Genomic DNA, 57,024 nt, shown 5'->3' on the forward strand with positions numbered 1-57,024 from the left:
AGCTCAAAAAGCTTCTCGATCGACCGGTCGAAATGCTCGTCGATCAACCCTAGTACTGTATCGATCGCACCCATCGGCTAGCGGACCCGCAAGGCCGCAATCCCGGCCGCGCGTGACAAGGCCCGGTCGAGATCGCACTTCAGCGCGGTGACATTTTCGAGACCGATGTGAAGGCGCAGGATGTACTGGTCTTTCGGCCATCGATCGACTGACCGCTCGCCGTGCGGATATGCGGCAGCAAGAAGGCTGTGCGGACTTCCCCAGCTAGCGCCGATCTTGAACACCTCGAGGCCGCCAAGCATGCGCCGAATGGCGTCGAGCGAACCGTCATGAAGCACGACGGAGAAAAGGCCGTTGCCGCCGCGAAAGTATTTCTGAAACCTTGCGTGCCACCGATCACCGGGGCGAGCGGGATTGATCACCTCCTTGACCGCCGGATGACCGCTTAGCCATTGCGACAGCCCGAGCGCCCGAGCCGCATGATCGCGCAAGCGAGTGTCGAGTGTGAGCAGCCCCCGCATCACCAGATAGGCGTCATCGGAGGACACGCCAGCGCCCAAGCCGGCAACAAAGGCCTTGAGCGTGCGGTACATGTCCTCCGTGGCAACGGTGATGGAACCCATGCAGAGGTCGCCGGCGCCGGCAGCATATTTCGACAGCGCGGTGCAGCAGATATCGACGCCATGCTCGAACATGGATGAGGCGCCAAAACCCCAGCTGTTGTCGAGAAGGACGAGCGCACCGGCGGCATGGGCTTCAGCGGCGATGGCCGCGATATCCTGGATCTCCATCGTGTAGTAACCGGGCGATTCCAGGAGCACCAGCCGCGTTTGCGGCTTGAGGTACGCCTGCACGGAATCTGCGTCCGACGGAATGTATTCGACGTCGATGCCGAGGCGCACAAGCGCGCTCGTCGCGAAGGCGCGCGAGCCGCCATAGGCGGAATCGGTGATGATGATATGGTCGCCGGGTTTGCACAGCGCGAGTATGACATGCGTGATTGCCGCGAGCCCTGATGGAACGACGATCGCCCGATGCCCGCCCTCAATCGCGGCGATGCGTGTCTCCAACTCGCGGGTCGTCGGCGTTCCGTAGAGCCCATACATAAACCCGTCATAGAGCTGGGACCCTCGGGCCAGGAATGCGTCGGTGTCCTTGAACAGAACGGTCGATGCGCGATGCACCGGGGGGTTCAACTGCATGAAATCAGGCAAAGCTTCTCTCCGGACGACGGACGCACGTCAGCATGGCGCATGCTATTCGCCAGGCTTCACGCCGGACAATGTAGGCAAGGTATGCTTGGTATAATGAAAAGTTATGATGCCTGGGGCTGCGCTGAACGGGTCTCGAGCAGGCAATCGATGAATTCCCGCACGAGCAGCGATTTCTGTCGATCGAGCGGCAGGATCAGAAGGACACGCACGATGATCTTCGGTTCGAAGCGGCGCACGACAAGGTGCGAGATATCCGCACCACCGGTCGCACCTGGGCTGACAAAACCGACGCCGATGCCTTGCGATACGAGCGAGCAGATCGTCGAGGAGTAAGTGGTCTCGACGGCGATCTTCGGCTTCACGTTCGCGGCGGCGAAGGCTGCATCCAGCTGCTGCCGCCAACGATCCTCCGGAACGTAGGTCACCAGCGGAACTTCCGCCAGGTCCGCCGGCTCGATAACCTCTTTGAGAGACAAAGGATGTCCCTTCGGCATCAGACACGCAACCCTGTGGGTCGCAAACGGCTGCGCGTGAATCCCCGAGGTGTCGATCTCGTCCGCCGCAAGCCCGACGTCGAACTGCCCGGATGCGATCCGGTCGCGAACATCACGCGACCACAACACATGCAGCGTTACGCGGATGTCGGCGTGCTTCTTCTGGAAGGTCGAGATTGCCTGCGGCACGGCAGACGAGCTGAGGGCCGACAGGCTGGCGATCTTGATCTCCCCGGCTCCCTGGTCACGTATCCAGGCCGCGCTCGATCGCAAGGTGTCCAGGCCGCGAAACGAGGCCTCGACATCCCGGAAGAACAGCCGCGCTTCGGGCGTCGGAACAAGCCGGTTGTGAATTCGCGCAAACAGAGAGAACCGCACCGACTTCTCGAGGTCGGCGATGGCGCGGCTAACAGCTGGCTGGGTGATGCCCAAGAGGTCGGCCGCATGGGAGGCCGTGCCTGCCCGCATTACCGTCGCGAAGATCTCGACTTGCCGATGATTCATGCTCGCCTGTCATGCTCTGCTCAGCCGCGGATCCAGCGCGTCCCTCAGACCGTCGCCGATAAAGTTCACGGCCAGAACCATGATAAGAATAGCGAGCCCCGGAAACGCTACAACCCACCATGCGCGCAGGATGAACTCCCGCGATTCCGCGAGCATCGCGCCCCATTCCGGCGCGGGCGGCTGAGCGCCAAGACCGAGGAAGCTCAATCCTGCAGCCGCCAGGATCGCCGAAGAGAAGACGAGGCTGGCGTGGACGATGACGGGCGCAAGACAGTTCGGGAGAATAGCGGTGAACATGAGCCGCAAGGGACCGGCTCCTGCCATACGACTGGCGATGACATAGTTTCGGTTTGCCACCACCAGAACCTGGCCGCGCGTGATGCGGATAAATTCCGGCAAATAAGCCAGCGCTATCGCAATCATCGCATTGGTGAGGCTCGGGCCTAGAACGGCGACGACGACGAAGGCGAGCAGAAGCGAGGGAAAAGACCAGAGGATGTCGGAGAGCCGCATGATGATCTCCTCGAGCCACCCCCGGAAATATCCAGCGACGAGGCCCAGAGCGACCCCAAGGGTGAGCGAGAGGGTTAGGACACAAAAGCCGACGTAGAAGGAGAAGCGGGAGCCGTGCATCAAGCGGGAAAGAAGATCGCGACCGACGGCGTCGGTGCCGAGGAGAAATCGCGCCGAGCCTCCGTCCTGCCAAACCGGAGGCTGAAGGCTGTGCTGGCGGAACTGCATAATCGGCGAGTGGGGAGCGATGAGATCGGCAAAGACCGCTACGAACAGGAAGACCAACAGGATGGTCAAGCCCACCATCGCGCTTAGGTTCTTTCGAAAAAGGAGCCAGAACTCCCGCAAAGGTCCAGCCTGCATCAGTGCAACCGGCTCGCCTGAGCTGCTTACTATGGGTTCACGAGTGTCCTTTGCCGTCATGAGGCACCTCCCGCGCGAATCCGAGGGTCGAGAACGCCATAGAGGACGTCGACCGCGAAGTTGACCAGGATCAGGACGAGCGCGATCAGCAGTATTCCGCCCTGGATGACCTGATAGTCGCGGCTGAGGATCGCCTTAACGATCCACGTACCGATGCCCGGCCAGGCAAACACCGTCTCCGTCAGGATCGCGCCGGCCAGCAGCCCACCCATCGTCAGACCGACGACCGTCGTAACGGGGATGAGCGCGTTGCGCAAAGCATGAACGACAACCACCCGAAACTCGCTCAGGCCTTTCGCCCGCGCCGTCCGCACGTAGTCTTCGTTCAGAACCTCCGCCATGGCGGACCGCGTCTGCCGCGCAAAGATGGCTAGCGGAATGATCCCCAAGGTCACAGTGGGGAGGATGAGATGGTTCAGCGCCGACCAGAACGCCCTCAAGTCGCCCCCGAGGAGGGTATCGGCAAGCATGAAGCCGGTGGTGGGTGTCGGAAAGTACAAGACGGATATGCGGCCCGAAACCGGGGTCCAGCCGAGATAGCCTGAAAAAAAAGTGATGAGGATCATGCCCCACCAGAACACCGGCATCGAGAACCCGACGAGCGCCGCACTCATCAGGCCGAGGTCGATCGCAGTCCCCCTGGCAAGCGCAGCGATCATTCCGGCAGGCACGCCGAGAAGGAGCCCAAAGCATGTCGCTGTCAGAGCCAGCTCGATGGTTGCCGGGAAGTGGCTCATAAACTCGCTCAGCACGGGCTGACGGGTAAACGCGGAAATCCCGAGGTCGCCGCTGAAAAGGCCTGCGATGTAGCGAAAATACTGCTCCCAGAGCGGGCGATCGAAGCCAAACTGTATGATGAGCTGTTGATACCGCTCCTCCGAGATCTCTCGCTCTGCGGGCATCAGCAGGAGGATGGGATCGCCGGGTATGAGGCGAATGAGAAAGAAGGTTGCCAGCGACACGCCGAGCAGTGTGAAAAACGCCACGGCGGCTCTGCCCGCTAAGTACCTCAACACAATCTAGAACCTCCAGGCGGTGGCTTAAGCGGTAGCGCCGGTTCCCTCGCCGCTACGGAATTGTCAGATCGTTGCCGACAACTGCCTTGACACATCGAGGCGGCCTTGGCCGCCTCGATGTTGCCGACGTGTGGCGTGGGAGGTGCGATCACGTCATGGTTTGATTGAAACGCCCCAGAAGGCCTGGCCGCCCAGCGTGTGAATCTTATAGTTTTGGACGTTCGAACTCACCACCTGGAACTCGATTGGATTTGCCAGCGGGAGAACCGGAAGAACCTCGCGAAAGCGTTTCTGCAGGTGAGCGTAGATGTCGGCCGATTTTTCTTTATCAAGCTCGACTTTGCCCGCCTGATAAAGGCGCTCGATCTCTTCGTCGCAAACGGTCGACCAGCCCCCGCAACTGAACATGCCGTCGACGGCAGCATTGGCGTGGGGGTAGTCCATGTTCAGGCCGCTGAATGCCATGTACGCATATTTGGCGTCACGCCGCTTCTGTCGAAGCTCCGCCATGTCCATCGCGATGATATTCACCTTCACGCCGACCTCGGCGAGGTCTGCCTGGACGAGTTCGGCGGCGCGCTGAGAATTCGGCATGTAGCTGCGGTTCAGTGGAGCGAGCCAAAGCTCTATAGTGAAGCCGTCCGGATAACCCGCTTCGGCGAGCAACTGCTTGGCCTTCTCGACGTCGCGCGAATAAGGCTCCAGTTCGACGAAGCCCGGGATTGGCGGAGGTACGAATGAAGTCGCCACTGTTCCCGTCGCACCGCCAAACACGGCCTCGATAATCGCCTGTTTGTCGATTGCATGGGCAAACGCCTGACGCACCTTCATGTCGCCCATCGGGACGCGCTGATCGGCACCACTGAACGGGAGCAGCGGGTAGTAGAGGAGTCCGGTGGACGTACCCGGCACGGTGGCGAGCGCCAGCCCTTCCACAGGGGTGCTCACAAGGTCCAGGACATCCGCGGCGGATGGGTCGATCAGGATGTTACATTCGCCTGCTTTGACCTGAGCAAGTCGCACGGTCGGATCGGGCGTGACGACAACCACGAGGTCGTCGACAAGAGCCCCGCGAGAAGCGTCGCCCTCCTTGATCGCCCAGTAATCGTCGAACTTGGCGAAACGGGTCATGACCTCCTTCTGGAAGGCGACAAACCGGAACGGCCCCGTACCAATGGGCTGCAGATCCACTTGGTCCGGTGTGCCCGCATCCTTCATCGCTTCGCCATACTGGGCGCTTTGGATCGACACCGACTCCGACGCCATCTGTTCGAGAAAGACCGCGGTCGGTTTGGCAAGCGTGATCTGCAGGGTGTAGTCGTCGACTTTCTTCATCTCGACGATGTTCTTGTCTATCTTTGTATAGTCAAAATACTGGCTTCCCACGCCAACGCCATGGAAGAAATGGTTGGGGTCCCGGTAGCGATCGATCGTGAAGATCACGTCGTCGGCATTGAAGTCACGCGTCGGGGTGAACAGCGGATTGCTGTGCCACTTCACCCCTTTTCGCAAGTGGAAGGTGTAGATCAGGCCATCTTCCGAAATCTCCCACGACGTCGCCAGCCCCGGCACCAGCTTTGTTCCACCGCGCTCGATTTCCACCAGGCGATTGTGCATGGCGTTCATTACGTCGACGCTGGGGGTAACCCATTGCTGGGCAGCGTTCAGGTTCTGCACGCTGCGCGGCGTACAGACCACGAGCGTCTCGGCGCTCGCCGTGGATTGCAGACCAGCTGAAATCAACGAAGTTAGAGCTCCGGCTATAAATGTTCTCACGAGATTCATGGGTTCAGCCTCTCTGGAATGGATGCGCCGCGCCCAGCGCTTCGCATCCATCAAGCCTTGATGAGGTCGCTGGTACCGACCCCATCAATACGCTGCACCTGGGCCTGCAAACACAATGCATCCGCGGTTATGGCATTATGCACAAACCTTATAGTACGGACGTCCAAGCCGCCACGCTGGCCGCAGTGCGCTCCCAGAGAACTGGAAATAGCGGGTGATCCATCGGCGCGCCGGGCTTTAGCTCGTCGTCAAGGCCGGGAAACGGTGGTGACGTCCGCCATTTGCGCGGGGCATGAGTGATGTCGTCGCCAAGGAAGCGAACCGAGAGTACCCGCCGGCGGCCGCTGCCGACGCCGGCGGCCGCGTGCAGCGTCAGCATGTGGAAGAACACCACGTCACCTGGCTCCAGCTCCCAGCCGAGGATATTAAATGCAGATCGGTCGGCCTCGATGTCGGGGAGGTCCGACAACGTCCCTTCCGGGAACCATTTCGCCTCGCTTGACATGAACGAGCGCGGCATTAGCCAAGGCCCCTTGTGCGTGCCGGCGACGAATTCCAGGGTTGCGGCGCGCGACACCGGGTCCATGGGCGCCCACATGCTGCAGTTCTGCAGCCCGTCGATGTTGTAATAGGGCTGGTCCTGGTGCCAGGGCGTCTTGGCGCGTGTGTTGGGCTCCTTCACCAACAGATGATCGTGATAGAGCCGCACCGTTTCAGCGCCCATCAGCAGCCCGGCCACGGCGCCCGCGGCCGAATTGAAGATGAAGTCTCGGTATGCGGGAATATCCTGCCAGTTGCAGAAATCCTCGATGAAATAGCCCGGGTCGTCCGGACGGCTGGCGACACTCGCCCTCGGACTGGGATTGGCCATGTTTTCTGCTATTCCCTGCCGGCACAATTCAACTTCGTCTGGACTGAGCAACCCTCTGACGCAGATTGCTCCATCCCGTCGGTAGGCATCGATGTCGGCTTGCGAAAGTCGGGATTTCGCCCGTTTCGTCGCTTCGGCAATGACACGGCTGCTTTGTTCCTGCATGCTGATCTCCTCACTGTCTATTGGCCAACCTGAGGGATAGGCAATTGGAACATTAGGCTGTAATTAAATCTGGATAATCAATCATAGCCAATGCCTATACCGTACACATTCCGTCAGCTCGAGTACTTTGTCGCAGTCGCCGGCCACGGCAGCGTCACCGCTGCAGCGACTGCCTGCAATGTCTCCCAGCCCTCGGTGTCCGTCGCGATTTCTGAGCTTGAGATCGCTTTGGGGCGTACCCTCTTCAAGCGACAAGCCGGACAGGGGCTTGCCATTACACCGGGCGGGCGGCGCCTGCTGACACAGGCAAAGACCATCCTGGCTGATGGATACCGTATTGCGAGGGGCGAGCACGACAGCGTCTTAGCTGGGGAGATCGCAATCGCTTGCTTCAGGGATCTCGGATCGATTTATCTTCCAAAGATGCTCACCAATTTTGCAAAGAGCGCACCAAATATTTCGTACCGGCTCAGCGAAGGCGATCTGGCAGAGGTCCGCGCCCAGATTCTCGACGGGAGATGTGACCTCGCCATCACATACGACATCGAACTAAAGTCGCACGGTATTGCCAGAACCGTCATCGACCGCCTGCCACCATACGTGTTGCTCCCACGCGATCATCCGCTTGCCATGTCGACCCAGGTCAACCTGCGTGATCTCTCCTCCGACAGGGTGGTGATCGAGGATTTTCCAATCACCCGAGAGTATTTCGAGAGCCTGTTCCGAAAGCACGGAGCGACGCTGCGGAACATACAGATGGCACCGAGTTTCGAGATGCAAAGGGGGCTGGTCGCCAACGGCTGGGGCGTAGGGCTTTCGTGCGTACGACCGAGGCCCGACTTCAGCTCCGATGGGACCGAACTGATCTGCCTTCCGATGGAGGTGTCGGAACCTGCACAGTTTGTTGTGCTGGCCCACCTTGGCGAGAAGACGCTTTCAATTCCGGCCAGACAAATGGCGCTCGCTGTGGCTGAAAGCTCACAGCTAGCCCGGACCGTCAAGCCCGGAGCTGCATCCCCGGACCGGATCGAAATCGACAACAGCGACGATGTCCGCAGCTCGGACGACGGTTTTGTGGCGGCCATCAGCGCCGCGATGCAGCCCGAAAATCTACAGGCTTCAGACAAGAACCATGCGATAAGGTCAACAAGCAGCCGAACTTCGGCTGAATTTGAGCGCTTTTTGCTTCAAAACAGCCGGTATCTTCCGCGGCGGGTGAATTAGCTGTTGTTCCAGGCCACATACCGGCGAGAGTAATAGAGCAAGGCAGCTTCCTGGTCGCTGCTGCGAAGATCGATCACCCGGCCGAACAGGACGCGATGCGTGCCTTCGTCGAACGCGTTGGCAAGCTCGCATTCGAAGCTCACCAAGGCGTCCTCGAGCACGGGAACGCCGGTCCTGCCCTCCACCCAACGCCCTGACGAGAAGCGCTCGGTCATGGAGGTCTTGCCGCCGAACAGATCGGACAGGGCCTCATGCGAGGGGGCAAGCGTGTTGACGCTGAAGAAGCGGGCGCGATCGAAGGCCGGGAAGCAGGAGCTCGTCCGATTGATGCAGGCGAGCAAGGTGGCCGGCGCATCGCTCACGCTGCATACGGCCGAAGCCGTGAAGCCGAAGCGACCGTCTGCCGTGCGTGTCGTGACGATGTTTACCGCTGCTGCCAACCGGGCCATGCCGTTTCGGTAGTCCGCGCTCTCCACCGTCTGGAAGCGATGTGTCATGATGCCCACGTTGGCCCTCCTCAGATGCGGGCCGGACGTTCCAGGCCCATGCGGTCGCGCAGCGTCGTACCCTCGTATTGCGTGCGGTACAGTTCGCGCTCCTGCAGGATCGGTACGACGAGGTCGACGAAATCGGTGAGGCCCGCCGGGAAGTGCGACGGCATGACGTTGAAGCCGTCGGCAGCCCGCGTCGTGAACCAGGTCTCTAGCGTGTCGGCCACATAGTCCGGCGTGCCGCACAGGACCCAGTGGCCGCGCGCCGCCGCCATGAGGTTGTAGACGTCGCGCAGCCGCATGTTCTCGCGCTTCGCCTTGTCGAGCATGACCCTGGCGAATGCGTGGTAGTTGTCGGAGGGCACGAGGTCGTCCGGGATCGGTCCGTCGAGATCGTAGACGCTCATGTCGACGCCGAAGCGGTCGCTCATGAGCGCCAACGCGTTGGTCTCGCTGATGAAGCCCTGGAGCTCGGCGAGTTTGTCATGCGCCTCGCGCTCGGTGCGCCCGACGATCGGCATTACGCCGGGCAGCACGACCATGGACTCCTCACTGCGGCCGTATTTCGCGAGCCTGTCCTTCACCGAACGGTAGAAGGCGCGGGCTTCGTCGAGATCCTGCGTGACGGAGAACACGACGTCGGCCGATTTTGCCGCGAGCTCCTGGCCGGGGCCCGAGCCGCCCGCCTGCAGGATGACCGGCTGGCCCTGCGGCGAGCGGCCTATGTTGAGCGGTCCCTTGACCTTGAAATGCGTGCCCTCGTGATCGAGCGCGCGCACCCTGGCGGGATCGATGTAGATGGCTGTCTCGCGGTCGGCGACGATCGCGTCGTCGGCCCAGCAGTCCCACAGGCCGCGCACCACGGTCAAGAACTCCTCGGCGATCTCGTAGCGCTTCGAATGGTCGGGATGGACCGTGCCGAAATTCGCCGCCGCCGCCGGATTGGCCGTCGTCACCGCGTTCCACGCGGCACGCCCGCCGCTCAGGTGATCGAGCGAGGCGAAGACCCTGGCGACGGTGAATGGGTCGCAATAGGTTGTCGAGACGGTCGCGCCGAGCCCGATATGCTGCGTCGCGCCGGCAATGGCCGAAAGCAGCGTCAGCGGCTCCAGCCGGGCGGTGTAGGAGGGGTGGGCGGCCGGGTCGGCATTGAGGTTGTCGCCCACGAAGATGAGATCGAACAGGCCACGCTCAGCCTCGACCGCGATCTGCCGGATCATTCCGATGTCCTGGAAACTGTCCATCGCGCCGGGCACGCGCCAGCCGGCGACATGGCTGCCGGTACCGAGCAGGAAGAGGCCGAAATGCATCTTGCGTGTCATGCTATGCTATCTCCAGAAGACGTAGCGGCGCTCGACGAAACTGATGGCGCCGAAGAAGGCGAGGCTGATGGCCGACGCCACGATGATGGCGGCCCAGACCTTCACGAAATCGACCTGCAGCACCGCCTGGTAGATCACCCAGCCGAGCCCGCCATAGGCGCCGAGCATCTCCGTAACGATGGCTACGATGACGCTGCGCACGGTGGAGACGCGCATGCCGGCGATGATGAGCGGCAGCGCCGTCGGCAGGCGCAGCCGCCACAGCACCGCGAGCCGGCCTGCGCCGAAGGAACGCAGGAGGTCGACCGACTTGCGATCGACGCGGTCGAGGCCGGCGATCGTGCTGAGGAAGATCGTAAAGCTGACGGCGATCGCCACCATCACGACCTTCGAGGCCATGCCGATCCCGAACCACAGCAGCACCAGCGGCGAATAGGCGACGACGGGAACCGAATTGATGGCGGTGGCGAGCGGCACGACCACGCTTCGGGCGCTCGGAACCATCGTGACCAGCACCGCCGCCGCCATGCCGGCAAGGCAGCCGATGGCATAGCCCGCCAGGGACTCGGTCGCGGTGAAGCGGGCAGCCGCAAGCAGCGACCCGGCATCGTTGGCAAGTCCCGCGAGGATGCTGCTGATCGCCGGCAGCACATAGGCCGGCAGGTCGAGGCCGCGCGCGCAAAGCTCCCAGACGACGGCGACCAGCAGCGCGCCGCCGATGCCGCGGGAAATCTGCCTGGCGCTGTCGGAGGAAATGGAAGCAGTCATTGCTCGCCTCCCCAGAAGACGATCCTGCGCTCTGCAAAGGCGACGACGCCGTAGAGCCCCATGCCGAGGCAGGCGGAGACGACGATGGTTGCCCAGATGCCGGCGACGTTCTCATTGTACATGGCCTGGAGGAGAAGGACGCCGAGGCCGGTGGTGTCGCCGAACCACTCGCCGACGATCGCGCCGACGAGGGCGAGCGAGGAAGCGAGCTTCAGCGCCACGAAGAGCTGCGGCAGCGCGGCGGGCAGATAGAGCCTGCGCAGGATCTGCGCATCGTCGGCGCCGAAGCTGCGCATGAGCTGCACCTGGCGGGGATCGACGGCGGAAAAGCCGAGCAGCGTGTTCACGGTCACCGGCAGGAAGCTGATGTAGAAGGAGATCACGGCCTTGGCGAGCAGCGTGTTGCCGAACCACAGAACGACGACGGCGCCGAAGGCGATGACGGGAATGGTCTGCGAGACGACGAAGAGCGGAAAGAACATCTCCCGCAGCAGCACCCAGCGATGGAAGACGACGGCCATGACGACGCCGAACAGGCTGCCGGCGACAAAGCCGAGCGCCGTTTCCAGGAAGGTGCGCCAGAGTCCGGCGAGATAGGCGCTAGGCGTCGCCATGATCGTCGAGGCGATCACACTCGGCCGCGGCAGGTAGTAGGAGCGGATGCCGAAAACCACGACGGCCGCCTCGACGAGGACGATAGCGACCACCAGCCAGACGAGCGGCTTGAGAACCGCGCCGATCCTGCCCGTCGATGCGACGGACAGGTTGGCGGCCACAGTGGCTGAGCCGCTCACAGGCGCCTTTCCTCGACGGGGATGCTCTCGATGAAGGTGGCATTGAAGGCGGCATCGAGATCGACCGGCTTCGAGATCACGCCGTATTCGACGAGCAGGTCGTTGGCGGAACCGACCGCCGCCTTGTCGATGGCGAAGAGCCCGTCGGTCGAGCCCTTGCCGGCGGTCATCAGCGTCCTGACCTCCTTCAGCATGAACTCCTGCTGGGCGCGGTCGAGCGTCGGCGAGATCTTCATGATGATGTCGACCGCCTCGCTTTCATTGGCGAAGGCCTCCTTCCAGCCCTTGACGCTGGCGCGCAGGAACTTCTCGACCAGCTCGGGCTGCTCGGCCGCCGTCTTCTCCGAGACGATCAGCGTGTCGCGCGGGAAGGAGACGCCGCTGTCTTCCGGCACGAACAGGTTCAGGTTGTCCTTCCCGACACGCTCGTTGATGACATAGAGTTCGTTGTGGCGCGTCGCCGTCACGACATCGACCTGCTTGTCGACGAACGGCGTGACAGAGACCTGCTGCGGCTGGATGTCCACGTCGGACGGGCTGACGCCCACCTTGGAGAGCATCGCCGACAGCACGTGGTTGGCGCCGGTGAACCAGGTGGTGGCCGTCCTGCCCTTGAAGTCGGCGACCGACTGGACCGGGCCGTCCTTGTGGGAGACGAAGACGAACGGCGTGACCTGGTGCGCGACGCCGATGCAGACGACCGGCAGGCCCTTGTCGCGCGCCGCGAACACGCTGTCCGTGCCGCCCGAAAGGCCGAACGTGTCGGCGCCGGTCGCCACCAGGTTCTCGGTGAGCAGGTTCGGCCCACCGGGATTGATGGTGAGGTTGATGCCCTCGTCCTTGTAGTAGCCCTTTTCCAGCGCGACGTAGAAGCCGGCGAACTGCGCCTGTGTAAGCCATTTCAGGCGCAGGCTGGCATCGACCATATCCTGCGCGACGGCGGGGACCGGCGCTTGAAGACCGATAGAGGCGGCCGCGAAGGCCACGAGGAACGTGCGTCGTTTGAACATGGAACCCTCTCTGTTGGTTTTTCGTCGTTGTCGTCGTCCTCCGCCCGGAACTATTGCCGGTAGTCCGCGCCTTCCCTGTCGAGCCGCCGCAGGAAGGCCGGCCACTCGCGCTCGCCGGCGATGAGGATGTCGCCCTTGTTCTCCCAGAACTGGCGCGCCGCCTTTTCGCAGACATCGTGCGGCGGCACGATAAGCCTGGCGCCGGATGCGGCAGCGGCCTGGAGGTCGAGCTGGATGCGCGCGGCGCGCTCGAAATAATAGAGCAGCATGAAGGCTTCGCCGGGCGTGCGGCCGACCGTCAGGATGCCGTGGTTGCGCATGAGCATCACCCGGTTGTCGCCGAGGTGGCGAATGATCCGCTCCTGCTCGTCGAGATCGATCGCCACGCCTTCGTAGTCGTGGAAGGCCTGGCGCTTGTAGAAGCGCATGGCGAACTGGCTGAGCGGCAGCAACCCCTCCTCCTGGCAGGAGACGGCGACGCTCGCGTCGGAATGGGTGTGAAGCACGCAGACCGCGTCGTGGCTCGACTTGTGGATCGCCCCGTGGATGACGAAGGCCGCCTTGTTGGCGGTATGGGGCGTGTCGTCGAGCTTGTTGCCGGCGATGTCGATGCGGACCAGGCTGGAGGCGGTGATCTCCTCGAACAGGAAGCCGTAGGGGTTCAGCAGGAACTGGTCCTCGTGGCCTGGCAGCCGCATGGAGATGTGGTTGTAGATCAGATCGTCCATGCCGAGCCGCGCCACCATGCGATAGCAGGCGGCGAGATCGACGCGCGCCTTCCATTCGCCTTCGGGGATGTGGGCGGGGCGGCCGGAATAGTGGTCGTTCATCGTCGGTTCCTCGTCTCTGTCAGCGGCCGGCGACCTGGAAGGATTTCATGCTTTCCTCCTCGATCGCCTCGAGCAGGGTCTTCTTCAGGGCGATGAATTCGGGGGAGGTCACGATGTCGGCCTTGCGCGGGCGCGGCAGGTCGACGGCCTGCTCCAGCTTGATGCGGCCGGGGCGTGCGGTCATCACCAGCACCCGGTCGCCGAGGAAGATCGCCTCGTCGACGTCGTGGGTGATGAACAGCACCGTGCGCTTGTGCTTCTGCCAGACGTCGAGCAGCCAGCGCTGCATCATCGTGCGCGTCAGCGCGTCGAGCGCGCCGAACGGTTCGTCGAGCAGCATCAGGTCGCGCTTGAACAGGAAGGTGCGCATCAGCGCGACGCGCTGGCGCATGCCGCCCGAAAGCTGGTTGGGATATTGCGCCTCGAAGCCGGCAAGGCCGAATTCCGGCAGCATGTCCATCGCCAGCTTGCGCGCCTCGGCGCGCGGCATGCCCTCGACCTCGAGTGCCAGGATCGCATTGTCGATGACGTTGCGCCACGGCAGCAGCAGGTCGCGCTGCGGCATGAAAGAGACCTTGCCGAGCAGGTCGGAGGCCGTCGAGCTAACACCCTTCAGCCGCAGGATGTTGCCCGGATCGGGCTCCTCCAGGCCGGCGAGAATGTTGAAGAGCGTGCTCTTGCCGCAGCCGGACGGCCCAACGACCGTGACCAGCTCGCCCGGCCGGATCGAAACCTCCAGATCCTGCAGCGCCTTGACCGTGCCGAAGGTCTTGGAGATTTGCCGCAACTCGATGAGAGGCCGCTCGTCGGCCGCATCCTGCCCCGGGACGGCGCCCGGCACGACCTTGCCCCTCGTGGGCGCGCGGCCGTTGGCCAGTCCGCCGGCGTCGGCGTGGGCGCCATGGAAATATCCTTCAACCAGCGTCACGTTGCCTCCGCCATGCTGACTATCCTCACGTATGCAGTTTTCGTCACTGAGGATACAGGCAAGCCGCGTGCCAAGCAGCGCTCTGTCGCCATGACTGGCGGGAAATGACCCCTCCTGCTCATCGCTAGCGTCACATCGGCCTCCTCAAACCGCTGAAAGACGACGCCCACACCATTTGAATGCTGATGTGAATTTTCTGCATACGTTACACGATTTTCTGCGTGCAGAAAGCGTCATTTCTTGTGCATCGTATGACCGATTTTGAGGCATGCCCTCGGCATTCGAAACCGCCGAGCCGGCAAAACCATCCACCCTTTCTCTAACGAAAGGGCCGGCGCGGATGCAGCGCCGGTCTCTGCGGGAGACGCTCCTATGCGAGTGCCTGCTTCATCATGCGGAAGAAGCCGCCGTTGGAGGCCCGCTCGATGACCCGCGCATTGACCTTGTAGTCCGGCCAGCGGTTGCCGAGCACCGGCGGGTGGATCGCCGAAAAACCGCGCGTGATCTCCCCGGCCGTTTCGATGCGCACCACCGCCTGCCGCGACGCCTCGATGAGGGTGGGGTCGAGCGCGCAGGCACAGGTGAGCGAGTCCGGATGCGTGCTCATCGGCCGGCCGTAGCGCGCCTGCGCCATCTGCCGCGGCACGGCGGACACCTTGCGGTAGAATTCCGACAGCGGCGTTTTCATCGCGAATATCTCGTCGAGCTGGTCCGTCTCGAACACGCTGGATTTCAGCGTCAGCGTCCAGGTCGACAGCGTGATGTCGAAGCCTGCCTCGAAGACGATCCTCGCCGCTTCCGGATCGATGAAGAAATTGTACTCCGCGCAGGGCGTGATGTTGCCGACGGAATTGTCGGTGCCGCCCATGATCCAGAGATGGCGCACGGCCTTGGCGATGCGCGGTTCCTTCATCACGGCGAGCGCTATGTTGGTGAGCGGCGCCTGCGCCAGGATGTCGATCTTGCCGGGCTCCGCCATGACGCGATCGATGATCGCATCGACCGCGTGCTGGCTTTCCGGGCGCTGGCGGGCGATCGGCAGGTTAGCGCCGCTCATGCCGTCGTTGCCGTGCATGGTCGAGGCTTCCCACGGCTTGACCATGGGCCGCCGCGCCCCGCAATAGACGGGCACCCTTCCGGAAAAGCCCGCCGCCTCGATCGTCGCCAGAGCGTTTTCCACCTGCTGGTCGAACGGCACGTTGCCGACGCAGATCGTCACCGCCTCCAGCGTCGAGCCGGGCGTGCGCATCGCCAAGAGCAGCGAATAGGTGTCGTCGCCGGCCGTATCCGTGTCGATGATCAGGCGCATCAGTAGAACTCGAAGCCCATGGTGCGGGCGTGATAATAGAAGCCGCCGTCCTGCACGATCAGGAATTCGGCACGCGTGCTGCCGTGGTTGTGATGGCTGTGCTTGGCCGCCGGCGGCGTGACCAGCGTCGCCCAGGGCGACCAGTCGCATTTCTGCTCGGCCACCATGGAATAGGCCGGTTCGCCGGCGACGACCAGCGTGATGGCCGCCGAATTGTGCTTGTGCGGCGGCTGCTCGCTTCTGGGCTTCAGCGTGTTGAGCGACAGCGTCATCGTCGGCGTGATGTTGCGTGCGGCCACAGTCTTCTCGGCGGAGAAGATCAACGCGTGGCCCGAGGTGTCGGCATTGGCGTTGCGGTTGTAGACGACGTCGAGCTGGTGCGCGATCTCGCCGGCCGGATAGTGCACGAACTGCACCGCGGCCTCGGCGCCGGTCACCGGGACCGAGGCGTCGAATTTCAGCTGCGGGTCATTGCCGACGGCCCACAAAACGCTGTCCTGCCGCGCGGAGATCGACGAGGCTGTGCCGCCCGGCAGGAGGAAGACGTCGCCCTTGCCGAGCGCGGCCTTCTCCTCGCCGATCGAAAGATCGGCACTGCCCTCGATGACGTACCAGATCGACGCCGTGTTCGAGAGCGTCGTATCGAGCGTCTCGCCTGCCTTTACGACGGCGTAGCGCGCCAGCATCAGCGGCGTCGTGGCCGGGAAGGCGCACTGCATGCTCGCCGACTGGTCGCAGTCGATGAAGCCGGTCTTCTCCATCTTCAGCGCCGCTGCCGGCTCGTCCACGAAGATATGGCCGGGCACCGGAGGAAGCTTGATGTTGAAGGCGTTGCCGGAGTTGAAGTAGCGGCTGCGCGCCTGCGCCGCATTGGCGGGCTCGCGCGGCAGTTGGACCGGCATTTCCGCCATGTCTTCGGCTGTGCTCATCTTTCATCTCCTTGTTTCGACGAAACGCCCGCCTCAGCCATCAGGAGGTCGAGAAGAACCGTGGCGCCGGCTGCGACATGGGCGGGCTCGGCCCATTCGCCCGGATGATGGCTGATGCCGCCACGGCAGGGAATGAAGATCATCGCTGCGCGCGTCAGCGACGCCATCTGCCGCGCATCGTGGCCGGCGGCGGACAGCAGGTCGAGCCTGGCGAGGCCGTGCCGGTCGGCCGACGCCCGGATCGCCATGCGCAGGCCCGTATCGAAGCCGTTCGACGGCGCGTCGACGAGCCGGCGGATATCGACGCCGCAGGCCCCCGCGCCGGCTTTCGCGATCTCCTCGATGCGGGCGCCGAAAGCCTCGAGCGCCGCATTGTCGGGATGGCGCAGATCGATGCGGAACGTCACCCTGGCCGGCACTACGGAAGGTGCGTTCGGCTCGACCACGACGCGACCGATGGTGAACTTCACCGACGGATCGCCGGCCATCGTTTCATGCATGCGCGCCGCGATCCCGGCGAATGCCCTCACCGCATCCTGCCGGCGCGCCATCGGCTCCGTGCCGGCGTGCGCCTCGCGGCCGGCAAGGGTGATCTCGTAGGTCTTCTTGCCCTGGATGCCCGAGACGACGCCGATCACGGCGCCTTCGCTTTCGAGCCTGTCGGCCTGCTCGATATGCGGCTCGACATAGGCGTGGACCGGGAAGCCGGTCGGCCGGCGCGCGATCCGCGGAAAGGCGTCGTGAACCGCCTTCAGCGCCTCGCCGACGCTCACGCCTTCCACGTCGCGCACGGCCATCACCTCTTCGGGGGGGCGCAGGCCAGCAAACAGTTCGGAACCCATCATGCCCGGGGCGAAGCGGCTCCCCTCCTCGTTCATCCAGGCGACGACGACGATCGACCGTTCGGGCGTGAGGCCGGCCTCGGCAATGGCGGTCGCGGCCTCGAGGGCGGCGAGCGTGCCGAAGGCCCCGTCAAAGAGACCGCCCGTCGGCTGGCTGTCGATGTGACTGCCGGCGACGACGGGCGCCAGCTGGGGAGCGGAGCCTTCCAGGGTCAGGAAGAGGTTTCCGGCGAAATCGGTCGAGGGTTTGAGACCGGCTCCCGCGCCCCAGTCGATCAGCCGGCGCCAGGCTAGGATTTCCTCCGCAGATAGCGCCTGGCGGTTGACGCCGCCGCCAGGCAGCGCGCCGTCCTCGCCGAGCGCCATCAAGCGCTGCCAGAGCCGGTCGGCGGAAATCCTCGGCAGCGCCATGCAGTCACTCCGTCCGCATGACCTGGCCAGGATCGGCGCGCGGGTCGCGCGGTTTCCAGGCACCCTGCTCGACTTGAGCGATGAAGTCAGCGACGAGCGCGTTGAACATCGCCGGCTCCTCGAGGTTCAGCGTGTGCCCGGTCTTCGGCAGGATGGCGAGGCCGGCGGCAGGCAGCGTCTTCTTGAGGTAGATCGACGGCTGCAGGCAGTGGTCGTCCTCGTCGCCGGTCATCACCAGCGTCGGCACCGTCATGCGCTTCAGCTCGTCCTCCAGGTCCCAGAAGGACGGGCGGCGGCACTGGACGCCGCGCATCGTATTGGCCGCGCCCATCGGCGAATGGCGCGACAGCCGCGCGGCAAAGGCGGCCCAGCCGCGCGGGTCCTTGTTCTGGAACTGCACGCGGCTCGCCCCGAGCGCGTAGATCTTCGAAAAGCCGACCGGATCCTTCTCGAAATTCTCCGCCACCTTGAGCGAGGTGTTGCGGAAATAGTCGGCCGTTTCCCGCTCGGTGCCGTAGCCGGCGCCGGCGACCGTGAGCGACAGCGCCCGCTCTGGAAAGCGCAGGCCGAAATGCAGCGTCGCGAAGCCGCCCATCGACAGGCCGACGACATGCGCCTTGCCGATGCCGAGCGCATCAAGCACGGCGAGCGCGTCGCTCGCTGCGATCGCCTGCGAGTATTTCTCCACGTCGGCGGGGATGTCCGACGGCACGTAGCCGCGTGCCGCGTAGGTGATGCAGCGGTGGCGGCGCGCGAAGAAGCTCATCTGCGGCTCCCAGGCGTCGTAGTTGCCACCGAACTCGTGGACGAAGAGGATGGGCGTGCCGCTCTCCCCCGCCGTCTCGTAATAGAGCTTCGTCCCGTCGCTCGCGGTCGCGTACATGCGGAGCCTCTTAGCAGTCCGTTGCCGTGTCCGTACCGACCTAGAAGAGGGTCGGCACGTCGTTGAGCGTGCGCGCGGTCTCGATATAGCGCGGCAGGCCTTCGCAGAAGCGTTCGGCCCAGGCCGCCGGCACCGAGGTCGAGACCTTGATGAAGCGGTCGCCGAAGGCGGCTGTATGGTAGCGGCCCTGCCGGATCATCACGCCTTCGCGGCGCGCGGCCTCGACGATCGCCTCCGGTGAGACGCCGGTGGCGGCCGTTTCGAGCACCAGGAAATTGCCGTGCGACACCGGAATCGGCACCGACAGCCCGGCCGCTCTCGCCGCCTCGATGACGATCTCCTTGTTGGCGCGGTCGAGGCGGCGCACCTCCTGCATCCATTCCGCCTTGACCGAAAGGCCGGCCATGGCGGCGCGCTGGGCGACCACGGATGCCCCGAGCACCGAGGTGGAAGCCACGGAGAATTCGTCGACCAGCGCCGGTTCGGCGACCAGCGCGCCGATGCGCATGCCGGCGAGGCCGAGCCACTTGGAGAAGCTGAGCGACACGACGGTGCCTTCCGGCGCCACCTGGAGCACCGGCGTGTGGCCGTCGGCGAAGTCGCGGTAAGTGCAGTCGTGGATCATCAGCGCGCCGACTGAGCGGGCGATGTCGGCGAAGGCCTCGATCTCCGCCCGTTCGTAGCGGATGCCGAGCGGATTGTTGGGATCGACGATGTAGATGATGGCGCAGCGCTCGTCGACGGCAGCGCGCAGCGCCTGCGGCGTCAGCTTGAAGTTCGTCGCGGGATCGTAGATCGGAATCTGGATCACCTCGGCGCCGGCCTGCTCGGCGAACAGGCACGGCCATTTCCAGGTAGGGTCGGTCGTCACCAGCGTCGTACCCGGCTTCGCGCGCGCCTTGCAGATCATGGCGAGCGCATTGACGCCGCCCTCGGTGACGAGCGCCTCGCCGGAGGGGACGCCGAGATCGGCGACGATGGCGTCGCGCAGCGCCTCGAACCCCATCGGCGGCGCATAGGCGTTGAACTCGCCGGCCTCGATCGAGCGGACCATCGCCTCCACGACCGCCGGATGCGCGGGCACGTGATTGGTGTTTTGGCCCATCCACGCCAGGTCGGGCGTCGAGAACAGGTCGTCGAAATAGCGGTTGCGGGTGCGTGCGTCGGCCATGACGGTCAGATCACCGAACCACGCGCGGCGATGCCGCCATCGATGGTCACGACCGTGCCGCTGATGTAGCCGGCCCTGGGCGAGGCGAGGAAGGCGCAGAGGTCGGCCACCTCTTCGGCCGTCGCCGGACGCTTGCCCGGATATTTGGCGTAGAGCTCCTCCCAGCGCGACTCGTCGCCGAGCATGTCGATCGCCTTGCGCTTCATGATCTTGAACATGCGCGGCGTATCGACCGGGCCGGGATTGACGCCGACGACGCGAATGCCCTCATCCATGCTGCGCCCGCCCAGCGCCTTGGTGAAGCTCATCAGCGCGGCGTTGCCGGTCGAGCCGGCGAAATAGGCGGCGTCCCAGTTCTCGCCCGAATTACCGATGACGTTGATGATGACGCCGCCCTTGCCCTTGCGCCGCCTCCAGAATTCACGCGACAGCGTGATGTAGCCGAAGACCTTGAGGTCGAAGCCGCGGCGGATCGACTCGTCGGTCACGTCCTCGATGCTGCCCGCCGGGATGTCGCCGGCATTGTTCATGAGGATATCGTAGTCACCGCAGGCCCTGTCGAGGGCGATCATGGCCTCGGTCGTTCCGAGATCGGCCTCATGGACGGTGACCTCGACCGGATAGGCGGCGAGTTCCGCTTTCAGCGCCTCCATCGCCATGCGATTGCGCGCGGCAAGGTGAAGATGGCACCCTTCCGCCGCCAGCACCCTGGCGATCGCGTGACCGATACCCTGGGAGGCCCCGGTGATCAGCGCCGTCCTTCCAGCCAGATTGAGTTGCACCCGGATTCTCCTTTGAATACATATTTCCTTTTCTTGCATACGTAAATTCTGCGCCTTGTCCATGGCCTTTTGCCGTAGCCACGGGAATTTTTGCGCAAGGTTCCTAAATTAATCGGCTTGCTCGTATTCAGACCGGCGGCTGAGAGCAAAACATGAGCAATCCGCCTCCATTTTCGGCATTTCCGCCGTGTATTGCATGTTTCCCTTTTTTGCATACGGATCACTATTGCATGAATACCAAATTGCCCGCAAAGTCGGTCCACGAGCCGCGCGCACGGCTAATAAGGACGTTCGGAAAGACCCCATGGCAGACGTATCCCTGAGGCATGTGGGGAAGACCTATGAAAACGCCCGTGCGACTACGATCGAGGATCTCAGTCTCGATATCCGCAGCGGCGAGTTCGTCGTGCTCGTCGGACCGTCGGGTTGCGGCAAATCGACGATGCTGCGGATGATCGCCGGCCTGGAGGAGCTTTCCGACGGGCAGATCTGGATCGGCGAGCGCCGGGTCGACGAGCTGGAACCGCGCGAGCGCAACATCGCCATGGTCTTCCAGAACTACGCGCTCTACCCGCACATGACCGTCGCGCAGAACATGAGCTTCGGCCTCAGGCTGGCGGGCATGGCCAGGCCGGAAATCCGCCGCCGTGTCGAGGAGGCAGCCGAGGTGCTCGACATCGCCGGCCTGCTCGATCGCCGGCCGAGGCAGCTTTCGGGCGGGCAGCGCCAGCGTGTGGCCATGGGCCGCGCCATGGTCCGCGACCCGGCCGTCTTCCTGTTCGACGAGCCGCTGTCCAACCTCGACGCCAAGCTGCGCGGGCAGATGCGGGCGGAAATCCGCAGGCTGCACAAGCGGCTGAAGGCGACGACCGTCTACGTCACACACGACCAGATGGAGGCGATGACGCTCGCCGACCGCGTCGTCATTCTGCATGGCGGCCGGATCGAGCAGCAGGGCACGCCGCAGGAGCTGTACGAGCGCCCAGCGACGCGCTTCGTTGCCGGCTTCATCGGCAGCCCGACAATGAACTTCCTGCCCGCCGAAATCGTCATGACAGATGCCGGCCCCGCTCTGAAGCTGGGCGAGGCGATCGTGCCCGCGCCCGTTGCGAAGGCAGAGGCGCTTGCCGAGCGCGTCGGGCAAAGCGTGGAGATCGGCGTACGGCCGGAGCACTTTCTGGCCGACGTTGATCCCTCGTTTTCGGTCGTCGTCGACATGGCGGAATTGCTGGGGCCGACGACGCTGGTCCATTTCACGCTCGCCGGCGTCGCCTGCTCGGCCATGCTGCCGCCCGAGCGCGCGGCGGGCGAAGGCGAACGGCAGGGCATAAGCATCGTGTCCACCCGGATCTCCATCTTCGACCCGGCAACCGGACGTGCCCTGTAGGGGCGGCCGCAAGGTGAACTGAACACAGGCGACGAACGTCACCAGAGGAACAAGGAGAACAGCTTATGGATGCCCGCAATCTACTCCGCGCCGGCCTTCTGGCGGCGTCCGCGCTCGGCGCTGCCGGCGTGGCGCACGCGCAGGAGGCGGCGGCCTGCACCGGCGATACGGTGAAGCTCAGGATCCTGCGCACGCCCGGCAACTATCCCTATCCCGCGCCGATGGAGGCCTGGCAGAAGGATAATCCGTGCGTCCAGTTCGAGATCAACGAGGTTCCCTTCGCCCAGCTCGCCGACACCATCTCGGTGCAGGCGGCGAGCTCCAATCCGCCGGACATCCTCGTCTATGACGGGCCCAACACGCAGTCCTATGCCGCGTCCGGCATCCTGCTGCCGCTGACCAAATACCTCCCGCAGGGCTGGGACGAGGACATCCTGCCGGCCACCAAGGCCGAGCACAGCTACGAGGGCGAGGTCTATTCGCCCGGCATCGAGCAGACCACCGTCGCCATGTACTACAACAAGACGCTCGTCGAAGCCGCCGGCGTCAAGCCGCCGCAGACGCTCGCGGACTCCTGGACCTGGCCGCAGGCGCTCGAAGCCTTCAAGGCCTGCCAGCAGGGCCCGGCCGGCTCTCCCACCGTCTGGGGCCTGGGGCCGACGCGCTTCGGCAACGGCCAGCCCGGCCTCGTCTATCAGGACCTGATCTTCCAGCGCTCGGCCGGCGACCCGAAGGCAGACCCGTCGAGCAGCGCCTACAAGACCTTCTGGGCACTGTCGCCCGACGGCAAGACGGTCGAAGGCTACCTCAACACGCCGGAGGCCGTGGAGGCGCTCACCTTCTACCGCTCGCTGTTCAATTCCGAGGGCGTCGCACCGAAGGTCGGCATCCCCAACGCCTTCTTCGACGGCAAGGCATGCTTCTACATCGACACGCCGGCCGCCGGGAACGCGCTTCTCAAAGATCCGAAGATCGAGTGGGGCATCACGCCGATCCCGCACTTCAAGACGCCCGTCGTCCACACCGGCTCGACCACGATCGGGGTCGCCGCACGCTCGCGGCACGCGGACGTTGCCGCGAAGTTCGTCGTCGACATGTCGTGGGGCGAATATGCCTACATGAACGTCAGCCAGCGCGGCAACCTGCCGACGCTGAAGAGCCTGTTTCCGCGCTTCGAGGTCTACAGCGCCTACCCGATGAAGGTGTTCGTCGACCAGCTTCAGGAATGGGGCCAGCCGCGGCCGCCGGGACCGAAATTCGCCCAATACGACAAGCTCGTCACCGACGCGCTGCGCGCCGTGGCCTTCGGCGGCGACCCGGCCGAGCTGATGGCCGACGCCGAGAAGAAGGTCCAGCGGATGCTCGACCGCTAGGGGATGCCCGAAAGCAGCAGCTTTCGCACGCGGCGAAACAACGAGATGGAGCGGAATGGCGATCGATCCTGATCGCATTTCGCTCCGACGAACGGACGCAGGAATGTCGACCTCGAACACCCTCACCGCGGCTTCGGCCCGCACGGCAGCCAGGGCGCGCAAGCCGGCGACGCGCAGGCAGAAGCGGGACTGGCTCTTCGCAGCCGGCTTCCTCGCGCCGTTCATGATCCTTCTGCTGATCTTCCAATACGTTCCGCTGGTGCTGATGGCAAAGAACAGCGTCTACGACTACAGCCTGCTCAACCCGGCGGCGGCGAAGTTCGTCGGGCTGCGCAACTTCGCCGACATGATCGAATACGAGGATGCCGCCGTCAGCTTCGGCGTCACCTTCCTGTTCGCGCTCGGCGTCGTGCTGACCGTGATCCCGATCGCCTTCCTGCTGGCGCTGTTCCTGAACTCGAAGCTGCCGGCGCGCGGCCTCGTGCGCACGATGATCATGCTGCCGGTCGTCACCTCCGCCGTGGTGGTGGCGACCATGTGGTCGTTCCTGCTCGATCCGTCGAACGGCCTCGTCAACGGCGTGCTCAACCTTCTCGGCATCGCCAACCAGCCCTTCCTGACCTCGACGGGCCAGGCGCTGCCGGCGCTGGTCGTCATGACGCTGTGGCAGCAGGTCGGCTTCGGCGCGATCCTGTTCCTTGCCGGACTCCAGGGCCTGCCGCCGGAGTTGACGGAAGCCGCGCGCATCGACGGCGCGACGCGGCGTCAGGTGCTGTGGAACGTGACGATCCCGCTCCTGTCGCGCACCACGCTGTTCGTCGTCGTCATCATGACGGTGTTCTCGCTGCAGGCCTTCGCGCCGGCCTTCCTGATGACGCAGGGCGGCCCGCAGGAGGCCACGAACCTCGTCGTCTACCACATCTACAACACCGCCTTCATCATGCAGCAGGCGGGCTACGCTTCGGCGCTGTCGGTGGTGCTGCTGCTCGTGGTGCTCGCCATCTCGATGATCCAGATGGCACTGCTGCGCGCGCGCTGGAACTACTGACATGAAGACGCATCCCCTGCGGCGCGCCCTCTTCGTCGCCCTCGTCATCCTCCTCATCCTCTGCTGCTTCCTAGCGCCCTATGCCTGGATCGTGGCGTCGTCCTTCAAGAACCAGCTCACGCTCTTCAACGACGTAACGCCGCTTTCCTGGAAGGCCTTTCTCCCGGTGGGCGGAACGGTCGAGAACTACCGCACGCTGTTCGAGCGGACCAACGTGCTGACGGCGCTTCTCAACACGGCGATCGTCGCCGGCGGGCAGGTGGCGCTGACGCTGCTGCTGTGCGCGATGGCCGCCTACTCGCTGACGCGCGTCCGCTTTCCCGGCGCCAAGATCGTCTTCGTGCTGATCCTGCTCACCTTCCTGCTGCCGATTGAGGCGCTGATGGTGCCGCTCTACCAGGTCGTCTCCGGGCTCGGGCTTTCCAATACGCTGCTCGGCGTGATGATCCCGTGGATCGCCAGCCCGTTCGGCCTGTTCCTGCTGAAGCAGGCCTTCGAGGACCTGCCGTCGGAGCTGGAGGACGCCGCGCGCATCGACGGCGCCGGCCACGTGCGCATCTTCTTCTCCATCATCCTGCCCAACGTGAAGGTGCCGATGCTGACGCTGGGGCTGATCACCTTCCTGTTTTCCTGGAACAGCTTCCTGTGGCCGCTGGTGATCGTCCAGGATCCCGCCAAGCAGCTCATCCAGGTGGCGATCGCCCAGCAGGGCTCGCCGACGCAACTGCCGAACTGGGGCGAGACCTTCGCCGGCGCCACGGTCGCGACGCTGCCGCTGATCCTGCTCTTTCTCCTCCTGCAGAAATATTTCACGCAGGGCATGACGACCAGCGGCATCAAGGGGTGAGGCATGACCGACGACGCCTTCCCACCGCTCGAAACGCTCGACGCCCCGATGGGCGGCAGGATCGGCTATCGCACGCTCGGTGCCGGCGGCTGGCTGGTGCTGGTCCATGGCTGGTGCGGCAGTGCCGACATCTGGGCCCCGATCGCACCTGCGCTGGCGCGCGACCGCCGCGTCCTCGCGGTCACCCTTCCCGGCTTCGGCGGCATGATGGCGCCACCCGACGAAGGGCAGACGATCGGCGCCATGGGCGCCGCCGTTGCCCGCCTGCTCGCCCATCTCGGCGTGAACAACGCCGTGCTCGTTGGCCATTCGATGGGCGGGCCGGTGATGACGGAGGCGGCAATCCGCGCGCCGGAACGGATCCGCGCACTCATCGGTCTGGATACGCTGACGGACCGCGGCTATTACGGCCGCGTCCCCGATGCGGAGATCGCCCGGCGGCACGCGGAATTTGCCGCCGATTATGCGGGGCGGATGCGCGCCATGATCGACATCATCGTGCATCCGCAAACGCCGGAGGCGGCGCGGCGGGCGATCACCGACGACATGGTGGCGGCGGCGGCCGAGGATTTCGCGCTCGACGTCAAGGACAGGCTCTTCGCCTGGGACGCGGAGGAGCGCTGGCCGCTGGTCTCCTGCCCCGCCCTGATGCTGAACTCCACATGGGTGGCGCGTCTCGCCGATCCCCAGCCAATGGACTGTTTCGCCGCGACCGAAATCGTCGGTTACGAGTCCGGCCATTTCCCGATGATCGAGGCACCCGCGATGATTGTGGAAAAGCTGACAACCTGCCTCGACAGGCTGTTATGCCGGTGATCCCGAGATTGCATGCACGCCAGGAAGAAAAGTATAAATGGCACCCTTGAAGTCCCATCTGACCGTCGCAAGCAATGCGAGAGGAGTGCTCGCCGTGGACCCCGATGAAATCGGCTCGCCAAGCGCCAGGACCGCGTCTGTGCCCCCGACGCGCGCGCCGACGCGGTCGGGCGAATTGCGCGAGCAGCTCGAGCAGATGATCCTCGACGGCCGCCTGGCGCCTGGCGAGCGGCTGGACGAGATGGAGCTCGCCCGCCGCTTCGGCCTGTCGCGCACGCCGGTGCGCGAGGCGATCAAGGCGCTTCTGGCGGTTGGTCTCATCGAGACGCGTGGCCGCCAGGGCACCCATGTGGCGCTGCTTTCCATCCCGGCGCTGCTCGAAATGTTCGACGTCATGTCGGCGCTCGAGGGCCTTTGCGCCCGCCTCGCCGCCCGCCGCGCCACGCCCGCCGAGCGCGCGGCGATGCGTCAGGTCCACGAGGAGCTGATCCAGGCCTACGAGACAGGCGACCCAATCGCCTTCTACAAGGTCAACCAGAAGTTCCACGACCTGCTCTACGAAGCCGCGCACACCCACTTCATCGCCGACCAGGCGATCCAGCTTCGCCGCCGCATCGGCGCCTACCGCATGCGCGCCACCTACCAGCCGGGGCGGATGCTGAGCTCGCTCAGCGAGCATGTGCGCATCATGGACGCGATCGACGCCGGCGACCCCGAAGCCGCCCGCAAAGCGGCGAGCGAGCACGTCCAGCTCCTCGGCGACCAGCTGACCGACTTCATATCCTCATTGCCGGCCAGTCTCAGCCGCGCGCAGTAGATCGCGCACCACCACACCGTTCGCCAGTGACCGCGCCGCCGGCGCGGAAGGAGAGGCATGTCCACGCGCAGGAGACCCGTGATCGTCAATCATCTGGACGCCGGGTTCGGCCGCCTCGTCGCCGCGCATCCCTCGCAGCCGGTGGTCGTCGACGACCTGTCGCCGGCTGAGCCCTGGCGGATCGATCCGGAGACCGACATCCTCGTCACGCGGATGCTTCCCGGCTGGAGCCGGACGCCCGCCGGCCACGCCTTCCCCGACGCGCTGAAGTGGGTGCAGGTGCTGTCGACCGGCGTCGAGACCTACCCGCCGCGATTGATGCAGGGGCGGCTCGTCACCTGCGGGCGCGGCCTCAATGCCGTACCGATCGCCGAGTTCGTCTTCGCGGCTATGCTGCGCCTCGAGCGCGGGCTCGAGGAGACGCGGGCGCGTGCCGAGGCGGACTGGCGTGGCCCGCATGCGGTCGGCCGCCTGCATGGCAGGACGCTCGGCCTCATCGGCTACGGCTCGATCGGCCAAGCGATCGCCCGGCGGGCGCTTGCCTTCGACATGCGCGTGCTCGCCCACCGGCGCACGCCGTGGCAGGGCGGCGACGGCATCACCGCCGCCGCCGACGCGGCCGATGTCTTCGCAGCCGCGGACCACCTCGTCATCGCCGCACCGCTGACGCCGCAAACCGAGGGTATGGTCGACGCCACGCTGCTGAAGGCGGCAAAGCCCGGCCTGCACCTCGTCAACATTTCCCGCGCCGGTCTCATCGATCAGGAGGCGCTGGTCGAGGCACTCGAAAGCGGCCGGATCGGCCATGCGACACTCGACGTCACCACGCCGGAACCACTTCCCGACGGGCATCCGTTCTATCGCCTGCCGAACGTCTTCGTCAGTCCGCACATTTCCTGGTGCGGCGGCAGCAGCGATGCGGATTTCCACCTCCGCTTCCTTGCCAATCTGGACGCCCATCTCGCCGGCGCCCCGCTCGAGGGAGTGGTGGATCCCTCGAGCGGATACTGACGCGGGCAGAACGGGGCCGGCGATCGGGGTTGGTCTATAGATCCGGGCGGCGACGGTGGAAGGCGGTGACGCTTTGGTAGGCGCCGCCGGCGCGGCACAGCAGCGCCTCGGAGAAGGGGCGGCCGACGAACTGGAGTCCGATCGGGATGCCCTCGCTGCTCTGGCCGCAGGGAAGCGTGATTGTCGGATAGCCGCAGACGTCGAAGGGCGCCGTGAAGGGGCCGATGGCGAGGATCGCCGCCGGGTCCTCGCCGAGCGAGGCCATGAAGTCCATCGACGGGCCGGCGACCGGCAGGCCCGGCACCAGCAGCAGGTCGATGCCGGAAAAGAGCCAGGCCATGCGGCCGTTGAAGTCGCGGCGATCCTGCAGGGCGAGCGCCATGTCGCGCGCCGTATGCGCACGCCCGCGCTCGATGAGGGCCGAAAGCCGCGCGCCATATTCGGCCTTGCGCGCCGGATAGGTGCCCTCGTGGGCAAGCGCGCATTCGACTGCGCACTGCACCGCCCAGCCGCGCAGGATCGCATCGGGATCGGGAAACGCCACGTCGACGAACCGCGCGCCGAGGCCGCTCATCACCTCCACGGCGGCTTCGATCGTGGCCTGCACCTCGCCGGTGGCGCGCGAGGCGATGAAGGCACGATCGATGCCGATCGTCAGTCCGGCGGCATCGGCGGCCAGCGCCGCTTCGAAATAGTCGTCGACCGGCGCTGGCGCCGCCGTGGGATCGGACGGGTCGGGGCCGGCGATCACGGCAAGGAGCGCCGCCGCATCGGCGACGCTGCGCGCCATCGGCCCGACATGGTCGAGAGATTCGGCGAGCGGGAAGACGCCGTGCCGGCTGACACGGCCCCATGTCGGCTTGATGCCGACGACGCCGCAGCAGGAGGACGGCAGGCGGATCGACCCGCCGGTATCCGTGCCGAGCGTCGCATAGGCAAGTCCGGCGGTCACGGCAACGCCGGAGCCGGAGGACGAGGTGCCCGTCCAGTGCGCGGCGCCGAACGGGTTTACCGGCGGCGCGACGGTGGGATGGTGGTCGGCATAGACGCCCTCGGTCAGCGTGAGCTTGCCGAGCATGACGGCCCCCGCCGCCCGCAACCGCGCCGTCGCCGTCGATTCTTCGGCGATCGCCTGGCCGGCGAAGACGGGGCTGCCGAAGCCGGTGGGAATGTCGACGGTGGCGAACGCATCCTTCACGGCGAGCGGAATGCCGTGCAGCGGACCGCGCCAGTTCCCTGCGGCGATCTCCGCGTCGGCTGCACGGGCCGCCGCGCGCGCGATCTCCGGCGCCACCGCCGCATAGCAATGGAGCCGGCCGTCATGGGCGGCGATGCGCTCGAGCATCAGCTCCGTCAGGTCGCAAGAGGGGACGGAGCCCGAGCGGATCGCGTCGGAAAGCCGGGTGAATTCGACGGACCACAAGGGCTGGTCGATCATTCTCTGTCCTCTCTTTACGGGCATTGGCTTACGGGCATTGGGGCGGTTGATTGACGGCAATCCAGCCTAAAAAATCACACTTGTCAAAACTGCATACACAATGAGCATTTTTCGCATCCAAACACTGGGAAAGCCGAATATTTAGCTACAGCTTTGCCAAATTCACCGCTCATGGATGCATTTTATGGCTGGCACGTATGTTGCAAGAGCCAGTTGCGCATACACCAATTAAGGGGAACAGAATGACTCTCCGGCTCAAGCGCGGCATCGTTGCCGCCGTCCTCGCCGTCGCCTCCTTCGGCATCTCGCTGCCCGCCACGGCGGCGGAGGCCGTCTCCGTCCGGCTGAAATGGGTCGCGCAGGCCCAGTTCGCGGGGATCTACGTCGCCAAGGCCAAGGGCTTCTACGAGCAGGCCGGCCTCGACGCCACCATCAACCCCGGCGGACCCAACATCAACGTCGAGACGCTCGTCGCGTCCGGCGCCGACACGTTCGGCATCGCCAGCGGCACCGAAGGCGTGCTCTACGCCCGCGAGAAAGGCCTGCCGCTGATCTGCATCGGCATGTCGCAGCAGATGACACCCTTCGCCTACGTCGCCTACGACGGTTCCGGGATCAACTCGGTGAAGGATTTCAAGGGCAGGACGGTCGCCACCTGGATGACCGGCCCGCAATTCACGCTCTATTCCGTGCTCGCGCACGAGGGCCTGTCGCAGGGCGACGTCACCATCGTCTCGCAACCCTTCTCCATGCAGCCCTTCATCGACAAGCAGTACGACGTCGCGACAGTGACGCTCTACAACGAGCTCAACACGCTGAAGGAACAGGGCATCGACAACATCAAGACCTTCCTGCCCGACGATTCAGGCGTCACCACCCAACAGGATTCGATCGTCACCTCCGAGAAGATGATCAAGGAAAGGCCGGAAATCGTGCAGGCCTTCCTGAACGCCACGCTCAAGGGCTGGAAATACGCCTTCGAAAACAAGGCGGAGGCCGTCGACATCGTCATGGCCGCCGGCTCCGGCCTGGAGCGCAAGCACCAGGAGCTCATGCTCGATGAGATCGAGAAGCTGATGCGCGCCAGGCTCGGTGGCAGCGAGGGCCTGGGCGCCATCGACATGGCCTCGATCAAGGCCGTGCACGACAGCCTGATCGAGTACAAGGCCCTCGCCGCGCCCGTCGATCTGGAGGCCGCCTTCGACGGCAGCTTCTGGGCCAAGACGCCAGCCGACGCAAAGTCGATGTGAGGTACGCGGAAACTTCCGGCGATTGGAGCATGATCCCGAAGTTGCAGGCTTTTCGGACGAAGATCATGCGCAGAACAAAGAGATGGAGCGGAATGCCGGTCGTTTTGATCGCATTCCGCTCTATGAACCCGCCGGGCGTTTCCGCGACGGAGTTTCCATGAAGCGACACCTCACGCTCGCGCATCCCGCCACCGCCCTGCTCATCGTCGGGCTTGCATGGCTCGTCCTCGTGCCGCTGCTCGGCGTTCCGCCGCGCTATCTGCCGCCGCTCGGGCGCGTCGCCGCGGACGCCGCCGCGGTCTGGCCGGAACTCCTCGCAAGCTTTCTGCGCACGCTCGCCGAGGCCGTCCTGGGCTTTCTCGCCGGTGCCGCGCTCGGCATCGCCTGCGGCATGGCCTTCGCCGGCAGCCGGGTGCTTGAACGCTCGGTGCTGCCGTTTTTCGTCGCGCTGCAGAGCGTGCCGGTCATCGCCTTCGGCGCGGTCGTCGTCATCTGGTTCGGCAACAGCCTGCTCTCCAAAGTGGTGATTGCGCTCTATCTCTCCTTCTTCCCCGTCGCGGTGTCGACCCTGCGCGGCTTGCAAGCGGTCGACGGCAATCGCGTCGCCCTCTTCCGCAGCTTCGGTGCGACGCGGACGCAAATCTTCTGGCGGCTCGCGCTGCCGACCGCCCTTCCCTCGATCTTCACGGGCCTGAAGCTCGCCGTCTCGCTGAGCCTGATCGGCGCGATCGTCGGCGAATGGTTCGGCGACACCGTCGGCCTCGGCGTGATGCTGCTGCAGGCGCTCTATTTCGAGCAGGTCGAGCGCATCTGGGTGCTGATCGTCGTGTGCGGCCTGCTCGGCACCTTGCTCTACGGCCTGCTCGCCGTCATCGAAAGGAAATACGTATGGTGGCGTCCCGCTTGAATGCGCTACTCAACGCGTGCCTGCCCGTTCTCTTCGCGGCTCTCGTCTTCGGCTTCGCCTGGGAGGCGTCCGTCGCCTTCGGCGAGGTGCCGCAATATGTGCTGCCAAGCCCGACCGGCATCATAGCCGCCGCAGTCCAGCGTTTTCCGCAGCTCGCCGATGGGCTGTGGCTGACCACCTTCGAGGCCCTGTCAGGCTTTGCGGCCGGTGCGGCGATCGGGCTGGCGCTCGCCTGCCTGTTCCTGCTGATGCCGCCCCTCGAGGCACTTCTGCTGCCGCTGGTCGTCGCGCTCAACACAGTGCCGTCGATCGCCTTCGTGCCGCTGGCGCTGCTGTGGTTCGGCATGGGGCCGGCCTCGAAGATCGCGATAGCGGCGCTCGCCGTCAGCTTCGCGGTGCTGCTCGCCGCCCTCGAAGGGTTCACGCGCACCGAGGACGGACAGGTAAACCTGCTGCGCAGCTTCGGCGCGGGCCGGTTGGCGATCCTGTGGCGCCTGCGCCTGCCGGCCGCAATGCCGTCCATCGTGACCGGCCTGCGCATAGGCCTTGCCAGAAGCACCATAGCCGTGATCGTGGCCGAAATGTTGGGCGCGTACAAAGGCATCGGCCAGATCGTCTACCGTGGAACGGCCGAAATGGACGCTCTCATGGTGTGGGCGGCCATCCTCCTATCCTCGGCAACCAGCCTGGCGCTGTACGGCCTGCTCGTCCTGATCGACCGACGACTGGTCTGGTGGCAATAAGATGGCTCCAATTGCCGGGGAACTAACGCCGCGGCGGGCCAGTTCGTCCTAAAGCTGAGGCTTTTCCTCCGGCATCGGTTGCACCGGCGCGCCCGGGAATATCTTCTGAAGATTGCCGGCGATCACCTGATCGCCTTCAGAAACGCCTGAAGACAGCGCGACGAGGCCGCCGTCGACGGGGCCGAGCGAGACCGGGCGCTGCTCGACCATATTGTCCTTGCCAACGACTCGGCATCCTGCTTTTGCTGGGCGCATTCGCGGGGTGAGCGCAGCCGCCTCTGCCGCCTAGATTCGTTATCCAATTGTTGCAAATCGATGCGACGGACGGCACGGTCCCTTGTGCCCCCAGACAATGGGAACTGACAGTCGGCCGGCCTTTTTTTGAGACGCGGCACATGAAAGACGAATCACCCATCCTAATTGCTGCGCTCGTCGTCGGCATCCTGCTTTCGACTGCCGCTGGCGCCGTCGCTTTTTACGAGGCGACTAGCGGGGTGGCGCTGATAAAATGATGAAATCGGAGGCTCAGATACGCCGAAGGTGCGCGCGAGCAGGGAGCCTCCTCGCCTTTGTGCCCCCTTGCTCGTACGAACTCCCGGCGGGGAGGAGGTTCCGAGCGGCGCGCCGCCTCCTCGAACAGGATCGTCCGCAGCCTGGTTGCCCCACCGCGGCTACCTCGCCGGCGTCGGCGAGGGCGGTGACACCGGACCCGCTCTCATACGTTGACGCTGCGCGGGCGCGCGCTGCCTACAACGCCAAGCTGAGCCATCAGCGATGGCGTCTCGCTAGCTCCTTGATGCTGCGGAGAAGCGGCTCCTGGTCGCCGACCCAGAACCAGTGGTCGTCACCGGCGACCTCCAGGAACCGCGCTCCGGATATCTTCGCAGCAAGGAAACGACCCGCCTCCGAGCGGACCGCGCGGTCGCCCGAGCGATGCAGCACCAGTGTTGGGACCGAGACACTTGCAAGCAGATGGCGGACATCGGTGTCGCGCAGCGCTTCGAGCACGCCCGTCACAGCGCCTGGGCTGGAGGCCGCCCTCAGCAACCCGGCCCACCAGGCTTCCGCCTGGCGGTCTCCGACCAGGCTCGGGGCAAAGGTCTCGATCTCGGCCGGTCCACCCCAGTTGGCGATCAGGCGTCGCTTCCAGAGCTCATATTGCTCGGCGGTCAGGGCGAACGGGTAGTCGGGCGCATGGCTGCCTTTGGCCATGGATCCCCAGAGAACGAGCCCGACCAGGCGATCGGGATGGTCGACCGCAAAGCGGATGCAGCCGGGTCCGCCCTCTGAAGAGCCGATGATCAGAGCGCGGCGGCTCCCGGCCGCGTCCATCACCGCCGCTATGTCCTTTGCGGTCGCGTCGACGGTTGGACGCGCCCCGACGCGGTCGGAAAGGCCGACGCCGCGCCGGTCGAACAGGATCAGGCGACCGATACCCGAAACCGCCTCGATCCACGAACGGCAGCGGCTGTCTTCCCAGATCCGCTCCACATGCGAAACGAAGCCGGGAACGAGCACGATATCGGGAGGACCATTACCGACGGTCTGGTACGCGAGATGGATACCTTCCACTTCGACATAGCGCGTTCGCGGCGTTTCAATGGCCTTGCTTGGCTCTAGCAACAAGGCAACGGTAGCAGGGTCAAGGGGCACGCCGAGCTCATCTCGCAGGCGCCGGGCGCATGCTTCGAGCTGGCGCTCGGCTGCCGCCCTGTCACCGGCCGCCAGGTTTGCGCGGATCAGATGGCGGTGTGCGCTTTCGCTTAACGGATCCAGTCCCACCAGACGCGTCGCATGCACAACCGCAGTACGAGCCTCGCCGTCGGCGAGTTGCGTTTCGATCAGACGCTCCAGCGCCTGTGTCAGGCGGCTGCGCAAGGCCTCTCGCCTGAAGAACGCCCATTCCTCGAATTCCTGACAATCCGGCAGGGAGAAACCCGCAAGAAAATCGCTCGTGTAGGTGTTGGTCGCCGTTCCAAGAGGGCCGCGGTCGCAGGCGTACTCGAATGCCTTGGAGTCGATCTCGACGGAAAGCGCCGGGTGCAGGCTGAGGGAGGTTCCGCTCGCGCTGACGATCTCGCTGCCAAAGGCGACCCGGATCTTGTAAAGGGTACGCCTGAGACGCGCCCGAGCAGTCTCTTCGTCGGCTTCGGGCCACAGCAGCGTGACCGCGATGTCGCGCGCGACGGGCCCAGCGGCCTCGGCAAGAAAGATGAGGAGCGCGGCCGCCTTGCGCAGGGCAAGCTCCACCCGCCGCCCGTTCATGCGGAACTCCGGAAAGCCCAGAACCCGAAACTCTAATCGCTCCATCGGTCCGCACGCGAAAAGTCCACAGCCAGGGGATGCTGAGGGGACGCCGGCCGCTTATTGGTTCAACTCCGGGCCGATCACGCCTGCAGAGTTTTCTGGAGCGAGAAATGTCACTGGTCAATACTTCCACATCTCGCTGCCTTTGCGAGGCGGTTGCCGAGGACGGCGTTTCGATCGTTTATGAAGACCTCGGCCGCGGCGAGCCGCTTGTGCTGCTACACGGCGTAACCGAAAGCCGTGAGTGCTGGCATGAGGCCGGTTATGTCGAGCATTTCCTGCAGCGCGAACGGCGGCTGATCCTCGTCGATTGCCGCGGCCATGGCGGCAGCGGCAAGCCGCACGATCCGGCCGCCTATTCGGGCCGCAGGCGGGCGGCGGATATCGTTGCCGTCCTCGACCATGCCGGCATTCGCCGCGCCGCGCTCGTGGGGCATTCGATGGGCGGCGTCATCGCACTCGCCACCGCCGTGTACCACCCGGACCGCGTCAGTGCACTGATTGTCAACGGCGCGCATCCCTTCGCCGAGGACCTGACCCTCTTGCGAGCCACACTCGAGGACAACTTCGAGGCGTGGCTTGCTTTCCTGAAGCAATTGGCACCTGACCTTTCGCCGGACAGCTGCCGACGCATCCGCGGTAACGATCTCGCCGCAGTTCAGGCAAGCCTTGCCAGGGACAGACCTGATTTCTCGGCAGCCCTTGCGGGACTTGGCATACCGGTGCTGGCAATCGCCGGCACGCTCGATCCCCGATGCGACGCCATCCGAAAGTTCGCAGAACTGGCCGGAGGCGAGTTTCTGCCGCTTGTCGGCAAGAATCATGTGACGGCCTTTCTCGATGTCGAGCCGATCGGGCCGGCCGTCGACGAATTCCTCGGCTGCGTCAGCACCCGCAAGACAGGGCTAGGAGGCTGAGCCATGGCAGGCGTGACCGCAGTTCTTTACGGCGTCGCGGCATACGCCATATTTCTCGGCTCATTCCTCTACGCGATCGGCTTCGTCGGCAATGTCGTCGTCCCGAAATCCATCGACTCCGCCGCCGCCGGGAGCCCGGTCGAGGCGGTGATCGTCAACGTCTTGCTGCTCGGTCTGTTCGCCGCGCAGCACAGCGTCATGGCGCGCCCGGCCTTCAAGCGGCTGTGGACCCGGATCGTACCGAAATCGGTAGAGCGCAGCACCTACGTGCTGTTGGCGAGCCTTGTCCTCATGCTGCTTTACTGGCAATGGCGGCCGATTCCCGGGCTAGTCTGGTCGGTCGAAGACGCAGTCTGGATCGCTGTCATCAACGGAGTGTTCTGGCTCGGCTGGGCGATTTTGGCGATCAGCACGCATCTGATCGATCATTTCGAGATGTTCGGCCTGGCGCAGGTCTTCGCAGCGTTACGCAAGAAGCAATCGCCCGCTCCGGTTTTCAAGACGCCGTTCTTCTACAAGTGGGTCCGCCACCCGATCTATGTCGGCTTCCTGCTGGCCTTTTGGGCGACGCCGTCGATGACGTGGGGGCATCTGCTCTTTTCGACCGGCAGCACGGGTTACATCCTGCTCGGCATTTTCCTTGAGGAGCGGGATCTCGTCGCCCTGTTCGGCGATCAATACCGCCGCTATCGCATGCAGGTGGGAATGCTGATCCCATGGCCCGGCCGCAATCCCGCCGAATAGGCGGAGGACTTTGAAACCCTGCTTGGTTCGCTGCCTTCAAGTCATGCGATGTGCCGCGAGAATGTCCGCTCTGTCAGCCGCACCCGAGGAAGAAGATGAACGATATCGCCGGATTCGATGCTTGGAGCGTGGGACAGAACTACGAGCACTATATGGGTCGCTGGAGCCGGCAGATCGCGTCGAAATTCGTCGAATGGCTGGCACCGCCGCGCGATGCCGCCTGGATCGAGGTGGGTTGCGGCACTGGCGCCTTGACCGCGACCGTGCTTACCCAATGCGCGCCGCGGTCGATCCTGTCGACCGATCCGTCGGAAGCCTTCCTCGCGCATGCTCGTTCGACGATCGATGACCGGCGAGTCCGCTTCGAGGCGGCGAACGCGCAAGGCCTTCCGGCCGATGATGCAAGCATGGACGTCGCCGCCTCGGCGCTCGTGCTGAACTTCGTCCCGGACCGGCCGTCGGCTCTCGCCGAAATGCAGCGTGTTCTGAAGCCGGACGGATGGCTGTCCTTCTACGTGTGGGACTATCCCGGCGGCGGCATGGGCTTCATCGACGCTTTCTGGAAGGCCGCCGCCGAAGTCGATCCGGAAGCTGCCGTCCTGGACGAACGCAGGCGTTTTCCGTTCTGCACCCGGGACGGGCTGGCGAAGATTTGTCATGCGGCCGGTTTGCGTTCGCTCGCCATCGAGCCGATCGAAATCGAAACCGTTTTCCTCGATTTCGAAGCATTCTGGCGGCCGTTCACGCTCGGCGCGGGGCCGGCGCCCGGCTATTGCGCCAGTATTCCTGAGGGCCACCGCGCGGTTCTGAAGTCGCATCTGGCCAGCGCGCTCAAATCGAACGGTCCCATCCGTCTGGCCGCGCGGGCATGGGCCGTCAAGGCGCATCGTGACGCCGACGGCAATTCGCGGCCGAGACGGTCGCCTCGGTGAACGGCGGGAAAGACTGGCAATCAAGCGGCGATGCGGCTGCGCGAACGGTTGAAACAATAGGAGAAATCCAATGGCGGTTATTCAAGGCACCAATGGCGACGACATTCTGAACGGCACCGGCGGCGGCGACTCTATCCGTGGCTTCGCTGGAAATGACGAGCTTTTCGGCGGAGATGGCGGCGACGTTCTCGACGGTGGCCCGGGCGCGGACCTGCTTGACGGCGGCGGCGACGGCGGCCTTTTCAACGTCGACGACGTCGCTACATATCGTTCCGCCACAACTGGCGTCCACGCCACCCTTCGCAATCCGTCGGAGAACACCGGCGACGCCGCCGGTGACACATACATAAATATCCAGGAGCTGCACGGCTCCAACTTCGATGACATCTTGCACGGCAATTCGCGTGGCAACGGCCTTTCCGGCGGTGGCGGCGACGACATACTTGACGGTGGCAGTGACGGCGACAGGCTCTTTGGCGGAACCGGCGTCGACAGCGCCAGCTATATGTTTGCGCCAACGGGCATCGTTGCCAGTCTTCTCGATCGGTCGGAGAACACCGGCGAGGCCGATGGCGACCGATACTTCGACATCGAAAACCTGCTCGGCTCCAATTTCAACGACAGGCTGATAGCCGATGGCCTTGACAACTTTCTTGCCGGCAATGGCGGTGACGACCAACTGCTCGGTGGCGCCGGCAACGACAGGCTCGACGGCGGCGTCGGCAGCAACACGCTCGAGGGCGGCATCGGCCTGGACACCGTTGATTATTCCACCGCGTCGTCGGCCGTCTTTGTCTTGCTGGAGCAGGCCTTCGGCTTCGGCGGCGGTCGCTCGGACCTCTATACCGGCATCGAAAACGTCATCGGTTCCGCCTTCGACGATGAGCTGGTCGGCGACGGCTTTGACAACGACATCCGCGGCGGTCTTGGCAATGACAAGCTGGAGGGCGGCTTAGGCGCGGACCTGCTCGACGGCGGCTTTGGCGCGGATTTGCTTGAGGGCGGCGACGGCAGCGATCAGATAAACGGCGGTTTTGACGCTGACACAATGATTGGAGGCGCAGGAGACGACCTTTACCACGTCGATGATATCGCTGATCGCATTTTTGAGGTCGCTGGCGAAGGCACCGACACCGTCACCAGCAGCGTCACCTATGTGCTCACCGCCGGCGCGGCGGTCGAGACGCTGCGCACCACGTCGAACGGCGACACGGGTGCGATCAACCTCACAGGCAACGCCTTCGACCAGACTATCGTCGGCAACAACGGAAGGAACGTGCTGCGCGGCGGCGGCGGCAAGGATACGCTGCAGGGCCTCGCCGGCAACGACACCTATTTCGTGGACAGCGCCGATGATGTGGTCGTCGAAGGCGCCGACGCCTTCGACGGCGAGGCCGACCTCGTGGCGACCAGCGCCGACTACGTTCTCGGCGCCGGGGTACACGTCGAGACCCTGAGGACGACGGTGAATGGCGGCACGTTGGCGATCGACCTTACCGGCAATGCGCTGCAACAGACCATCATCGGCAATGCCGGCGTCAACATTCTGCATGACGGCGGCGTCGGGGCAGCAGATACGATGACAGGTCTCGACGGCAACGACACCTACCGCGTGTTCAATTCGGAGGATGTCGTCATCGAGGCCGCCGGCGCGGCGGCGGGGACGGCCGACCGGGTGTCGGCGGCGGTGGACTACAAGCTCGGCGCAGGTGTCCACGTCGAGATCATGACAACCAACGGCTCGGCCGGCACCTCCGCAATCGACCTCACCGGCAACGAGTTCGCACAGGAGATTACCGGCAATTCCGGCGACAACCGGCTGGAGGGCAAGGGCGGGGCCGACCAGCTGCGCGGCCTCGGCGGCGCCGACACATTCGTCTTCGCGACAAAACTCGGCGGCGGCAACATCGACACGATCCTCGACTTCAGCGTAGCGGATGACCGCTTCCTGCTGTCGGACGCGATCTTCACCGCCCTGAACCCTGGCACGCTTGCAGCCTCCGCCTTCCGGGCGAACACCACCGGTCTGGCCGGCGACGCCAGCGACCGCATCATCTACGAGACCGACACGGGCGAACTCTACTACGACGCCGACGGAAACGGTGCCGGCGCCGGCGTGCTCTTCGCAAAGCTCGATGTCGGCCTCAGCCTCACCAATGCGGATTTCTCCGTCGCGTGACCAGTGCTTTTGGTGGGCATGCTCAATCTCTGAGCGGTCCGTCACTCTCCGGAGCCTTTAAGTAACTTCTATGCCCGCTGCCGCTTAGCGCCCACGGCGGGCGGGTGTTGCCGGTGGTCGTGGTGACGGCTGCGACAAGCGCTCTGGAAGGTCGGTTAGCGCTCGGGAATGCGTAGTCCCGGTTATCAGCCGCAGGTTGGTTATCGAGTCGTGCAGTTTCGTGGCGTCATAGACGATCCGCTCACCTGATCCAGCCTGAGTTCCTTCTGTTTCGGATGCCGTCTATTGCGTCCTCCAATCTTGGGAAACGCCCTACTAGGAAGAAGTGGCTTGCCAAGTGAACGAGACTGCTGCTCCGGCTAGCGAAAGTGACCGCGGGAGATCCGTCCCTGCGCGCCGATCTGCAAGAGCAATTGAAATTGCTTCGACAGAATGCGCTTCACGTAGGATCCCGAGCAGCCTTGTTCGTGACCTTGGCCTGGGGCGCTATTTCACGTCGCTCCAACAACTTGGAAGCGCGAGCGCAGTTCGGTCTTGAGGACCTTCCCGTAGGCGCTCTTCGGCAGGTCGTCGAGCCAGACATAGTCCTTCGGCCGCTTGAAGCGGGCGATCTGGGTCAGGCAGTGGGCGTCGAGCGCGGCGGCGTCGGCGGTTGCGCCTGGTTCCAGCACCACGCAGGCGACCACCACCTCGCCCCATTCCGCATCGGGCCGCCCGATGACCGAGACCTGCGCCACCGCCGGATGGGTCAGCAGCGCCTCCTCGACCTCGCGCGGATAGATGTTGGTCCCGCCTGAGATGATGACGTCCTTGGACCGGTCATGCAGCGTCAGAAAGCCCGCATCGTCCAGCGCGCCTACGTCGCCGGTATGCAGCCACCCGTCCCGGATCGTCGCGGCCGTGGCGGCCGGGTCGTTCCAGTAACCCTTCATCATCGAGGGTCCGCGCACCGTGACCTCGCCGATCTCGCCGGCCGGAAGGCGCTTTCCGTCCGGCCCGAGTACCGCCACCTCGCAGCCCGCCTGCGCCACCCCGACCGAGGCCAGCCGGTGCGACTGCAGCACATCCTGCGCTCCTGCCGCCAAAGCCTCGGCGTGTGCCTCGCGCGTCAGGACGGTGATTGTCATGGGCGTCTCGCCCTGCCCGTAGATCTGGGCAAAGCGGGTGCCGAACTGGTCCATCGCGTCGCGGATGTCGGCCAGATACATCGGCCCGCCGCCATAGACGATGGTGCGGATGCCTTCTCCCCGATTGGCCCGCGCACGCGCCGCGGCGATCAGACGGCGGATCATGGTGGGAGCTGCGAAAAAGCAGAGTCGGTCCAGCCGTGCCGCGAGATCGAGGATCTCGTCGCTGTCGAACCCGCCCGAGGCGGGGACGACATGACGCGCGCCGCAGATCAGGTACATGAACTGGTAAAGTCCGGCCCCATGCGACATCGGCGCGGCATAGACCTTGGCGTCCGCCGCCTCGGCCGCATCCACATCGGCAAGGTAGCTCATCACCATCGCCTGCAGGTTCGCCGGCGTCAGCATGACGCCCTTTGGCCGTCCGGTGGTCCCCGACGTGTAGAACAGCCAGGCCAGATCGTCCTGGGCCGTGCCATGCAGCGGCGGGAACGGCCCATCCGGCAAAAGCGCGGCGAAATCCGGCCCGTCCATGTCGACGATCCGCGAATCCGCCAGCGCGGCTAGGTCAGCGGCGTGTCCGGCATCGGTGAAGGCCAGCTTCGCGCCGGAATGGCTCAGGATGAAGGCCGCCTCCTTCTCGTGCAGCTTTGCGTTGATGGGTACCGCGACCGCCCCGATCCGCCAGATCGCCTGCATCGCCACCAGATAATCCGTCCGATTGGCCAGGAACAGCGCCACCCGGTCCCCCGGCCCGATCCCCGCTGCAGTCAGTCCCGCCGCCAGCGACCCGGCACGGGCGTTGAATCCGGCGTAGTCGGCCACTGCTTCGGCGCCCCGAAACAGCGCCGGACGGTCCGGCCACAGCCGCGCCGCCCGTTCCAGCCAGAGTGCAGGGTTCATTGCCCGACCTCGATGCGTGTGAAGGCCTTGCGCGTCTGGTCGCGCCGACCGGCCGCACCACCGGGCGTCCCGGTCGTGCCGTCGCAGTCCCTGCCGATCGATAACACTTCAGCCATGGTCGTCTCCTGCGTCAGACCCTTGCAGGCAGGCCGAGGATCTGGCGGGCCTCGGCCGGCGTGGCGGGGCGGCCGCCGGCGTCCATGATCGCCTCGACCGCCGCCTTCAGCAATGCGGCGTTGGTGGTCGGCCGCCCGGCCGCATCGAGCAGCATGTCCTCCAGCCCGGCACGGACATGGCCGCCGTGCCTCACCGCCTCGCGCATGACCCACAAATTGTCCTCGCCGGCGGCAAAGGCTGCCCAGACCGCGCCCTCCGGAATGCGCTCGCTCATCGCCGACAGGGCTGCCGCGGTGGCCGGGGCGCCGCCATAGCCGGTGCCGAGGCAGATCTGCAGGAACGGGCGGGGGCCGAACGCGCCCTCGGTGGAGAGGCGGCGGGCGATTTCGAGGTGGCCGAAGTCGAAGCACTCGACCTCGGCCCGGACGCCTGTCTCGGCATAGAGCCGCGCCATCTCGCGTAGGTCGCCCAGGCGCGCGACGTGGATCGCCTGGCCAAGGGCGAAGGTGCCGCAGTCGATGGTGCCGATCTCGGGCCGCAGCGACAGCACATGCTCGGCGCGGCCCGCCGCGGGACGCAAGGTGGTGCCTGGGGCCGGGACGAAACCGGCTTCATCGTCAAGCAGCAGCAGCCCGTCCATCGAGGCGCTGAGGTTCAGCAGGATGTCGGTCCCTGCGTCGCGGATCAGGCCGACCGTCTCGGCCCACAGTGCCGCGTCGTTCGACGGCAGGCCGGTGGCCGGATCGCGAACGTGAATATGCGCCACCGTGGCACCCAGCGCCGCAGCCTCTGCCACCGCCGCCGCGATTATTTCGGGGCTGACCGGCAGGCCGGGATTGAGCGTCGCGGCGTCAGGGCGCCCGCCGTTGACGCAGGCGGTCAGGATGACCGGGCGGGTCATGCGGTCTTGTCCCGTACCGCCGCGACCGCCCCATCCGCGGCCTGCTGCATGAACATCGCGTCCTGCATCAGCGCTATGAAGCTGTAGCCTCGGGTCGCGCAGTCGACGGCATAGGCCGGATTGATCGCGAAGATGCCCGCGATCTTGCCCGCCGTCCGCGCCCGGGCCGCGATATGGTCGAGCGCCGAGGCCACCTCGGCGCTGTCCAGGGTCGCTCCGCCCGACAGCGAGACGGACAGGTCGGACGGCCCCACGAAGACGCCATCTACCCCCGGCACCGCCAGGATGGCGTCCAAATTGTCCAGCGCCTGCCGCGTCTCGATCATGGCGATGGCCAGCGTCAGTTCGTTGGCCCTGGCCAGGTATCCGGGCGCGCTGAGCCCCGACAGCGGGATAGCGCGACGCGGACCCCAACTGCGGGCGCCGATGGGCGGGAACTTGATGTGGGACACCAGCCGCTCGGCATCCGCCACCGTATTGACCATCGGGCAGACCACCCCGGCCGCGCCGAAATCCAGCACCCGCGAAGCCAGCCCACCAGCATCGACCGGCAGCCGGACGAAGGCCGGTTTGCCTTCCAGCGAGGCGGCGGCGACGCCGGCCAGCACGGCAGCTTCGTCGAACATGCCGTGCTGCATGTCGAAGATAAAGGAATCGAGCTTCGTCTTGGCCAGCGCCTCGATGGCATTGGGGTCGGGCAACTGGCAGAAGGTCGACAGGTGCAGCCCGCCCCGGCGCAGCGTCGGGGCGAAATCGGCGAGGACGGCAGGAAAGGCCATGTCAGCCCTCCGCGGTCGGAAAGTCGGCTGCCTGGTGCTCGACGATCTCCAGATAGTCCTTCCGGATCGGACAGAAGATGTCGAGGTTCATGACCACCTCGTCCGAGATCGGAATGCCACCATGCATCACGTCCGGCGGCACGCGCAGCACCTCTCCCGCGCCGACCTCGAAGGTCTCGTCGCCCACGGTCCAGCGCATCCGCCCGGTCAGCACGACGGCGATTTGCTCGAAGGGGTGCTTGTGCATGCCAAGCGTCATCCCCGGTTCCAGCCAGTTCATGACCAGGAGCACGTCCTCGCCCCGAAACCCGGCCCTGCTGACGTGCTCGCGCACCGCGAAACGCGGCAGGTCCTCCCATTTGACCGGCATACGAAAGGGTTGAAGCTCGCTCATCTCGTCCTCCTTTTGTGGATATCCCTCAGGCGACCTTTGCCGCCTTCAACGCGCCGAACCCGCCGCCGCCGGGCGTGATCATCATCACCTCGTCGTCCGCCTTCATGTCCGTCTTGCCGGACAGGACGACGGGCTTGCCGTTCACGAGAAACTGTCCCGGCCGGCCCGGTCCGCCGCCGGCGAGGCCTCGGGGCGCCTCGTTCAGGCGGCTCGGCACCGTGTTGAGCAGCCAGGGCTGCGTCGTGCGCATCCTGAAGCCGATCCGCTGACCGTCTCCGCCCGGCTGCGCACCCGCCCCGCCCGATCCGCGCTCCAGCTCCTTGCAGGTGAAGACGATGGGATAGGCTGCCTCAAGCACTTCGACCGGGACGGCGGACACGCCGGTGGGGTAGCAGACCGCGGATATGCCGGGCTTTCCTGCCCGCGCGCCCATCCCGCCCGAGTAGTTGAACATGGAGGAAGTGAAGGCTCGTCCGTCGGCATCCCGCCCCTGGATCTGCACGGTCCAGACGGCCCCCGAGCCTTCGGCCACCACCTTGTCCGGCACGACCTGCGACAAGGCGTTGAGAATCGGGAAGGGCACGTACATGCCCACGACGTGCCGGGCATTCACCGGCGAAGGGTAGGTGGCGTTGACGACGCAGTTCTCCGGCAACGTCAGCTTGATAGGCGCCAGCGAGCCGGCATTGTTCGGCAGGTCCGGATTGAGCGTCGAGCGAATGGCAAACGTCGCATAGGCCTGCGTATAGGCGGGCACCACGTTGATACCGCGCGGGCTGCGGCCCGACGATCCGGTGAAGTCGACCGTGATCTCTCCCGCCTTGTCGTCGATGGTGACGGCGGTCTTCAGGGTGATCCGGTCGCCGCCGGGCACGTCGAAGGTGGTTTCGCCGTGGAACGTCCCGCCGGGTAGCGCCCGGATCGACTCGCGCGTGGCAGTTTCGGAGCGGTCGATGATCTCGTCGGCGAGCGACTCGATGTCGTCCAACCCGTATCGGTCGCACAACGCATTCAGTCGCTGCGCGGCGATCATGCCGGAAGACACCTGCGCGCCCAGGTCGCCCAGCAGCGCGTCGGGCGTGCGCACGTTGCGCGTGATCATGGCGAACAGCGTCTCGTTGCGCACGCCGGCCTCGTAGAGCTTCAGCACCGGGATCCACAGCCCTTCCTCGTGGATGTCCCGCGCGCCCGACCCGATGCCGTAGCCGCCGATGTCGGTGTGGTGGATCGTCGACCCGGCATAGCCGATCAGTTTCTTGCCGCGGAAGATCGGTGACAGGACGGTGATGTCGAAGAAGTGGCCTGCCGACATCCAGGGATCGTTGGTGATCAGCACGTCGCCCGGTCTCAGGGTATCGGCATCGACATGCCGCAGCAGGTTCGCGGCGGCCGCCGCCAGCGAGTTGATGTGCCCCGGCGTTCCCGTCACCGCCTGCGCCACCATGCGGGCGCGGGCGTCGAAGAGGCCGTTTGCCAGGTCCCCGGCCTCCCGCACGATGGGGGAAAACGCGATGCGCTGCAGCGCACGGGCCTGTTCCGAGACGATCCCGATCATGTTCGACCAGAGGATCTGAAGTTCAACGCCGTCCATGGTTCAGTGCTCCGTCATCTTGTCGGCAACGAGGCTGCCGTTCGGGTGCAGGCGTACCGTCCAGCCGGGCAGCACGAAGATGGTGGTCTCGCGCTCCTCCACGATCAGCGGGCCGGGAATGACGTCGTCCTCCATCAGCTCGGCACGGGAATAGACAGTCGTCTCGATCGGCTTGCCGCGGAAGTGGACGATGCGGCTGCGCGGTGCGGGGCGGCTTCCGCCTTTGCTGACATGCGCGGCGGCGCGCTCGGGCAGACGGCCTCGCGCGGTGACATGCCAGTTGACCAGTTCGATCGGCATGTCGTCGAGCTTCAGCCCGTATTGGGCGATATATTCCCTGTCGAAGATCGCCCGCATCGCCGCGGTATCGAGGCCCTGGCGCGGGTCGAACGGCAGCTCGATCCGCAGTTCCGACTGCTGACCGAGGTAACGCAGGTCGGCACCGAAGACGAAGCCGATATCGGCGGTCGCGAGCCCCGCCTCGGTCAGCGCGGCGGTGCCTTCCTCGGTCATCTGTCCGACCAGGGCGCGCGCGGCCGCCGGGTCGAGGCTTTCGATCGGACCCAGCTGGCTGCGGACAAGGTCGATCTGCGCCGGCGTCACGAGCGTTCCGAAGGCCGACAGGACCGAGGCGAGCGGCGGGTAGATCACCTGCCTGGACTCGATCAGGTCGGCGACCAGGCAGGCATGCACCGGACCTGCCCCGCCGAAGGCGAGCATGGGCAGGCCACGATAGTCCACGCCGCGGTCGGTGGCATGGGTGCGCGCGGCCGCGGCCATCTGCTCGCAGACGACCTCGTATATGCCCCATGCCGTCTGCTCCGGGGTCAGGCCTATCCTGGCGCCCAGCCTGCCGATGGCTGCCCGCGCGCCTGCCGCATCCAGCTTCATGTCGCCACCCAGGAAGCGGTCGGGATCCAGAATGCCCAGCACGACGTCCGCGTCTGTCACGCACGGCTCGGTGCCGCCGCGGGAGTAGCAGACCGGTCCGGGGATCGAGCCGGCGCTCTCCGGCCCTGTGCGAAGCAGCCCCAGTTCGTCCACCCATGCGATGGAACCGCCGCCGGCGCCGATCTCGATCATGTCGATGGACGGAACGGTGATCGGCATCCCCGAGCCGGGCTTGAACCGGTAGCGCCGGTCCACTTCGAAGGTCCCCGTCACCAGCGGCACGTGATTCTGGATCATGCAGGCCTTGGCCGTCGTGCCGCCCATGTCGAAGGAGATCAGGTCCGGCAGGCCGAACATGCGCGAGAAATAGCAGGCGACCAGCGCCCCGGCGGCCGGACCGCTCTCGATCATCCTGACAGGCAGCGTGCCGGCACGGCCCGCACCGATCACGCCGCCGTTCGACAGCATGATCAGCGGCTGCTGCGAGAAACCCTGACGATCCAGCTCGGCGATCAGCGCGTTCAGGTAGGGCCGCGTGATCGGCACCGTGTAGGCATTGATTGCGACGGTGGAGGTGCGCAGATACTCCCGCATCTGCGGCGCGATCTCGGAGGATAGCGAGACGAAGATCTCCGGCGCCTCGCGCGCAAAGACCTCGGCGACCAGCGCCTCGTTCGCGCCGTTGCGGTAGGCGTTGATCAGGCTGACGGCGACCGACTGGATGCCACGTGCTTCGCATTCCCGCGCAATGGCCGCGATCTCGGCCTCCCGCGCTGCCTTCTCGACGGTGCCGTCCGCCAGCACCCGCTCGTCCAGCGCCCAGGTCCGCTCACGCGGGATCAGCGGTTCCGCGAACTCGATCTGCGGGTCGTACATGTCGTAGCGGTGCTCGTCGCGGATGTAGAGGATGTCCGTGAAGCCCTTGGTGAGGATAAGCCCGACCGGCGGTCCCTTCCGCTCGATCAGGGCGTTAGTGACCACGGTGGTGGCGTGGACCACCACGTCGTTGACGTCCCCCGGTTCGATCCCCGCGTGCCCCAGCACCAGCCCCACGCCGCGGAAGAAGCCTTCCAGCAGGTTGCCATGCGTCGTCAGCGTCTTGTCCACGAAGGTGCGGCCGTCGTCGGCCAGGAGGACGGCATCTGTGAAGGTGCCGCCGATGTCCACCGCAAGCGAGTATTTCTTCATGAACGTTGGTCCGTATTGCCGAGATTGGTGGAGACTTTGCGGGCGGCCCCCTTCAGCGCCTCGATGAAGCGCGGAGCGGGAGGCGAGCCGATGGTGTTGGTGGGGCCGGCGATCGTCAGCGTGGCGATGAAGGCGCCGTTCATATCGAAGACCGGCGCCGAGACGGCGGTGACGCCCTGCAGGGTCTGGTTCGGCGCTTCGGCCCAGCCCTGCGCTCGCACCGCCTGCACTTCGGCGGCGATGGCGGCGGGATCCGTCGGCGTCTCGCTGGTCCACTGCCGGAGCGGCTCCTCGGGCAGCCGAGCGTCGCCGAAGGCCAGCGCGATCTTGCCCTGTGCGGAGGCGTGGAAATCCAGCAATGCGCCCGGGCGCGTCACGATGGCGACCGGCTGTTCGGTCCGCACCATGTCCAGGATACGCATCCCGGTCGGCTCCATCTGGGAGAAGGAGACGGTGAAGCCAGTTGCATCCCGCAACTCGACCATCACCGGTCTGGCCTCGCGCAGGATGTCGGTGGAATCCGCCAGCGCCTGGCCAAGGTGGTACAGCTTGTATGACAGCCGGTATTTCTCCGAGTCCGGATCCTGCAGCACGTAGCCCAGCGACAGCAGCGTCCGCAGGAACCGGAAGACCCTTACCTTCGGCGCGTCTATGCGGCGGGCGAGATCGGACAGCGCCACGGGTTTCCCGATCTCGGCCATCACCTCGATGATCAGGAAGGCCATCTGCGTGGACTGATTGACCGATTTATCCAGTTCGACGCTCATGTGTCCCTCACTTGAACAGGCCGGGAATCCAGAGTGAGATGCCCGGAACCGCGGCCACCAGCGCCAGGACCAGCAGGCACAGCCCAAGCATCGGGAGCGAGGCCCGCGTCACCGCCTGCAGCGGGCTGCGTGCGATCGAGCTGACGATGAACAGCACCAGGCCGACCGGCGGCGTGCACATTCCGATCATCAGGTTCAGCACGACCATCACGCCCATCTGGACAGGGTCCATCCCGATTGTCGGCGCGAGCGCGTTCAGCACCGGCATGATCAGGACCATCGCCGCGAGCGGCTCCAGGAACAGTCCGAGGACGAGCAGGACGATGTTGAGCAGGATCACCAGCAGCACCGGGTTTTCCGTCATCCCCAGGATCGATGCCGCGATCTTCTGCGGCAGGCTCTCGATGCCGAGGACGAAGCCCGTCATGCTGGCCATCGCCACCACCAGCATCACACCGGACGACATGGTCGCGGTGTCGTAGAAGGACCGCTTCAGCTTCTTCCAGGGCAGCGAGCGATAGACGAAGAGGCCGGTCACCAGCGCATAGATGCAGGCGACGCCGGCGGCCTCGGTCGGCGTGAATATCCCGGTGCGGATGCCGACCACGATGAAGACCGGCAGCACTATTGCCGGAATCGCCGCGTGCAGGATGCTCCAGCGTTCCCCCCTGGGGACTGGCGGAGCAACCGGGTGGTTCTCGCGGTGGCCCTTCCACAGCGCATAGACCAGCAGGAGGGCGCCCAGGATCAGGCCCGGCACGATCCCGGCCAGGAACAGGTCGCCGATCGACGTGCCGGTCAGCACGCCGAACAGGATCAGCGGCAGCGACGGCGGGATCAGGGGTCCCAGCAGCGAACCCGTGGCGGTCAGCGCCGCGGCATAGGCCGGGTCGTACCCGTCCCGCTTCATCGGCGGGATCATGATGCCGCCCACGGCCGCCGCTTCCGACGTCGCCGCGCCGCTGGGGCCGGAGAGCATGAAGTTGGCCAGCACGTTGACGATCGCCAGGCCGCCCTTGATCCGCCCCACCAGGAACTGCGCCGCACGCACGATATGGCCGGTCAGGTTGGCGGCATTCATCAGGTTGCCGGCCAGGATGAAGAACGGGATGGTCAGCAGCAGGAAGCTATCGATCCCGGCGATCATCCGCTGCGGAAAGGCCACCAGCAGATGCCCGTGCCCCTCGATCAGGAGATAGACCAGGGAGGCCATGCCAAGCCCCAATGCCACCGGCATGCCGATGATCAGGGCGGCGAAGAAGATGGCGAGGTAGAGGATCATCCGTGCACCTCGAGCTCACCCGCGTCGCGCAGGTCGGCCGCGCGGCCGCCGGTGGTCATCATGCCGGCGTAGAGGACGATGTCGGTCGCCAGGCGGAACGCAAACAGCGACAGCCCGACCGGCAGGGCGATGTAGACCCAGTACATCGAGGGGGCCGGAAAATCCGGCCCGAACACATCGCCTAGCAGGAATTTCATTGCCGGGATCGGCGCTGATCCCAGCCGGCCGGCATAGACGAAGCCATACCAGACCAGCACCGTCAGGAGGACGATGCCGCAGGCATTGGCCAGCATCGCCAGCGCCAATCCCGCCCGGCGCGGCAGCGCGTCACGCAGCATCGGCACGCTCGCGATCTCGCCACGCTCGTAGGCGAGCATCGCCGCGAGGAACGAGACCCAGACCAGCAGGTAGCGGCACACTTCCTCCGCCCAGATCAAGGAGGAGGAGAAGCCGTAGCGCAGCACGATCTGGACCGTCATCACCGCGAGAAGCACGATCAGCATCCAGATCAGGATCGTGGACACCACGGCATCGAAGACGCGTCGCAAGGCAAGCATGGATCAGTCCCGTCGTCGGACATGCCTTTCCTGCCGCGGCACGGCGGCCGCCGGAAAAGCTGGTCGTCAGTTGTTTCGGAACAGGGGCGGTGTCCTCGGCAGCGCGCCGCCCCGCTTCGGTCAGTCGGTCTTACGCACGGTGTCGACGAAAGCCTGGATCAGCGGATCCTTTGCCAGCCAGGACTCGAACACCGGGCGAACCCGCGCCTGCATCTCGGTGAGGTCGGACAACTGCGAGATGGTGACGCCCTTTTCCTTCAGCTTGTCGGCGATCTCGGCTTCCTGGTCGCGCGCCAGTGCATATTGCTCGGCGATGACCTCGTGCCCCGCCTCCGCGAGGGCAGTTTTGACGTCGTCAGGCAAGCTCTCGAACTTGGCGCTGCCCGTCATCAGCACGCCTGGCCAGAAATAGTGGCCGGTCAGCGTCACGTTCTTGGCCGCCTCGTAGTAACTCTCGGCATAGGCCGACGACAGATTGATCTCCACCGCGTCGATAGTGCCGGTTTCCAGCGCCGAGAAGACTTCGCCAAAAGCCATGCCGATCGGACTGACGCCGACCGCTTCCCAGATCGCCTTGTGCAGCGGAGTGGGAACGATGCGGGTCTTGAGCCCCGAGAAGTCGCCCACGGTCTGCACCGCCTTGGTGCGCGAAAGAAAATGGCGCTGGCCGGCCTCTATGTAGCCCAGGCCCTTGATGCCGCTGGGCGCCAGCGAGTCGAGGAGCTGCTGCCCTACCTCGGATGACAGGACCGCGGCCATCTTGTCGTAGCTGGGCACCAGGAACGGCAATTGAAGCGCGTCGAAGGCGGGCGCATTCAGCGTGAGCGGGATCGTCGGAACCGAGACCAGCGCGCCGTCGATCGTGCCGAGTTGCACACCCTCCAGAAGCTGCTTGTCGTCGCCCAACTGGCGGTCGCCATAGACTTCGATCTTGACCTTGCCGCTCGTCTTCTCGGCGACCTTGTCGGCAAACATGACCAGCCCATCCTGGAACAGATGGGTCGACGTCGCCGCATGCCCGAATTTCAGCGTGTATTCCTGCGCCAGGGCACTACCCGGAAAAAGCAGAACGATGGCGGCGAAAATGCCGCTTCGGATGTTCATGTCTCAACTCCCTCCCAGTTGTTGTTTCTTATATCAAAACACTATTACAATATACGATACAATCTTATCCACGTCAACCCGATAGGCTCCAGGTGCACGCTGAACCGCGCGTCAATGCCGGATCGAGCACGGATCGGTATTTTGCTGCCCATTCGGTTACGACGAAGCGCGAGGGGACAATCCAGCACCTCCCGGCCAAGCCGCGTGATAGAGAAAGGAATGACACGATGAAGCTGATGCGCGGACCGATGCCTTTCTCTTCGGACGGTGGACCTATGAGATCTTCGTCGGCTCCTGGGGCGCCCTGAACGATATTCCGGCCGACGATCCGGTCGCCATCGCGTTAAACAGGGGACCGAAATACGTGGCGTCACGGACACTCACAGACCCAAAGTGGTCCCAGACCACCGTCCTATCGGCGGCCATCGCCGTTGCCGCATCGATCTTGGAACCGGCCTACCACATGCTCAAGGACGGAACATGCTACCAGGACCTCGGCGTGAACCACTTCGCCCGCCGCAACCGGCAACGCCAGGTCGAGAGGCTCGCCAGGGCGTCCGCTTCCTCGGCTTCGCCGTCTACCTCCGCCCCGCCGCGCGACACCCTCGGAGCCAGATCAGTTTCTGAAGAGGAACGGCAGTAAATCGTACTGGCACGGTTGACTTTGTCGCCCCTAAAGAAGCCGTCATCCTGGTCGCCGTCTCCTGAGGCAAGCCGCTATCCTACGCCTGGGCACCGACAGGGTGTGTCCGAGGACGACCTCGCCTGCAGGACCATCGGCAAACGGTTTTGCCGGAACGTTCCATCTTCGTTTCGTAGCTCGGCGCCCCTATGCCGCAAACTATCTGATCAAACTGGCGCTCAACGAGGTCGCCGCAGCATCGGGGTGAGCGTTGGCGACGAACCGACCTGGATCGCGCCGAGCGGTTCGAAGCCGTGCCGCTGGTAGAACGATATGTTGCGCGGGTTCGAGGATTCCAGATAGGCCGGCGCGTGATCGCGGTCGCACTGCGCGAGTGCGTACGCCATCAAGGCATCGCCGTGACCTTCGCCTTGATGCGCCGGGTCGACGCCGATCAGGGGCAGGTACCAATGCGGTTCGGTCGGGTGGTAGGTGGCCATCTGCTCGAATATGGCAGCGGTTTCAGGGGCGAGCGCGGGTTCAACCGTGCTCTCGAGCACGGCGCCAAGCTCTTCCTCGTCGGGATGCACGCCGGGCGGCAGCCACAGCGCCGTCCCGGCGTAGCCGTCGGTGCAAAAGGCGCTTTCGTTGGAGAATGCCCTGCGCCCGAACGCGCGGGCCATTCGCGGCATGGCGCCAAGATACGTGTGTGCATGCGGCCACGTCCATCGCGCCATAGGGTCCGCTGCAAATGCCAGCACGATGATCTCGACCGCCGAATCTTCATCGGCTGCGGCCATAACTCTCACCGTCGGCGATTTCACGCTGCCCTCCTGTCGTAGGCGGTTCGACGAGCCGCCCGCGCCCGTTCCCAGCCACGCATCGTAACCCGGATGGAGTGGGAACGATACCGTTTGCTGCCGGCTCAGCGGTTCTGGAAAAGCTGAAGTCGTCAGCGACGTCCGCTTCTGGAGGACGGCAGGAGCGGGCGGAATGACCTTGATGAGGCGCATTGCTGCTCGACAACATCGGGGCCGAGGCCGGTAGGTTCGCTTGTGGTGCGGGGAAAAGGGACAGCGGACGTTCACCTAAAGATTCTGAGCGCTGTGCACGTCGTCGCCGGGGGCCCCCGACAATTGGGCGAGCCATCTGGTCGATGGAGCCTGAGCGCAGAAGGTCAGCACGGCGATTGCTATCGGAACTCCGATGAAAGCGCCGAACATGCCCCAGAGGAACATCCACAGGAAGACAGAAAACAAGACGAGAAAGGGCGACATCGCCAACGCCTTTCCCGCCAAGCGCGGCTCGACATAGCTGCCGATCGCGAACTGGATGAGATTGAGGCAGGCAAACACGAACAGCGCGGAATACAGGGATTCGAACTGCGCCAGTGCGTAGAAAGTCGGCAGCAGCGTTGCGATGAACGGGCCGACAAAGGGGATGAAATTCAAAGTGAAGGCGATGACGCCCCACTCCGTCGCAAGCTGCAGGCCGAGTGCCAGGGCAAACACGTAGACCATTCCGCCCGTTGCGATGCTCATGATCGTCCTGATCCACAGATAGCGGCGCAGCTTGGCGGCAGTGTGTTCGCCGCCCACGATCAGGATGCGAGCCGCCTCGCTGCCGACGATAGCGGGAATCTTGCGCGCCAGCGGGCCGACCTCGAGCAGGCCGAGCAGCACGTAGATCAGCACCACGATCCAGAACGAGATCATCGTATTCAGCCGTGCTGAAGCACCCTGCATCGCCCCCACGACCCAGCGCATGTTGAAGTGTTCGGCCCACAGGCCGGCAACCGCGATCCCATGCGTCTCCAGCCAGGCGGTCGCCTGTTCGTAGAGTCCTTGAAGCCGAGGCGCCTCCGCGATCAGTGATCGGCCGATCCGACCGAAGGCCCAGGCCACAACAGACCCGAATACGATGAATACCAGAACGACCATCGTTACGACGATGGCGAGCGCCACAAGCTGCGGCAGGCCGGTCTGAAGCCGGTCCTGAAGCGGCCAGACGATCGCGATGATGAAGAGGGCGCAGGCAACGGGCGCAAAGATCGCGTCCGCGAAATAGAGGGCAGCCAGCAGCAGAATTGCGCAGATGATGCCCAGCAGTATCGGAACCGGCCGAGCGGTCATTGGCAACTTAGAATCTCCAGATCATCGGCACTATGAACACAGCCACGACAAAGAACCAGAGCAGCAGCGGCAGGCCGAGCTTCCAGTAGTCGCTGAAAGCGTAGCCGCCCGGACCCATAACCATCAGGTTCGTTGGGGTTGCGATCGGCGTCAGGAACGCTGCCGCCGCTGCGACGGCGGTGCTCATCAGCACCGGGCGGGGCGAAATACCCATGGTCGCCGCGGCCGCCACCCCGATCGGGATGACGATGAGAGCGGTGGCGGTGTTGCTGATGAGCTGCCCCATTATGGCAGTCAGCACGAACAGGCCGGCGAGCAGCGCAATGGGGCCGGCGCCACCGACGAGCGACACAAGATACTCCGCCATTAGTTTCGCCGCGCCTGTCTCTATCATGGCGGTAGACAACGGCATCATCGCGCCGACAAGGATCACCGTCGTCCAATCGATGGCGCGGTAGGACTGCTCGACGCTCATAATTCCCGACAGGACGATCGCTCCGGCGGCGAGCAGGCCGGCTATCGCCGGCGGGGTGATGCCGGTGGCGAGGAGCACGACCATTGCGACCAGAATGGCGACGGCCTGGCGAGCGCCCGGTCCCATCGGCACGGCCTGTCGACGCACCAGTTCGGGCGAATTGACGACCAGGACATCCGGATCCGTGAGCCGGTGATCAAGCGCTTTCCATGTTCCCTGCAGCAGCATCGTGTCGCCGGCCTGCAACACGATGCCTCCAGCGTCTCGTGTTGCGTTGGTGGCGGCGAGCTCCGCTCCGGCCCGCTGCACCGCAAGGACGATCAGATCGCCGCTTTCGGTCACCATGCCCGGGAAAACGTTCTGGCCGATAAGGCCAGAGCGCGGCGGGATCACCACCTCGGCGAGGCCCGAACTGCGATTGAACAGCGTCTCTTCACCCTGCCCGGGCGCCGCCGACTCGCTGAATGCGAGGTGTTTGTCGGCAGCGAATGCGGCAGCCGACTGGGCCTCGCCCCGCAGCAGCAGGTGATCGCCCTCGGCGATTGCAGGTCTGCGCAGCGGGCTGGCCGTTTCACCATCCTGGACGGCGACGAGGTGCAGTTCGGGATAAGTGGCCAACTCGATCGCAGCGGCAGGCTTGCCGATAAACGGCGAACTTGCGCGCACGCGCATCTGGTACACGCCGCTGGCAAGGCCGTATTGCTCGACGAGCGTCTTCGCATGGCGGCTGAAGTCGACAGGCATGGTCGCGCCGTTGCGTTCGGGCAGGAGCCGTTTTCCGAACAGTATGATGATCGCCATCGTTCCCGCCAGCAGCGGCAAGCCGACAAGCGCGAATTCGAAGAAGCCGAAGCCGCCCACGCCGGCGTCGCTACCCGCGTTCGAAGCCAGGACGTTCACTGGCGAACCCGTCAGGGCGAGCTTCGAACCGGCATGCGCGGAGAAAACCAGCGGCAGGAGCAACTGCGCCGAATTTCGCTTCAGCCGGACGGCGATCACGACCACCACCGGCAGGAGCGCGGCGACGGCGCCATTGACGCTGATCAGCGCCGTAAGGAGCGCGACCATACTCATCGTCAGCAGTAACAGGCGAGCGCGGCTCTCTTCGCCCGCGCCACGGATCAGAAGCTGCCCGGCCCAAGCGGTAACGCCGGTCACGTCGAGTCCCGCGCTGACAATGAAGAGGGAGGCTATGAAGATCACCGCGGGATCACCGAAGCCGCCGAGGGCCTGATCAATCGTCAGGACGCCGGTAGCCCACAGCGCCATCGCCGTCGCCATCGCGACAACGACAACAGGCAGCTTGTTCCAGACGAACAGGACGACGACGACCGCGATGATGGTGGCAGTGTATGCTATTGGGCTCAATCGCTTCGTTCCTCACCGGTCATGCCGCCGGACCGCGGCATGACTGCTACTCTTCCATCGTAGCCATAAGTATGCCGAGGCGGCAGCCCTTCTCGTATTCGGCAAGATTGACGTATTCCTTGACGGTATGAATCTCCGCCTGGCCCGCACCTATCGTAATGGTGGGGATTCCATATTTGTCGAGCCAATTGGCGTCGAGACCACCGTTGGAGAAGAGACAGTTGGCCTCGATGCCCAACATCTCCAACGCCTTGGTGGCGCGCTTCACGACCGGGCTGTTCTCCGCGAGTTTGAAAGGAGGGTAGGAGGTCTGGTGGCTGAATGCTACTTCCGCCGTTTGGCCCTCATGATCCTTGACCTCGCCTTGCGCTTTCGCGAACGCTTCTTTGTAGCCCTTGGCAATCTTCGTTGCAAAGGCTGCCTCGGGGCTGCGAGCCTCGCCCTTGATGAAGGCATAGTCGGTCACGACATTGGTCGCATCGCCTGCGGGCTTTCCATCCTTGCCGCCGAAAATACCGACATTGCTCGTCCCGCGGCCGTCGGGCTTGACGACCTTGCCGAACCAGCCGGCCTGGCGTGCCTCTGTCAAAGCAATGGCTCCAACCAGGGTCGCCGATATGCCCTTCTCGGGCGCCACGCCGGCGTGGGATGCACGGCCCTTGATCTCGACCTCCCAGTTTTCCTGTCCGACCGCGCCGATGATCAGGTCCTTGGCGAGCATGCCGTCGACATTGATGCACATCACGGCGCCGCCGAGATCGGCAGGGTTCAGCTCGCGAGCGCCGTGCAGGCCGCTTTCTTCGCGGACGGTAAACAGAAGGGTTATCGGAGGGTGCGGAAGCTTGTGCTTCATGAGCGTCTCGGCAAGCACCACCAAGAGAGCAACCCCAGTTCGGGCATCACCCCCAAGTGCTGTCGTGCCGTCCGAGGCGATGCGATCTCCTTCGCGCCGTGGCTTCGCGCCGGCGCAGAGCGGCACGGTGTCGAGATGGGTGGAGAACAAAAGACGCGGGCCGGGCCTCGTCCCCGGCAAGTCGACGATGAGGTTGCCGATCTCGGTCGGCAGCGGGATGCGCTTGTTCGCGTCGTCGAGGCGGATGGCCGACGCCGGCACGCCGATCTTCTTCAGCGCGTCGCTGACGGCGGCGGCAATGTTGGCCTCCTGCCCGGTGACGCCTTCGACCGAGAGGAAGCGCATCAGATGCTCTTCAGCGGCAGCGACATCGAGAGGAATAGAGGGGTTGCTCATGGGGTCCTCCGATCGTTCAAGTCTTTTCATTCCGGGGCGAGTTCGCCATCACAGTCCACGCCCTCACAGCCCCCATGGCAGGCCGAGCATTTTCCAGACCGCGAAAAGCGCCGTCCACAGCACGTATATCCACACGACAAAGGGGAGCATCAGAGACACGATCGTACCGACACCTGCCGACT

General features: G+C 64.9%; 53 protein-coding genes (2 of these 53 running past the window's edge). 15 read left to right on the forward strand and 38 right to left on the reverse strand.

Translation table 11 applies throughout. The annotated features are described in order from the left end of the window. The 7 genes from AC5JDC_RS26780 to AC5JDC_RS26810 all read right to left on the reverse strand — a co-directional run. Positions 1-74 carry the start of a M20/M25/M40 family metallo-hydrolase gene (locus AC5JDC_RS26780; protein ID WP_495846222.1) on the reverse strand. The gene continues 1,345 nt to the left of window position 1, outside the view, so 74 of the gene's 1,419 nt are visible here — the first part of the coding sequence; it begins with the start codon at positions 72-74; its stop codon lies beyond the left edge, outside the window. Positions 75-77: 3 nt separating this feature from the next. Continuing rightward, a complete protein-coding gene (locus AC5JDC_RS26785; protein WP_495846224.1) occupies positions 78-1,214 on the reverse strand; it encodes a trans-sulfuration enzyme family protein in 1,137 nt (378 codons plus the stop codon). A 101-nt stretch (positions 1,215-1,315) separates the two neighbouring features. Next, complete coding sequence (locus AC5JDC_RS26790) at positions 1,316-2,212, reverse strand: LysR substrate-binding domain-containing protein (RefSeq protein WP_106774884.1); 897 nt, start codon at positions 2,210-2,212, stop codon at positions 1,316-1,318. Between the two features lie 9 nt (positions 2,213-2,221). Continuing rightward, positions 2,222-3,121, reverse strand: a complete 900-nt coding sequence (locus tag AC5JDC_RS26795) for an ABC transporter permease subunit (protein WP_425351395.1) — start codon at positions 3,119-3,121, stop codon at positions 2,222-2,224. Between the two features lie 23 nt (positions 3,122-3,144). Next, entirely contained in the window at positions 3,145-4,164 is a 1,020-nt protein-coding gene (locus AC5JDC_RS26800) for an ABC transporter permease (RefSeq protein ID WP_495846226.1), read from the reverse strand. A 153-nt stretch (positions 4,165-4,317) separates the two neighbouring features. Then, on the reverse strand, positions 4,318-6,000 hold the full coding sequence (locus AC5JDC_RS26805) for an ABC transporter substrate-binding protein (RefSeq protein WP_495846228.1): 1,683 nt from the start codon (positions 5,998-6,000) through the stop codon (positions 4,318-4,320). Between the two features lie 97 nt (positions 6,001-6,097). Next, positions 6,098-6,985 (reverse strand): phytanoyl-CoA dioxygenase family protein, encoded by an 888-nt coding sequence (locus AC5JDC_RS26810; protein ID WP_495846230.1) that lies wholly within the window; start codon positions 6,983-6,985, stop codon positions 6,098-6,100. Between the two features lie 90 nt (positions 6,986-7,075). On the opposite strand from AC5JDC_RS26810, the gene AC5JDC_RS26815 reads away from it, so the two are divergent. Then, positions 7,076-8,209, forward strand: coding sequence for a LysR family transcriptional regulator (locus tag AC5JDC_RS26815; protein WP_495846232.1), 1,134 nt, complete (start codon positions 7,076-7,078; stop codon positions 8,207-8,209). Here the strand turns inward: AC5JDC_RS26815 and AC5JDC_RS26820 are convergent. The 13 genes from AC5JDC_RS26820 to AC5JDC_RS26880 all read right to left on the reverse strand — a co-directional run bounded on the left by AC5JDC_RS26820 (position 8,206) and on the right by AC5JDC_RS26880 (position 20,679). Further along, a complete protein-coding gene (locus tag AC5JDC_RS26820; protein ID WP_106774921.1) occupies positions 8,206-8,706 on the reverse strand; it encodes a flavin reductase family protein in 501 nt (166 codons plus the stop codon). The two genes, AC5JDC_RS26815 and AC5JDC_RS26820, sit on opposite strands and share 4 nt — an antisense overlap. A 20-nt stretch (positions 8,707-8,726) precedes the next feature. Beyond that, entirely contained in the window at positions 8,727-10,022 is a 1,296-nt protein-coding gene (locus AC5JDC_RS26825; RefSeq protein ID WP_495846234.1) for an LLM class flavin-dependent oxidoreductase, read from the reverse strand. A 6-nt stretch (positions 10,023-10,028) separates the two neighbouring features. After that, the gene (locus tag AC5JDC_RS26830) at positions 10,029-10,790 is read right to left on the reverse strand and encodes an ABC transporter permease (RefSeq protein ID WP_106774877.1); all 762 of its coding nucleotides are present in this window, start codon (positions 10,788-10,790) and stop codon (positions 10,029-10,031) included. Then, positions 10,787-11,584 carry an ABC transporter permease gene (locus AC5JDC_RS26835; protein ID WP_495846236.1) on the reverse strand — a complete coding sequence of 266 codons (798 nt, stop codon included), beginning with the start codon at positions 11,582-11,584 and terminating at the stop codon, positions 10,787-10,789. The genes AC5JDC_RS26830 and AC5JDC_RS26835 overlap by 4 nt, the downstream gene beginning before the upstream one ends. Further along, entirely contained in the window at positions 11,581-12,594 is a 1,014-nt protein-coding gene (locus AC5JDC_RS26840) for an ABC transporter substrate-binding protein (protein WP_495846238.1), read from the reverse strand. The genes AC5JDC_RS26835 and AC5JDC_RS26840 overlap by 4 nt, the downstream gene beginning before the upstream one ends. A 50-nt stretch (positions 12,595-12,644) precedes the next feature. Further along, the gene (locus tag AC5JDC_RS26845) at positions 12,645-13,424 is read right to left on the reverse strand and encodes a class II aldolase/adducin family protein (protein ID WP_495846240.1); all 780 of its coding nucleotides are present in this window, start codon (positions 13,422-13,424) and stop codon (positions 12,645-12,647) included. Positions 13,425-13,443: 19 nt separating this feature from the next. Beyond that, positions 13,444-14,211, reverse strand: coding sequence for an ABC transporter ATP-binding protein (locus AC5JDC_RS26850; protein WP_495846418.1), 768 nt, complete (start codon positions 14,209-14,211; stop codon positions 13,444-13,446). Between the two features lie 511 nt (positions 14,212-14,722). Next, the gene (locus AC5JDC_RS26855; RefSeq protein ID WP_495846242.1) at positions 14,723-15,661 is read right to left on the reverse strand and encodes a nucleoside hydrolase; all 939 of its coding nucleotides are present in this window, start codon (positions 15,659-15,661) and stop codon (positions 14,723-14,725) included. After that, positions 15,661-16,590: a cupin domain-containing protein gene (locus tag AC5JDC_RS26860; RefSeq protein WP_495846244.1), complete on the reverse strand. Its 930-nt coding sequence runs from the start codon at positions 16,588-16,590 to the stop codon at positions 15,661-15,663. The genes AC5JDC_RS26855 and AC5JDC_RS26860 overlap by 1 nt, the downstream gene beginning before the upstream one ends. Beyond that, positions 16,587-17,843, reverse strand: a complete 1,257-nt coding sequence (locus AC5JDC_RS26865) for a hydantoinase/carbamoylase family amidase (protein ID WP_495846246.1) — start codon at positions 17,841-17,843, stop codon at positions 16,587-16,589. Before AC5JDC_RS26865 ends, AC5JDC_RS26860 begins: the two co-directional genes overlap by 4 nt. 4 nt (positions 17,844-17,847) lie before the next feature. Continuing rightward, positions 17,848-18,726, reverse strand: a complete 879-nt coding sequence (locus tag AC5JDC_RS26870; RefSeq protein WP_495846248.1) for an alpha/beta fold hydrolase — start codon at positions 18,724-18,726, stop codon at positions 17,848-17,850. Between the two features lie 40 nt (positions 18,727-18,766). After that, positions 18,767-19,897, reverse strand: coding sequence for a pyridoxal phosphate-dependent aminotransferase (locus AC5JDC_RS26875; RefSeq protein ID WP_495846250.1), 1,131 nt, complete (start codon positions 19,895-19,897; stop codon positions 18,767-18,769). 5 nt (positions 19,898-19,902) lie between these two features. Continuing rightward, positions 19,903-20,679: an SDR family oxidoreductase gene (locus AC5JDC_RS26880; RefSeq protein WP_495846252.1), complete on the reverse strand. Its 777-nt coding sequence runs from the start codon at positions 20,677-20,679 to the stop codon at positions 19,903-19,905. A 304-nt stretch (positions 20,680-20,983) separates the two neighbouring features. Between AC5JDC_RS26880 and AC5JDC_RS26885 the strand changes: the two genes are divergently transcribed. The 7 genes from AC5JDC_RS26885 (at position 20,984) to AC5JDC_RS26915 (ending at position 27,978) form a co-directional block, all read left to right on the forward strand. Next, on the forward strand, positions 20,984-22,066 hold the full coding sequence (locus AC5JDC_RS26885) for an ABC transporter ATP-binding protein (RefSeq protein ID WP_495846254.1): 1,083 nt from the start codon (positions 20,984-20,986) through the stop codon (positions 22,064-22,066). A 65-nt stretch (positions 22,067-22,131) separates the two neighbouring features. Continuing rightward, on the forward strand, positions 22,132-23,439 hold the full coding sequence (locus AC5JDC_RS26890; protein WP_495846256.1) for an extracellular solute-binding protein: 1,308 nt from the start codon (positions 22,132-22,134) through the stop codon (positions 23,437-23,439). Positions 23,440-23,542: 103 nt separating this feature from the next. Then, positions 23,543-24,487 carry a carbohydrate ABC transporter permease gene (locus AC5JDC_RS26895; RefSeq protein ID WP_495846258.1) on the forward strand — a complete coding sequence of 315 codons (945 nt, stop codon included), beginning with the start codon at positions 23,543-23,545 and terminating at the stop codon, positions 24,485-24,487. A 1-nt stretch (position 24,488) separates the two neighbouring features. Further along, entirely contained in the window at positions 24,489-25,334 is an 846-nt protein-coding gene (locus tag AC5JDC_RS26900; protein WP_495846260.1) for a carbohydrate ABC transporter permease, read from the forward strand. Positions 25,335-25,337: 3 nt separating this feature from the next. Then, positions 25,338-26,150: an alpha/beta fold hydrolase gene (locus AC5JDC_RS26905; RefSeq protein WP_495846262.1), complete on the forward strand. Its 813-nt coding sequence runs from the start codon at positions 25,338-25,340 to the stop codon at positions 26,148-26,150. 94 nt (positions 26,151-26,244) lie between these two features. Then, a complete protein-coding gene (locus tag AC5JDC_RS26910) occupies positions 26,245-26,967 on the forward strand; it encodes a GntR family transcriptional regulator (RefSeq protein ID WP_245428594.1) in 723 nt (240 codons plus the stop codon). A gap of 57 nt (positions 26,968-27,024) precedes the next feature. Then, complete coding sequence (locus AC5JDC_RS26915; protein WP_495846264.1) at positions 27,025-27,978, forward strand: NAD(P)-dependent oxidoreductase; 954 nt, start codon at positions 27,025-27,027, stop codon at positions 27,976-27,978. Between the two features lie 34 nt (positions 27,979-28,012). Here the strand turns inward: AC5JDC_RS26915 and AC5JDC_RS26920 are convergent, their stop codons facing one another. Continuing rightward, positions 28,013-29,416: an amidase gene (locus AC5JDC_RS26920; protein WP_495846266.1), complete on the reverse strand. Its 1,404-nt coding sequence runs from the start codon at positions 29,414-29,416 to the stop codon at positions 28,013-28,015. Positions 29,417-29,658: 242 nt separating this feature from the next. On the opposite strand from AC5JDC_RS26920, the gene AC5JDC_RS26925 reads away from it, so the two are divergent. From AC5JDC_RS26925 to AC5JDC_RS26935, 3 genes are all read left to right on the forward strand, one after another. Further along, complete coding sequence (locus AC5JDC_RS26925) at positions 29,659-30,666, forward strand: ABC transporter substrate-binding protein (RefSeq protein WP_495846268.1); 1,008 nt, start codon at positions 29,659-29,661, stop codon at positions 30,664-30,666. 157 nt (positions 30,667-30,823) lie between these two features. Beyond that, positions 30,824-31,573 (forward strand): ABC transporter permease, encoded by a 750-nt coding sequence (locus AC5JDC_RS26930; RefSeq protein WP_106774859.1) that lies wholly within the window; start codon positions 30,824-30,826, stop codon positions 31,571-31,573. Further along, complete coding sequence (locus tag AC5JDC_RS26935; protein ID WP_495846270.1) at positions 31,555-32,316, forward strand: ABC transporter permease; 762 nt, start codon at positions 31,555-31,557, stop codon at positions 32,314-32,316. The genes AC5JDC_RS26930 and AC5JDC_RS26935 overlap by 19 nt, the downstream gene beginning before the upstream one ends. Before the next feature lie 48 nt (positions 32,317-32,364). Here AC5JDC_RS26935 and AC5JDC_RS26940 read toward each other — a convergent pair whose 3' ends face one another. Both AC5JDC_RS26940 and AC5JDC_RS26945 read right to left on the reverse strand, forming a co-directional pair. After that, a complete protein-coding gene (locus AC5JDC_RS26940) occupies positions 32,365-32,571 on the reverse strand; it encodes a permuted SH3 domain-containing protein (protein ID WP_495846272.1) in 207 nt (68 codons plus the stop codon). Positions 32,572-33,084: 513 nt separating this feature from the next. Then, a complete protein-coding gene (locus tag AC5JDC_RS26945) occupies positions 33,085-34,626 on the reverse strand; it encodes a bifunctional AfsR/SARP family transcriptional regulator/alpha/beta hydrolase (protein ID WP_495846274.1) in 1,542 nt (513 codons plus the stop codon). Positions 34,627-34,733: 107 nt separating this feature from the next. On the opposite strand from AC5JDC_RS26945, the gene AC5JDC_RS26950 reads away from it, so the two are divergent. From AC5JDC_RS26950 to AC5JDC_RS26965, 4 genes are all read left to right on the forward strand, one after another. Beyond that, a complete protein-coding gene (locus AC5JDC_RS26950) occupies positions 34,734-35,540 on the forward strand; it encodes an alpha/beta fold hydrolase (protein WP_495846276.1) in 807 nt (268 codons plus the stop codon). Positions 35,541-35,543: 3 nt separating this feature from the next. Then, the gene (gene mddA / locus AC5JDC_RS26955; RefSeq protein ID WP_495846278.1) at positions 35,544-36,284 is read left to right on the forward strand and encodes a methanethiol S-methyltransferase; all 741 of its coding nucleotides are present in this window, start codon (positions 35,544-35,546) and stop codon (positions 36,282-36,284) included. 95 nt (positions 36,285-36,379) lie between these two features. Beyond that, the gene (locus tag AC5JDC_RS26960) at positions 36,380-37,216 is read left to right on the forward strand and encodes a class I SAM-dependent methyltransferase (RefSeq protein ID WP_495846280.1); all 837 of its coding nucleotides are present in this window, start codon (positions 36,380-36,382) and stop codon (positions 37,214-37,216) included. 70 nt (positions 37,217-37,286) lie between these two features. Further along, entirely contained in the window at positions 37,287-39,395 is a 2,109-nt protein-coding gene (locus AC5JDC_RS26965) for a calcium-binding protein (RefSeq protein WP_495846282.1), read from the forward strand. Positions 39,396-39,886: 491 nt separating this feature from the next. Here the strand turns inward: AC5JDC_RS26965 and AC5JDC_RS26970 are convergent, their stop codons facing one another. The 15 genes from AC5JDC_RS26970 to AC5JDC_RS27040 form a co-directional block, all read right to left on the reverse strand. Continuing rightward, positions 39,887-41,425, reverse strand: coding sequence for an AMP-binding protein (locus AC5JDC_RS26970; RefSeq protein WP_495846284.1), 1,539 nt, complete (start codon positions 41,423-41,425; stop codon positions 39,887-39,889). A 130-nt stretch (positions 41,426-41,555) separates the two neighbouring features. Beyond that, positions 41,556-42,443 carry a beta-keto acid cleavage family enzyme gene (locus tag AC5JDC_RS26975; RefSeq protein ID WP_495846286.1) on the reverse strand — a complete coding sequence of 296 codons (888 nt, stop codon included), beginning with the start codon at positions 42,441-42,443 and terminating at the stop codon, positions 41,556-41,558. Beyond that, a complete protein-coding gene (locus tag AC5JDC_RS26980; protein ID WP_495846288.1) occupies positions 42,440-43,222 on the reverse strand; it encodes an HpcH/HpaI aldolase family protein in 783 nt (260 codons plus the stop codon). Before AC5JDC_RS26980 ends, AC5JDC_RS26975 begins: the two co-directional genes overlap by 4 nt. 1 nt (position 43,223) lies before the next feature. Beyond that, positions 43,224-43,616, reverse strand: coding sequence for a cupin domain-containing protein (locus AC5JDC_RS26985; protein ID WP_495846290.1), 393 nt, complete (start codon positions 43,614-43,616; stop codon positions 43,224-43,226). 25 nt (positions 43,617-43,641) lie between these two features. Next, entirely contained in the window at positions 43,642-45,207 is a 1,566-nt protein-coding gene (locus AC5JDC_RS26990) for a hydantoinase B/oxoprolinase family protein (protein ID WP_495846292.1), read from the reverse strand. A 3-nt stretch (positions 45,208-45,210) separates the two neighbouring features. Beyond that, positions 45,211-47,286 carry a hydantoinase/oxoprolinase family protein gene (locus AC5JDC_RS26995; protein WP_495846294.1) on the reverse strand — a complete coding sequence of 692 codons (2,076 nt, stop codon included), beginning with the start codon at positions 47,284-47,286 and terminating at the stop codon, positions 45,211-45,213. Continuing rightward, positions 47,283-48,053 carry an IclR family transcriptional regulator gene (locus AC5JDC_RS27000; RefSeq protein WP_495846296.1) on the reverse strand — a complete coding sequence of 257 codons (771 nt, stop codon included), beginning with the start codon at positions 48,051-48,053 and terminating at the stop codon, positions 47,283-47,285. Before AC5JDC_RS27000 ends, AC5JDC_RS26995 begins: the two co-directional genes overlap by 4 nt. A 7-nt stretch (positions 48,054-48,060) precedes the next feature. After that, entirely contained in the window at positions 48,061-49,335 is a 1,275-nt protein-coding gene (locus AC5JDC_RS27005) for a TRAP transporter large permease (protein WP_106774992.1), read from the reverse strand. Then, positions 49,332-49,892: a TRAP transporter small permease gene (locus tag AC5JDC_RS27010; RefSeq protein WP_495846298.1), complete on the reverse strand. Its 561-nt coding sequence runs from the start codon at positions 49,890-49,892 to the stop codon at positions 49,332-49,334. The genes AC5JDC_RS27005 and AC5JDC_RS27010 overlap by 4 nt, the downstream gene beginning before the upstream one ends. A gap of 120 nt (positions 49,893-50,012) precedes the next feature. Next, positions 50,013-50,996 (reverse strand): TRAP transporter substrate-binding protein, encoded by a 984-nt coding sequence (locus AC5JDC_RS27015; RefSeq protein ID WP_495846300.1) that lies wholly within the window; start codon positions 50,994-50,996, stop codon positions 50,013-50,015. Between the two features lie 861 nt (positions 50,997-51,857). Then, positions 51,858-52,442, reverse strand: coding sequence for a GNAT family N-acetyltransferase (locus AC5JDC_RS27020; RefSeq protein WP_495846420.1), 585 nt, complete (start codon positions 52,440-52,442; stop codon positions 51,858-51,860). Positions 52,443-52,706: 264 nt separating this feature from the next. Continuing rightward, positions 52,707-53,750 carry an AI-2E family transporter gene (locus AC5JDC_RS27025; RefSeq protein ID WP_495846302.1) on the reverse strand — a complete coding sequence of 348 codons (1,044 nt, stop codon included), beginning with the start codon at positions 53,748-53,750 and terminating at the stop codon, positions 52,707-52,709. A gap of 7 nt (positions 53,751-53,757) precedes the next feature. Further along, positions 53,758-55,593: an SLC13 family permease gene (locus AC5JDC_RS27030; protein ID WP_106774997.1), complete on the reverse strand. Its 1,836-nt coding sequence runs from the start codon at positions 55,591-55,593 to the stop codon at positions 53,758-53,760. Between the two features lie 46 nt (positions 55,594-55,639). Then, a complete protein-coding gene (locus tag AC5JDC_RS27035; protein WP_495846304.1) occupies positions 55,640-56,842 on the reverse strand; it encodes a M20/M25/M40 family metallo-hydrolase in 1,203 nt (400 codons plus the stop codon). A gap of 63 nt (positions 56,843-56,905) precedes the next feature. Beyond that, positions 56,906-57,024 carry the 3' portion of an AbgT family transporter gene (locus AC5JDC_RS27040; RefSeq protein WP_495846306.1) on the reverse strand. 1,432 nt of this gene lie beyond the right edge of the window, so only the last 119 of its 1,551 coding nucleotides appear in the window; the start codon falls outside the window, past its right edge — the gene reads right to left on this strand; the stop codon is at positions 56,906-56,908.

This window comes from Kumtagia sp. (assembly GCF_059502445.1).

Excerpts from the sequence above, each read along its gene's own strand:
- AC5JDC_RS26920 (WP_495846266.1), bottom strand. The coding sequence starts at position 29,416 with ATGATCGACCAGCCCTTGTGGTCCGTCGAATTCACCCGGCTTTCCGAC.
- AC5JDC_RS26970 (WP_495846284.1), bottom strand. The coding sequence starts at position 41,425 with ATGAACCCTGCACTCTGGCTGGAACGGGCGGCGCGGCTGTGGCCGGAC.
- AC5JDC_RS26995 (WP_495846294.1), bottom strand. The coding sequence starts at position 47,286 with ATGAAGAAATACTCGCTTGCGGTGGACATCGGCGGCACCTTCACAGAT.
- AC5JDC_RS26860 (WP_495846244.1), bottom strand. The coding sequence starts at position 16,590 with ATGAGCACAGCCGAAGACATGGCGGAAATGCCGGTCCAACTGCCGCGC.
- AC5JDC_RS26840 (WP_495846238.1), bottom strand. The coding sequence starts at position 12,594 with ATGTTCAAACGACGCACGTTCCTCGTGGCCTTCGCGGCCGCCTCTATC.
- AC5JDC_RS26855 (WP_495846242.1), bottom strand. The coding sequence starts at position 15,661 with ATGCGCCTGATCATCGACACGGATACGGCCGGCGACGACACCTATTCG.
- AC5JDC_RS26900 (WP_495846260.1), top strand. The coding sequence starts at position 24,489 with ATGAAGACGCATCCCCTGCGGCGCGCCCTCTTCGTCGCCCTCGTCATC.
- AC5JDC_RS27025 (WP_495846302.1), bottom strand. The coding sequence starts at position 53,750 with ATGACCGCTCGGCCGGTTCCGATACTGCTGGGCATCATCTGCGCAATT.
- AC5JDC_RS26950 (WP_495846276.1), top strand. The coding sequence starts at position 34,734 with ATGTCACTGGTCAATACTTCCACATCTCGCTGCCTTTGCGAGGCGGTT.
- AC5JDC_RS27005 (WP_106774992.1), bottom strand. The coding sequence starts at position 49,335 with ATGATCCTCTACCTCGCCATCTTCTTCGCCGCCCTGATCATCGGCATG.
- AC5JDC_RS26865 (WP_495846246.1), bottom strand. The coding sequence starts at position 17,843 with ATGGCGCTGCCGAGGATTTCCGCCGACCGGCTCTGGCAGCGCTTGATG.
- AC5JDC_RS27035 (WP_495846304.1), bottom strand. The coding sequence starts at position 56,842 with ATGAGCAACCCCTCTATTCCTCTCGATGTCGCTGCCGCTGAAGAGCAT.
- AC5JDC_RS26940 (WP_495846272.1), bottom strand. The coding sequence starts at position 32,571 with ATGCGCCCAGCAAAAGCAGGATGCCGAGTCGTTGGCAAGGACAATATG.
- AC5JDC_RS26965 (WP_495846282.1), top strand. The coding sequence starts at position 37,287 with ATGGCGGTTATTCAAGGCACCAATGGCGACGACATTCTGAACGGCACC.
- AC5JDC_RS26990 (WP_495846292.1), bottom strand. The coding sequence starts at position 45,207 with ATGGACGGCGTTGAACTTCAGATCCTCTGGTCGAACATGATCGGGATC.
- AC5JDC_RS26805 (WP_495846228.1), bottom strand. The coding sequence starts at position 6,000 with ATGGATGCGAAGCGCTGGGCGCGGCGCATCCATTCCAGAGAGGCTGAA.
- AC5JDC_RS26960 (WP_495846280.1), top strand. The coding sequence starts at position 36,380 with ATGAACGATATCGCCGGATTCGATGCTTGGAGCGTGGGACAGAACTAC.
- AC5JDC_RS26945 (WP_495846274.1), bottom strand. The coding sequence starts at position 34,626 with ATGGAGCGATTAGAGTTTCGGGTTCTGGGCTTTCCGGAGTTCCGCATG.
- mddA (WP_495846278.1), top strand. The coding sequence starts at position 35,544 with ATGGCAGGCGTGACCGCAGTTCTTTACGGCGTCGCGGCATACGCCATA.
- AC5JDC_RS26830 (WP_106774877.1), bottom strand. The coding sequence starts at position 10,790 with ATGACTGCTTCCATTTCCTCCGACAGCGCCAGGCAGATTTCCCGCGGC.
- AC5JDC_RS27010 (WP_495846298.1), bottom strand. The coding sequence starts at position 49,892 with ATGCTTGCCTTGCGACGCGTCTTCGATGCCGTGGTGTCCACGATCCTG.
- AC5JDC_RS26905 (WP_495846262.1), top strand. The coding sequence starts at position 25,338 with ATGACCGACGACGCCTTCCCACCGCTCGAAACGCTCGACGCCCCGATG.
- AC5JDC_RS26875 (WP_495846250.1), bottom strand. The coding sequence starts at position 19,897 with ATGGCCGACGCACGCACCCGCAACCGCTATTTCGACGACCTGTTCTCG.
- AC5JDC_RS26825 (WP_495846234.1), bottom strand. The coding sequence starts at position 10,022 with ATGACACGCAAGATGCATTTCGGCCTCTTCCTGCTCGGTACCGGCAGC.
- AC5JDC_RS27000 (WP_495846296.1), bottom strand. The coding sequence starts at position 48,053 with ATGAGCGTCGAACTGGATAAATCGGTCAATCAGTCCACGCAGATGGCC.
- AC5JDC_RS26815 (WP_495846232.1), top strand. The coding sequence starts at position 7,076 with ATGCCTATACCGTACACATTCCGTCAGCTCGAGTACTTTGTCGCAGTC.
- AC5JDC_RS26935 (WP_495846270.1), top strand. The coding sequence starts at position 31,555 with ATGGTGGCGTCCCGCTTGAATGCGCTACTCAACGCGTGCCTGCCCGTT.
- AC5JDC_RS26845 (WP_495846240.1), bottom strand. The coding sequence starts at position 13,424 with ATGAACGACCACTATTCCGGCCGCCCCGCCCACATCCCCGAAGGCGAA.
- AC5JDC_RS26925 (WP_495846268.1), top strand. The coding sequence starts at position 29,659 with ATGACTCTCCGGCTCAAGCGCGGCATCGTTGCCGCCGTCCTCGCCGTC.
- AC5JDC_RS26790 (WP_106774884.1), bottom strand. The coding sequence starts at position 2,212 with ATGAATCATCGGCAAGTCGAGATCTTCGCGACGGTAATGCGGGCAGGC.
- AC5JDC_RS26975 (WP_495846286.1), bottom strand. The coding sequence starts at position 42,443 with ATGACCCGCCCGGTCATCCTGACCGCCTGCGTCAACGGCGGGCGCCCT.
- AC5JDC_RS26870 (WP_495846248.1), bottom strand. The coding sequence starts at position 18,726 with ATGTACGCGACCGCGAGCGACGGGACGAAGCTCTATTACGAGACGGCG.
- AC5JDC_RS26895 (WP_495846258.1), top strand. The coding sequence starts at position 23,543 with ATGTCGACCTCGAACACCCTCACCGCGGCTTCGGCCCGCACGGCAGCC.
- AC5JDC_RS26810 (WP_495846230.1), bottom strand. The coding sequence starts at position 6,985 with ATGCAGGAACAAAGCAGCCGTGTCATTGCCGAAGCGACGAAACGGGCG.
- AC5JDC_RS26980 (WP_495846288.1), bottom strand. The coding sequence starts at position 43,222 with ATGGCCTTTCCTGCCGTCCTCGCCGATTTCGCCCCGACGCTGCGCCGG.
- AC5JDC_RS26930 (WP_106774859.1), top strand. The coding sequence starts at position 30,824 with ATGAAGCGACACCTCACGCTCGCGCATCCCGCCACCGCCCTGCTCATC.
- AC5JDC_RS26890 (WP_495846256.1), top strand. The coding sequence starts at position 22,132 with ATGGATGCCCGCAATCTACTCCGCGCCGGCCTTCTGGCGGCGTCCGCG.
- AC5JDC_RS26820 (WP_106774921.1), bottom strand. The coding sequence starts at position 8,706 with ATGACACATCGCTTCCAGACGGTGGAGAGCGCGGACTACCGAAACGGC.
- AC5JDC_RS26915 (WP_495846264.1), top strand. The coding sequence starts at position 27,025 with ATGTCCACGCGCAGGAGACCCGTGATCGTCAATCATCTGGACGCCGGG.
- AC5JDC_RS26985 (WP_495846290.1), bottom strand. The coding sequence starts at position 43,616 with ATGAGCGAGCTTCAACCCTTTCGTATGCCGGTCAAATGGGAGGACCTG.
- AC5JDC_RS27015 (WP_495846300.1), bottom strand. The coding sequence starts at position 50,996 with ATGAACATCCGAAGCGGCATTTTCGCCGCCATCGTTCTGCTTTTTCCG.
- AC5JDC_RS26885 (WP_495846254.1), top strand. The coding sequence starts at position 20,984 with ATGGCAGACGTATCCCTGAGGCATGTGGGGAAGACCTATGAAAACGCC.